Source organism: Chromohalobacter sp. 296-RDG (assembly GCF_029889885.1).
Classification (GTDB): Bacteria; Pseudomonadota; Gammaproteobacteria; order Pseudomonadales; family Halomonadaceae; genus Chromohalobacter.
The window spans coordinates 1-57,429 of sequence record NZ_JARANY010000002.1; the positions used below are offsets into that span (position 1 = coordinate 1).

Annotated in this window: 53 protein-coding genes and 2 pseudogenes; 34 read left to right on the plus strand and 21 right to left on the minus strand. The window is 61.0% G+C overall.

Going from position 1 to position 57,429, the window contains the following annotated elements; translation table 11 throughout:
- The 3 genes from waaA to OP495_RS01325 all read right to left on the minus strand — a co-directional run.
- The coding region (waaA, locus tag OP495_RS01315) for a lipid IV(A) 3-deoxy-D-manno-octulosonic acid transferase (RefSeq protein WP_280566652.1) at positions 1 to 1,265 on the minus strand (1,265 nt) is incomplete at its 3' end.
- A gap of 27 nt (positions 1,266 to 1,292) precedes the next feature.
- A complete protein-coding gene (gene hldE / locus OP495_RS01320) occupies positions 1,293 to 2,723 on the minus strand; it encodes a bifunctional D-glycero-beta-D-manno-heptose-7-phosphate kinase/D-glycero-beta-D-manno-heptose 1-phosphate adenylyltransferase HldE (protein WP_280566654.1) in 1,431 nt (476 codons plus the stop codon).
- A complete protein-coding gene (locus OP495_RS01325) occupies positions 2,713 to 3,825 on the minus strand; it encodes a glycosyltransferase family 9 protein (RefSeq protein ID WP_280564369.1) in 1,113 nt (370 codons plus the stop codon). Before OP495_RS01325 ends, hldE begins: the two co-directional genes overlap by 11 nt.
- Here OP495_RS01325 and OP495_RS01330 point away from each other — a divergent pair.
- A complete protein-coding gene (locus tag OP495_RS01330) occupies positions 3,824 to 4,528 on the plus strand; it encodes a 3-deoxy-D-manno-octulosonic acid kinase (RefSeq protein WP_280566657.1) in 705 nt (234 codons plus the stop codon). The genes OP495_RS01325 and OP495_RS01330 overlap by 2 nt on opposite strands.
- Here the strand turns inward: OP495_RS01330 and OP495_RS01335 are convergent.
- Entirely contained in the window at positions 4,510 to 5,667 is a 1,158-nt protein-coding gene (locus tag OP495_RS01335) for a glycosyltransferase family 4 protein (RefSeq protein ID WP_280564372.1), read from the minus strand. The two genes, OP495_RS01330 and OP495_RS01335, sit on opposite strands and share 19 nt — an antisense overlap.
- Positions 5,668 to 5,697: 30 nt before the next feature.
- On the opposite strand from OP495_RS01335, the gene OP495_RS01340 reads away from it, so the two are divergent.
- Genes OP495_RS01340 through OP495_RS01350 form a run of 3 tightly spaced genes read left to right on the plus strand, consistent with a single transcriptional unit; the run spans position 5,698 to position 9,157 of the window.
- The gene (locus OP495_RS01340) at positions 5,698 to 6,777 is read left to right on the plus strand and encodes a glycosyltransferase family 9 protein (protein ID WP_280564374.1); all 1,080 of its coding nucleotides are present in this window, start codon (positions 5,698 to 5,700) and stop codon (positions 6,775 to 6,777) included.
- The gene (locus OP495_RS01345) at positions 6,765 to 7,526 is read left to right on the plus strand and encodes a glycosyltransferase family 2 protein (RefSeq protein WP_280564375.1); all 762 of its coding nucleotides are present in this window, start codon (positions 6,765 to 6,767) and stop codon (positions 7,524 to 7,526) included. Before OP495_RS01340 ends, OP495_RS01345 begins: the two co-directional genes overlap by 13 nt.
- 56 nt (positions 7,527 to 7,582) lie before the next feature.
- Positions 7,583 to 9,157, plus strand: coding sequence for a sulfatase-like hydrolase/transferase (locus OP495_RS01350; RefSeq protein ID WP_280564376.1), 1,575 nt, complete (start codon positions 7,583 to 7,585; stop codon positions 9,155 to 9,157).
- Here OP495_RS01350 and waaF read toward each other — a convergent pair.
- Together waaF and rfaD are read right to left on the minus strand one after the other, a co-directional pair.
- Positions 9,150 to 10,181, minus strand: coding sequence for a lipopolysaccharide heptosyltransferase II (gene waaF, locus OP495_RS01355; RefSeq protein WP_280566663.1), 1,032 nt, complete (start codon positions 10,179 to 10,181; stop codon positions 9,150 to 9,152). The genes OP495_RS01350 and waaF overlap by 8 nt on opposite strands.
- The gene (gene rfaD, locus OP495_RS01360) at positions 10,174 to 11,130 is read right to left on the minus strand and encodes an ADP-glyceromanno-heptose 6-epimerase (RefSeq protein WP_280566666.1); all 957 of its coding nucleotides are present in this window, start codon (positions 11,128 to 11,130) and stop codon (positions 10,174 to 10,176) included. The genes waaF and rfaD overlap by 8 nt, the downstream gene beginning before the upstream one ends.
- Before the next feature lie 126 nt (positions 11,131 to 11,256).
- Here rfaD and glyQ point away from each other — a divergent pair, with 126 nt between their 5' ends.
- Together glyQ and glyS are read left to right on the plus strand one after the other, a co-directional pair.
- Positions 11,257 to 12,213, plus strand: coding sequence for a glycine--tRNA ligase subunit alpha (gene glyQ / locus OP495_RS01365; RefSeq protein WP_280564379.1), 957 nt, complete (start codon positions 11,257 to 11,259; stop codon positions 12,211 to 12,213).
- Positions 12,214 to 12,215: 2 nt separating this feature from the next.
- Entirely contained in the window at positions 12,216 to 14,282 is a 2,067-nt protein-coding gene (gene glyS / locus OP495_RS01370) for a glycine--tRNA ligase subunit beta (protein WP_280566669.1), read from the plus strand.
- A gap of 334 nt (positions 14,283 to 14,616) precedes the next feature.
- On the opposite strand, the gene OP495_RS01375 is transcribed toward glyS, so the two are convergent.
- Entirely contained in the window at positions 14,617 to 15,528 is a 912-nt protein-coding gene (locus tag OP495_RS01375; RefSeq protein WP_280566671.1) for a LysR family transcriptional regulator, read from the minus strand.
- 229 nt (positions 15,529 to 15,757) lie between these two features.
- Between OP495_RS01375 and OP495_RS01380 the strand changes: the two genes are divergently transcribed.
- Together OP495_RS01380 and gmhB are read left to right on the plus strand one after the other, a co-directional pair.
- On the plus strand, positions 15,758 to 16,810 hold the full coding sequence (locus OP495_RS01380) for an SDR family oxidoreductase (RefSeq protein WP_280566672.1): 1,053 nt from the start codon (positions 15,758 to 15,760) through the stop codon (positions 16,808 to 16,810).
- 166 nt (positions 16,811 to 16,976) lie between these two features.
- Entirely contained in the window at positions 16,977 to 17,525 is a 549-nt protein-coding gene (gene gmhB / locus OP495_RS01385; protein WP_280566673.1) for a D-glycero-beta-D-manno-heptose 1,7-bisphosphate 7-phosphatase, read from the plus strand.
- Between the two features lie 176 nt (positions 17,526 to 17,701).
- Here gmhB and gyrB read toward each other — a convergent pair whose 3' ends face one another.
- From gyrB to dnaA, 4 genes are all read right to left on the minus strand, one after another.
- Positions 17,702 to 20,119 carry a DNA topoisomerase (ATP-hydrolyzing) subunit B gene (gene gyrB, locus OP495_RS01390; RefSeq protein WP_280566675.1) on the minus strand — a complete coding sequence of 806 codons (2,418 nt, stop codon included), beginning with the start codon at positions 20,117 to 20,119 and terminating at the stop codon, positions 17,702 to 17,704.
- Between the two features lie 19 nt (positions 20,120 to 20,138).
- Positions 20,139 to 21,224 carry a DNA replication/repair protein RecF gene (recF, locus tag OP495_RS01395; protein WP_280562396.1) on the minus strand — a complete coding sequence of 362 codons (1,086 nt, stop codon included), beginning with the start codon at positions 21,222 to 21,224 and terminating at the stop codon, positions 20,139 to 20,141.
- 101 nt (positions 21,225 to 21,325) lie between these two features.
- Positions 21,326 to 22,429 carry a DNA polymerase III subunit beta gene (dnaN, locus tag OP495_RS01400; protein ID WP_280566677.1) on the minus strand — a complete coding sequence of 368 codons (1,104 nt, stop codon included), beginning with the start codon at positions 22,427 to 22,429 and terminating at the stop codon, positions 21,326 to 21,328.
- Between the two features lie 49 nt (positions 22,430 to 22,478).
- On the minus strand, positions 22,479 to 23,966 hold the full coding sequence (dnaA, locus tag OP495_RS01405) for a chromosomal replication initiator protein DnaA (RefSeq protein ID WP_280562398.1): 1,488 nt from the start codon (positions 23,964 to 23,966) through the stop codon (positions 22,479 to 22,481).
- Positions 23,967 to 24,542: 576 nt separating this feature from the next.
- Here dnaA and rpmH point away from each other — a divergent pair.
- From rpmH to OP495_RS18765, 6 genes and pseudogenes are all read left to right on the plus strand, one after another.
- On the plus strand, positions 24,543 to 24,677 hold the full coding sequence (gene rpmH / locus OP495_RS01410) for a 50S ribosomal protein L34 (protein ID WP_280562399.1): 135 nt from the start codon (positions 24,543 to 24,545) through the stop codon (positions 24,675 to 24,677).
- An 11-nt stretch (positions 24,678 to 24,688) separates the two neighbouring features.
- On the plus strand, positions 24,689 to 25,075 hold the full coding sequence (gene rnpA, locus OP495_RS01415; protein WP_280562400.1) for a ribonuclease P protein component: 387 nt from the start codon (positions 24,689 to 24,691) through the stop codon (positions 25,073 to 25,075).
- 83 nt (positions 25,076 to 25,158) lie between these two features.
- Positions 25,159 to 26,856 carry a membrane protein insertase YidC gene (gene yidC / locus OP495_RS01420; RefSeq protein WP_280566679.1) on the plus strand — a complete coding sequence of 566 codons (1,698 nt, stop codon included), beginning with the start codon at positions 25,159 to 25,161 and terminating at the stop codon, positions 26,854 to 26,856.
- Positions 26,857 to 26,958: 102 nt separating this feature from the next.
- Entirely contained in the window at positions 26,959 to 28,335 is a 1,377-nt protein-coding gene (mnmE, locus tag OP495_RS01425; protein WP_280566681.1) for a tRNA uridine-5-carboxymethylaminomethyl(34) synthesis GTPase MnmE, read from the plus strand.
- Between the two features lie 247 nt (positions 28,336 to 28,582).
- Positions 28,583 to 28,870, plus strand: a complete 288-nt coding sequence (locus OP495_RS01430; RefSeq protein ID WP_348521288.1) for a Dyp-type peroxidase domain-containing protein — start codon at positions 28,583 to 28,585, stop codon at positions 28,868 to 28,870.
- 27 nt (positions 28,871 to 28,897) lie between these two features.
- Positions 28,898 to 28,978 (plus strand): annotated as a pseudogene (locus OP495_RS18765) (hypothetical protein); the annotation flags it as partial.
- A gap of 99 nt (positions 28,979 to 29,077) precedes the next feature.
- Here the strand turns inward: OP495_RS18765 and rlmJ are convergent.
- The 4 genes from rlmJ to rdgB all read right to left on the minus strand — a co-directional run bounded on the left by rlmJ (position 29,078) and on the right by rdgB (position 32,552).
- Positions 29,078 to 29,923, minus strand: a complete 846-nt coding sequence (rlmJ, locus tag OP495_RS01435) for a 23S rRNA (adenine(2030)-N(6))-methyltransferase RlmJ (RefSeq protein WP_280562404.1) — start codon at positions 29,921 to 29,923, stop codon at positions 29,078 to 29,080.
- A gap of 107 nt (positions 29,924 to 30,030) precedes the next feature.
- The gene (locus OP495_RS01440) at positions 30,031 to 30,711 is read right to left on the minus strand and encodes an OmpA family protein (RefSeq protein ID WP_280566683.1); all 681 of its coding nucleotides are present in this window, start codon (positions 30,709 to 30,711) and stop codon (positions 30,031 to 30,033) included.
- A 69-nt stretch (positions 30,712 to 30,780) separates the two neighbouring features.
- Entirely contained in the window at positions 30,781 to 31,950 is a 1,170-nt protein-coding gene (gene hemW, locus OP495_RS01445) for a radical SAM family heme chaperone HemW (RefSeq protein WP_280566684.1), read from the minus strand.
- On the minus strand, positions 31,947 to 32,552 hold the full coding sequence (gene rdgB / locus OP495_RS01450) for an RdgB/HAM1 family non-canonical purine NTP pyrophosphatase (protein WP_280566880.1): 606 nt from the start codon (positions 32,550 to 32,552) through the stop codon (positions 31,947 to 31,949). Before rdgB ends, hemW begins: the two co-directional genes overlap by 4 nt.
- A gap of 457 nt (positions 32,553 to 33,009) precedes the next feature.
- Between rdgB and OP495_RS18770 the strand changes: the two are divergent.
- Together OP495_RS18770 and OP495_RS18775 are read left to right on the plus strand one after the other, a co-directional pair.
- Positions 33,010 to 33,306: pseudogene (locus OP495_RS18770) on the plus strand (DNA-binding response regulator); the annotation flags it as partial.
- Between the two features lie 176 nt (positions 33,307 to 33,482).
- A complete protein-coding gene (locus OP495_RS18775) occupies positions 33,483 to 33,653 on the plus strand; it encodes a LuxR C-terminal-related transcriptional regulator (protein WP_348521289.1) in 171 nt (56 codons plus the stop codon).
- Between the two features lie 167 nt (positions 33,654 to 33,820).
- Here the strand turns inward: OP495_RS18775 and OP495_RS01460 are convergent, their stop codons facing one another.
- The 6 genes from OP495_RS01460 to OP495_RS01485 form a co-directional block, all read right to left on the minus strand.
- Positions 33,821 to 35,386, minus strand: coding sequence for a bifunctional aminoglycoside phosphotransferase/ATP-binding protein (locus OP495_RS01460; protein ID WP_280562408.1), 1,566 nt, complete (start codon positions 35,384 to 35,386; stop codon positions 33,821 to 33,823).
- 50 nt (positions 35,387 to 35,436) lie between these two features.
- Positions 35,437 to 36,726 carry a glutamate-1-semialdehyde 2,1-aminomutase gene (gene hemL, locus OP495_RS01465; protein ID WP_280566686.1) on the minus strand — a complete coding sequence of 430 codons (1,290 nt, stop codon included), beginning with the start codon at positions 36,724 to 36,726 and terminating at the stop codon, positions 35,437 to 35,439.
- 84 nt (positions 36,727 to 36,810) lie between these two features.
- Positions 36,811 to 37,467, minus strand: coding sequence for a thiamine phosphate synthase (gene thiE / locus OP495_RS01470; protein WP_280562410.1), 657 nt, complete (start codon positions 37,465 to 37,467; stop codon positions 36,811 to 36,813).
- Positions 37,464 to 38,288 carry a hydroxymethylpyrimidine/phosphomethylpyrimidine kinase gene (locus tag OP495_RS01475; protein ID WP_280566689.1) on the minus strand — a complete coding sequence of 275 codons (825 nt, stop codon included), beginning with the start codon at positions 38,286 to 38,288 and terminating at the stop codon, positions 37,464 to 37,466. The genes thiE and OP495_RS01475 overlap by 4 nt, the downstream gene beginning before the upstream one ends.
- A complete protein-coding gene (locus OP495_RS01480; protein WP_280562412.1) occupies positions 38,288 to 38,719 on the minus strand; it encodes a CopD family protein in 432 nt (143 codons plus the stop codon). Before OP495_RS01480 ends, OP495_RS01475 begins: the two co-directional genes overlap by 1 nt.
- 60 nt (positions 38,720 to 38,779) lie before the next feature.
- The gene (locus OP495_RS01485) at positions 38,780 to 40,495 is read right to left on the minus strand and encodes a chloride channel protein (RefSeq protein WP_280562413.1); all 1,716 of its coding nucleotides are present in this window, start codon (positions 40,493 to 40,495) and stop codon (positions 38,780 to 38,782) included.
- 262 nt (positions 40,496 to 40,757) lie between these two features.
- Between OP495_RS01485 and erpA the strand changes: the two genes are divergently transcribed.
- The 18 genes from erpA to glmU all read left to right on the plus strand — a co-directional run bounded on the left by erpA (position 40,758) and on the right by glmU (position 57,396).
- Positions 40,758 to 41,111 carry an iron-sulfur cluster insertion protein ErpA gene (gene erpA / locus OP495_RS01490; RefSeq protein ID WP_280562414.1) on the plus strand — a complete coding sequence of 118 codons (354 nt, stop codon included), beginning with the start codon at positions 40,758 to 40,760 and terminating at the stop codon, positions 41,109 to 41,111.
- Between the two features lie 143 nt (positions 41,112 to 41,254).
- The gene (locus OP495_RS01495; protein WP_280562415.1) at positions 41,255 to 42,031 is read left to right on the plus strand and encodes a transporter substrate-binding domain-containing protein; all 777 of its coding nucleotides are present in this window, start codon (positions 41,255 to 41,257) and stop codon (positions 42,029 to 42,031) included.
- Between the two features lie 125 nt (positions 42,032 to 42,156).
- The gene (locus tag OP495_RS01500) at positions 42,157 to 42,828 is read left to right on the plus strand and encodes an amino acid ABC transporter permease (RefSeq protein ID WP_280562416.1); all 672 of its coding nucleotides are present in this window, start codon (positions 42,157 to 42,159) and stop codon (positions 42,826 to 42,828) included.
- Between the two features lie 10 nt (positions 42,829 to 42,838).
- Complete coding sequence (locus tag OP495_RS01505) at positions 42,839 to 43,609, plus strand: amino acid ABC transporter ATP-binding protein (protein WP_280566691.1); 771 nt, start codon at positions 42,839 to 42,841, stop codon at positions 43,607 to 43,609.
- Between the two features lie 596 nt (positions 43,610 to 44,205).
- On the plus strand, positions 44,206 to 46,101 hold the full coding sequence (gene mnmG, locus OP495_RS01510) for a tRNA uridine-5-carboxymethylaminomethyl(34) synthesis enzyme MnmG (RefSeq protein WP_280562418.1): 1,896 nt from the start codon (positions 44,206 to 44,208) through the stop codon (positions 46,099 to 46,101).
- Positions 46,098 to 46,724 (plus strand): 16S rRNA (guanine(527)-N(7))-methyltransferase RsmG, encoded by a 627-nt coding sequence (gene rsmG / locus OP495_RS01515; RefSeq protein ID WP_280566692.1) that lies wholly within the window; start codon positions 46,098 to 46,100, stop codon positions 46,722 to 46,724. Before mnmG ends, rsmG begins: the two co-directional genes overlap by 4 nt.
- Positions 46,725 to 46,774: 50 nt before the next feature.
- Positions 46,775 to 47,542, plus strand: a complete 768-nt coding sequence (locus tag OP495_RS01520) for a ParA family protein (RefSeq protein ID WP_280566694.1) — start codon at positions 46,775 to 46,777, stop codon at positions 47,540 to 47,542.
- Between the two features lie 40 nt (positions 47,543 to 47,582).
- The gene (locus OP495_RS01525) at positions 47,583 to 48,518 is read left to right on the plus strand and encodes a ParB/RepB/Spo0J family partition protein (protein WP_280566696.1); all 936 of its coding nucleotides are present in this window, start codon (positions 47,583 to 47,585) and stop codon (positions 48,516 to 48,518) included.
- A gap of 227 nt (positions 48,519 to 48,745) precedes the next feature.
- Positions 48,746 to 49,144: an ATP synthase subunit I gene (locus OP495_RS01530; protein ID WP_280562422.1), complete on the plus strand. Its 399-nt coding sequence runs from the start codon at positions 48,746 to 48,748 to the stop codon at positions 49,142 to 49,144.
- A gap of 16 nt (positions 49,145 to 49,160) precedes the next feature.
- On the plus strand, positions 49,161 to 50,024 hold the full coding sequence (gene atpB / locus OP495_RS01535) for a F0F1 ATP synthase subunit A (protein ID WP_280562423.1): 864 nt from the start codon (positions 49,161 to 49,163) through the stop codon (positions 50,022 to 50,024).
- Between the two features lie 52 nt (positions 50,025 to 50,076).
- On the plus strand, positions 50,077 to 50,325 hold the full coding sequence (gene atpE / locus OP495_RS01540) for a F0F1 ATP synthase subunit C (protein ID WP_011508579.1): 249 nt from the start codon (positions 50,077 to 50,079) through the stop codon (positions 50,323 to 50,325).
- A 66-nt stretch (positions 50,326 to 50,391) separates the two neighbouring features.
- Positions 50,392 to 50,862 (plus strand): F0F1 ATP synthase subunit B, encoded by a 471-nt coding sequence (locus tag OP495_RS01545; RefSeq protein ID WP_280562424.1) that lies wholly within the window; start codon positions 50,392 to 50,394, stop codon positions 50,860 to 50,862.
- A gap of 11 nt (positions 50,863 to 50,873) precedes the next feature.
- A complete protein-coding gene (locus OP495_RS01550; protein WP_280562425.1) occupies positions 50,874 to 51,410 on the plus strand; it encodes a F0F1 ATP synthase subunit delta in 537 nt (178 codons plus the stop codon).
- 16 nt (positions 51,411 to 51,426) lie between these two features.
- Positions 51,427 to 52,971: a F0F1 ATP synthase subunit alpha gene (gene atpA / locus OP495_RS01555; RefSeq protein ID WP_280562426.1), complete on the plus strand. Its 1,545-nt coding sequence runs from the start codon at positions 51,427 to 51,429 to the stop codon at positions 52,969 to 52,971.
- Between the two features lie 67 nt (positions 52,972 to 53,038).
- Entirely contained in the window at positions 53,039 to 53,914 is an 876-nt protein-coding gene (gene atpG, locus OP495_RS01560) for a F0F1 ATP synthase subunit gamma (protein WP_280562427.1), read from the plus strand.
- A gap of 88 nt (positions 53,915 to 54,002) precedes the next feature.
- Complete coding sequence (gene atpD, locus OP495_RS01565) at positions 54,003 to 55,379, plus strand: F0F1 ATP synthase subunit beta (protein WP_280562428.1); 1,377 nt, start codon at positions 54,003 to 54,005, stop codon at positions 55,377 to 55,379.
- Between the two features lie 78 nt (positions 55,380 to 55,457).
- A complete protein-coding gene (locus tag OP495_RS01570) occupies positions 55,458 to 55,883 on the plus strand; it encodes a F0F1 ATP synthase subunit epsilon (RefSeq protein ID WP_280562429.1) in 426 nt (141 codons plus the stop codon).
- Between the two features lie 151 nt (positions 55,884 to 56,034).
- Entirely contained in the window at positions 56,035 to 57,396 is a 1,362-nt protein-coding gene (glmU, locus tag OP495_RS01575) for a bifunctional UDP-N-acetylglucosamine diphosphorylase/glucosamine-1-phosphate N-acetyltransferase GlmU (RefSeq protein WP_280566697.1), read from the plus strand.
- Positions 57,397 to 57,429 lie beyond the last annotated feature (33 nt).

Consider the following 57,429-nt stretch of genomic DNA (forward strand, 5'->3'; position numbering starts at 1 on the left):
CGCGCCGCGATGCCTGCCAGCGTCTTTTCCAGCGCGCCGCGATTGGCGGCTACCACGGCTTCGCCGGCGGCACCCAGTCGGCGGCGCTGGTCGGGGTCGTCGGCGAGGGTCGCCAAGGCTTCGCCCAGGGCCTCGGCAGTGTCGATCTCGCACAGTGCCTTGGCCTCGCGCAGGGTCTCGGCAATGTCCTGAAAGTTCTCCAGATGCGGCCCGGTAAGCACAGGCATGCCGAGTGCGGCGGGTTCGAGCAGGTTGTGCCCGCCGATGGGTACCAGGCTACCGCCCACGAAGGCGGCGTCCGCTGCGGCGTAGAAGCGCATCAATTCGCCCATGGTGTCGCCCAGCAGGATACTCGTCTCGGCGCTGGGCGTTTCACCTTGCGAACGCCGCGCGAGACGCTCGCCGCGTGCCTCGCAGAGCTCGGCCACCGCCGCAAAGCGCTGCGGATGGCGCGGCACCAACACCAGCAAGGCATGTGGGTCGCGTTCGCGTAGCCGGGCATGGGCATCGAGCACCTGCTCATCTTCTCCCGCATGGGTCGAGCCTGCCACCCACACGAATCGCGTGCCCCACTGGGTATGTAAGCGCTCACCATCATCACGCAGCTCGGCATTGATGGGTAGATCGAACTTGATCGAACCCACGACCTCGCCGCGCTCGGCGGGTAAGCCCAATGCCGTGAAACGTTCGAAATCCGAGGACGACTTGGCCGCCAGCCAACTGACCGTGCCCAGTGCGCCACGCAGCAGCGGCGCCACCTTACGATAGCCTTGGAAGGCCTTGTCGGAGAGTCGAGCGTTGGCGACGATCACGGGCACGTGCTGGCGTTCACACGCTGCCAGCAGGTTGGGCCATAGCTCGGTTTCGACGATGATCGCCAGGCGCGGACGCAAACGCGCGATGAAACGTCGCGCCGTGCCCGGAAAATCCAGCGGCAGGAAGTAGTGCGTGAGCGCATAGCGCTCGGCAGGAAACAGCGCCCGCACGCGCTCGGCGCCGGTGGCGGTCATGGTGGTGACCACCAGTCGGTGGTCGGCGTGACGCTCGGCCAGGGCCTCGATCAAGGGCCGTGCCGCCAGCACCTCACCGACGGAGGCGGCATGCAGCCAGATCGTCGGCGGGCCATCCGCCGCGTCGGCGATCAATCCCAAGCGCTCCGCACGCTTGTTAGTAAGCGCATGCTCACGCCATATCCGCCACCAGATAAGGGGCGAGAGCAGATACAACAGCGCGCTATAGAGACCGCGTGCGGCACCCGATGCCATCATTGCGCCGCCTTTTCGTACATAGCCTTAACCTTCACGGTCGAGAATGGTGCCGATCATTGCCGTGGTGGAGACGCCATCCTCGAAGTTGAGCACCTGGACCTCACCACCATCGTCGATGACCGCCTCACCACCGGCGATGTCCTCGGGCCGATAGTCACCGCCCTTGACCAGTACATCGGGCAGTACCTCGGCGATCACGCGTGCCGGGGTTTCCTCGGCGAAGGGCACTACCCAATCCACCGCGCTCAAGCCCGCCAACACCTGCATGCGGCGTTCGAGGGCGTTGATCGGCCGCTTGGGGCCCTTGAGACGTGCCACGGAGGCGTCGTCGTTGACGGCCACGATCAGCCGATCTCCCAACCGTTTGGCCTGCTCGAGATAGGCCACATGGCCGGCATGCAGGATGTCGAAACAGCCGTTGGTCATCACCACGCGCTCGCCGCGCAGCTTGGCCGCGCGCACCGCGTCGACCAATGCACCTTCCTCGATGGGGCCGAACTCAGCGAGCTTGTCGCCATGCAGCGCCGTGTAGAGCTCGGCGATGGACAGCGTCGCGGTGCCCGGCTTGGCAACCACCAGCCCCGCCGCCAAGTTGGCGAGCATGATCGCTTCGGGATAACCGTGGCCCGCCGCTAGCGCCAACCCCAGCACACCGATGACGGTATCCCCGGCACCGGTGACATCGAAGACCTCGCGCGCATGCGTCGGTAGATGCAGCGGCGCGTGGCCCTCACGGATCAAGGTCATGCCCTTCTCGCTGCGCGTGACCAGCAGCGCTTCGAGCTGCAAGTCGGCACGTAGCTGCTCGCCCTTCTCGGCGAGCGTGGCATCGTCGGGACACGGCCCGACGACCGCTTCGAACTCGCCCAGATTGGGGGTGATGATGCTCGCCCCGCGATACTTGTCAAAGGCATGGCCCTTGGGATCGACCAGCACACGCTTACCTGCCTGACGCGCGATGGCGATCAGCGTTTCGACGCGATTGAGACTGCCCTTGCCGTAGTCGGAGAGGATCATCACGTCAGCGTCGGGCAACGCCGCCTCGACGCGCTCGGTCAGGCCTTGGGTATCGATCTCCCACAGCGATTCCTCGAAGTCGAGACGCAGCAACTGCTGGTTGCGGCTCATCACACGCAGCTTGGTGATCGTGGGAATCTCAGGGCTGTGATGAAAGTGAGTGCTTACATCAGAAGCTTCAAGACTCGCCTTGAGCAAGGCGGCATTGTCATCCTCGCCGACCACGCCCGCCAGCGCGGCGTGCGCGCCCAACGCGGCGATATTGAGCGCCACGTTGGCGGCGCCGCCGGGACGGTCTTCCGATTCACCGACCTTGACCACCGGCACCGGCGCTTCCGGCGAAATGCGCGAGGTGCCACCATGCCAATAGCGATCGAGCATGACATCACCCACCACCAGTAGGCGGGCCTGTTCGAGGACGGTCAGATCAAGCTTCATGGTCGGGCTCCGAGCGGGGCGAAGCGGACGGCGTGGCATCCAGCAAGGCATCGAATTGGGCAATGACGTCGTCGGCATGGATCAGGCTCATGGCATCGGGGTGCCGCACACGCGTGCCCCACGGAATGGCCTCCGGTGACTTGTGCAGATAACGACGCACGGCATCAGGATAACGGTCGACCACGAAACGCCGCCAGCAATAGGGCGCCGCGCGATCGGGATTGGTGGTGGCATAAAGCCCCAGCGTTGGCGTGCGCAGCGCATTGGCCATGTGAACCGGCCCGGAATCCGGCGCGATCACCATGCGCGCGCGGTCGAGCATGGCCAGCAGCCCCTTGAGTGAAGTGCCGCCAATGGCATCGATGACCGCCCCTTCCGCGCACAGGGCGCGAATGCGCGCGCCCATTTCCTGCTCCTGGGCGCTGCTGCCCCCAGTCATCACCGTGCGCAGGCCATGCTCTTCCCAAGCATGCGCGATCATCGCCGCATAACCCTCGGCGGACCAATTGCGGAAATTGCGCAGGCGCGGATTGGCGCAGGGGCTGATCACCACGTAAGGCACTTCACCGGTGACGCGCACGGCTTCTTGGTAGGCGCTGTCGGGGATCGCCAGATCCCAGCGCAAGGGCTCGGCGTCGACGCGCTCCTCGCCACCCAGCAAGCGCGCGAAGTCGAGAAACGATTCCAGCACATGCGCGTGAGCATGCGGCGTCAGCTGACGGTGGGTGAACCAGTGCTGCCAATCCTTGGCCCGGGCCTTGTCGTACCCGATACGCAGATCCGCCTTGAGGCCCAGAGAAAGCGCGCTGGCGCGCAGCGCTTGTTGCATGTGCAGCAGCACATCGAAGCGTGTGTCGCCGAGCCGACGCCAGATCTCACGCATGCCGGCCAAGCCTGAGGTCTTGTCATAGACGATGAACTCGACCCCTGATAGACCGGCCAGTAAACTATGCTCGCCCTTGCCGATGATCCAAGTGATGCGGGCGTCAGGCCATAGGCGCTGCAGCACGCGAATGGTCGGGACAAGGTTGCAGACATCGCCCAGCGCGGACAGTCGTAGTATACAAATATGCGCGGGACGGACGGGCAGAGGATGCTTCATGCGGTTGGCAACATTCCAAACGGGACAGGCATTCATTCTATATGATGCCGACATTCTATGTGACGCCGGCCAAGGGCCACAAATCGACGCGCGCTGGCTAAGCCCGGACTTCTGGCGAGAGCGCGACGCAGTACTCGGCGAAGCGCCGGGACGCGGGGCGAGTCTTTTCGTCGCCTGCGGCGAGGAGCGCTGGGCGCTGCGGCCCTACCGGCGAGGTGGCTTGATCGCCCGGCTCAGCGACGCGCGCTATATGTGGACCGGTCTCGAACGCACTCGTGCCTTTCGCGAGATGCGCCTGACCGCCGAACTCAAGCAGCGTGGCCTGCCGGTGCCCGCGCCAGTGGCCGCTGGTGTGTGGCGACACGGCCCAAGCTACACCGCCACGCTGATCACGCGGCTGATCCCCGATGTCGTGGCCCTGGCCGAGCGCCTGCCGACGGCGTCACCCGCCCTGTTGCAGCGCGTCGGCCGAACCGTGCGCCGCTTTCACGATGCCGGTCTCGACCATGTCGATCTCAACACCCGCAACCTGCTCGTCGACGCCGATGACCGCGTCTGGCTGATCGATTTCGATCGCTGCCGGTTGCGCGCCCCGGGGCGCTGGCAAGAGAACAACCTGGCACGGCTCGAACGTTCGCTGATCAAGTTCGACGCCCCCGAGGCCATGGCCTCGGTGCGCCTCGGCTACGCGGCATCCGCATAAATCTCGCACAGTCCGGAGACGTGTCGGGCCAGCGTGAAGCGTGCATTGACGAAGCGGCAGGCGTTGGCACCGAGGTGCTCACGCAGCGCGGGGGCCTCGCGTAGCTCGCCGAGTATCGCCGCCCAGGCCGCCGGATCCTGCGGATCGGCGAGCCGACCGCCCTCACACCCAATCAGCTCGGGAATCGCGCCGCTGTCGGCACCCACCACGGCCTTGCATGCCGCCATGGCCTCGATCACCGTGAGCCCGAAGGCTTCGTTACGCGATGGCACACAGACGATATCCACCACCTCGAAGAGCCGTGCCAGATCCCGCCGAAACCCCGTGAACGTGACGCGCTCGTCAAGGCCCTGTTCACGGACCTGCTGTTGCAGGGAGGCGATGAAGGTGGGGTTACCGCCCTCGTTCGCCTCCAGCCCACCGATCAGCACCAAATGAGACTGGCTATCGCCCGCCTCACACAGCCGAGTGAAGGCATCCAGCAGGACTTGCTGCCCCTTGCCGGGCGTCAGGCGCCCCGGCAAGGCCATCGTCACCGCCTCGCGCGGAATGCCCAAGGCGTCACGTAGCGCTTGGCGTGCGGCGGTGTCGAGTCGAGGAACGTACTCCGACGTATCGATACCCAGATACAAACGAGTGATCCGCGACGCGGGTAGCGGGAAAGCCTGGCGATTACGCGTCAGCGTTGCCTCGCTGATCGACAACACGCGATCGACATGCCGGTAGACCCAGCGATGATAGGCGTCGTGTTTGGGCCGCGTGACGCCCATGTGGTCGGTAAAGACAAGACGCAGCTCGGGACACAGCCACTTGAGCAACGCGCCGAGGCGCAAGTCACTCGATTTATGACAATGCACGACGCCGATACCACGACGTCGCAGCCAGCGCACAAGTGCCGGCAATTGCCACAGCGCACGCGAGGGTGAGCGCACACTACGCACTTCGGTCGCCTCACAGTCGACTAACGCTCGAGCCAGACGCGTCTCTTCGAGCGTCAGTACGTAGGCACGCCACCCCTGGCGGGCCAGCTCGGGTATAATGCGCGCAGGGTACATTTCCAGCCCGCCCCAGCCGCGGGATAAACAGATATGCAAGACCTTGTGCTGCAAGGCAAGCTCCTCGGACAATGTTCGACTCACGCGTCGACGCCACCGGGCACAGGAGACTCGATGACCCAGTCGCGCCCACAGCGCATCCTCGTGGTACGCAACGACAAGCTCGGCGACTTCATGCTCGCCTGGCCGGCCCTGGCCTGCCTGAAGAGTGCCTATCCCGACAATCATGTTGCCGTGCTGGTGCCCACCTATACAGCACCCCTGGCGCATGCCTGCCCATGGGTCGACGAGGTAATTCTCGACCCGGGCGGCGCCGCGCCGCGACGTCAGCAAAAAGACTTGCTCGTGCAGCTTCGCGCCGGGAAGTTCGACGCCCTGCTGACGCTGTTCTCCACGCCACGTACCGGGTGGCTGGGTTGGCGGGCCGGCATTTCCCTGCGCATGGCGCCCGCCACCAAGTGGGCCCAGATATTTTACAACTTTCGCATTAAACAGCGTAGGTCGCGATCCCAAAAACCCGAGTACGTCTACAACCAGGACCTGGCCGCCGCCCTACTGCAAACGCTCGGTCAGGACGTGCCGACGCCGACGCCACCTTACTGGCCCCTGCCCGACGCGACGCGCGACGCCCAGCGCCAGCGCCTGAGCGATGAACTGTCGCTTTCTCCGACACGCCCCTGGTGGTTTCTGCACCCCGGCAGCGGCGGTTCGGCGGTCAATCTCAGCGTGGCGCAATATGCGGATCTCGCCCAGGCAATTAGCGCCAACCTTCTCGCTCCGCCGAAGTGGGTGCTCACTCATGGACCTGGCGAAGAGGCTGTAGCCCAGCACCTGGTGGAAACGCTCAACGCACGCGATATCGATGCAGTGCTCATGCCCCCACGCGCGAGTCTGACCGATTTCGCCGAAACCCTGGCCGCCGCCGATGTCTTCGTTGCCGGTTCGACCGGGCCCTTGCACATCGCCGGGGCACTCAATCGCCCCACGATCGGCTTCTATCCTGCCAAGCGCTCGGCCACGCCATTGCGCTGGCAAACCTGCAATGCCGAGATACGCCGCCTGGCCTTCAGCCCGCCTGCCGACGACGCCTCCGCCAGCGACATGTCGCGTATCGACATCGCGGCAGTGGCGCGCCAAATCGCCGACGCCTGGCCAACGCCAACGGCCACCGAGGAAACGCCATGCAACCGCTGACCGGAATCGTCATCACCCTCAACGAGCAAGCCAACATCGCCGACTGCGTACGTTCGCTGTCACGCGTCTGCAACGAGGTCATCGTCGTCGACTCGCTGAGTAGCGACGACACCGTGGCTATTGCCGAGGCCGAGGGGGCGCGGGTGATCACGCAGACTTATCTCGGCGACGGGCCACAAAAGGCGCACGGTGTACCGTTCGCCAAGAATGCCTGGATCCTGGCCCTGGATGCCGACGAGCGCCTCGACGACGATGCCGTGACCCTGATCGAGTCGCTCGCCCTCGACGACCCGCAGACTGCCTATAGCTTCCGACGCAAGAACTACGTGGCTCGACACTGGATTCGTGCCGCAGGCTTCTACCCAGACTCGGTGGTACGCCTTTACAACCGCACCACCGCCGGCTATCTGCCCAAGAAGGCACACTCGTCGGTCGAGGCCCCCAAGGTCGAGGCCACCACTGCGCACCTGCGACATTTCACTTACGAGGACATGTCGCACTGGATTCGGCGCATCGATGCGCTCTCGAGCCGCGATGCCTGGGCGATGAAAGAGCGCGGCGTGCGCCCCTCACGACTGCGCCCGACGCTGCACGCCGTTAATGCGATGCTGCGCAAGCTGATCTTCAAAGGCGGCCTGCTCCAGGGAATGGACGGCATGACGGTCGCTCTGACCACGGCGTTTCATGCTTACATGAAGTACGCCAAGCTCAACGAACTCTACGAACTCGAACAAATGCCACAACGATGAGTCAGATAGGCTTCTTCGCTGTCATACTCTAGTCATAAAGACAAGGACGCGTTCTTATGATGAAGCTGTCACCCACCACCCTCCGCTGGAGCGTGCTTACCTACCTCGGCTTATGCCTGGGGTATCTCTTCACCACGCTGACCATCATCAGTCACTGGTTTTTATTCCCCGTCGCGGCGGTGTGGGTCGCCATCGCCTGGTATTTTCGCTGGGGCCATCCCACACAACGCACCAGCACGCGACGCGTCTTGCCCTGGTCGTCGATCCCGCTGGCCCTGTGGTGGGTCTACCTGTACCTGGACGATAGCTTCGGCAAGGTGGACCTGGGCGCGGTGATTTTTCATTTGCAGGCCGGGATGACCGAGCATGGCGGTGCCAGCCGCGTCTTCGCCGCGGTGATTTTCACCCTATGCGCCATCGTCATGCTCATGGCCTTCACCTGGCTGGTACGCGCCGACCACCGGTGGCGGCTGTGGGAGCGTGTCGGCGCGCTCTTCTTGCTGGCCTTCAATCCGCTACTGTTCGGCCTGTCGCAACGTGGTGCTTCGGTGGTCACCGAGGGCGATTGGTTACGCGATCACTACCGCGTCCCGAGTATCGAAAGCGAGCCGCAAACTCGCCCCAATCTCATCTATCTCTATCTAGAGAGCACTGAGCGGACCTACGCCGACCGCGACACGTTCGGCGACGCCTATGAAGATCTCGCCGCGCTCGGCAAGCGCGGCACCGTCTTCGAGGGACTCAAGCAGCTCGACAATACCGGCTGGACGACCGCCGGCATGGTCGCCACCCAGTGTGGTGTGCCGCTGATGCCCGCCGGATTGAAACATGACAACCAGTTCGAGCCGCTCGACGAGGTACTCCCGCATACCCAGTGCCTGGGCGACCTGCTCAATGCCAAAGGATACGATCTCACCTACATGGGCGGGGCCAGTACGCGTTTCGCCGGCAAGAAGGTGTTCTACGAGGGACACGGCTTCGATCGCGCGCTAGGCCGCGACGAGCTTGAGGATCAGGTCACGCCGCCGGACTATCTCAACGACTGGGGCCTTTACGACGATACCCTGCTCAACATGGCCACCGAGCGCATCCGCAAGCTTGCCAAGAATGACGATCGCCAGCCTTATGCCATGTTCGCCTTGACTCTGGCGGCCCACCCGCCGTTCGGCAACCCGGCTCAGGCGTGCCTGGACAATCAGGGGGAATTCGATGGAGTCAACATTCTGTATTCGGTGAAATGCACGGGCTGGCTGGTACGCCGCTTCCTGCAGCGCCTCGACCGGGAAGGCCTGCTCGACAATACTCTGGTGGTGATCTCCAGCGACCACCTGAGCATGAAGAACTCGGAGTGGCCACAGTTGGTCGACGCCGAGCGCGAAAACACCTTCATGATGCTTGGCGAGGGTGTCCCTGCCGGGAAGCGTATACAGCGCCAAGGATCGATGGTCGATGTCTATCCGACGGTACTCGAAGCCATGGGCTTCACGCTGGACGCACGCGCTGCCGGGTTGGGACGCTCACTATTCGCCAAGGATCCCACGCTGGTCGAAGAATACGGCCTGGAAACCATCAACGACCACATGGCGGAGGAAGACGCACTGCAAACCTACATGTGGAAAGGGGTCAACTGAGCGCCGCGTGCCGGATCGACGCCAATAGCCGCGCCGGTTCGAGATGGCGCAGACAATTCGTGTGCCCCAACGGGCAGTCACGCGCGAAGCATGGCGAGCAAGACAGCTCGAGATCGTGGATCTCAGCGTTTTCGGTCAGAGGCGGCGTGTAGGCCGGCGAAGACGAGCCGTAGATGGCCTGCACACGCGTGCCTACCGCTGCCGCCACGTGCATCAGCCCCGAGTCGTTGGTGACCACTTGCTGGCAGTCGGCGAGCAGATCCACCACCTCGGTGAGCTTGGTACGCCCGCACAGGTTATGCACGCCGTCCAGTCCTTGGCTGATCGTCTCACCGGCGTCAGCGTCCTTGGGGCCTCCCATCACCCGCACCTCGAAGCCCTCGGCCACCAGGCGTTCCGCCAGGCTGCGAAAATGCGCTAGCGGCCACTGCTTGGACGGTCCAAACTCGGCGCCCGGCATCATGCCAATGGCGGGACGATCCGAGAGCCCCAGCGTCTCGTGCAAGCGACGTTGTTCTTCGGCATTCACCTCGAGGCGCGGCGCGGGAATCGCAAAATCCCCGGCTTGCGCCTCGTCCTCAGGCAGGCCCAACGAGACGAAGCGCTTCACGGTTTGATTCAGCACGCTTTTATCGAGCTCACGGCGCGCATTGAGCACCATGTAGCGCTGCTCGCCCCGGAAACCCAAGCGCTCAGGGATGCGGGCCAGGAACGGCACCAGCGCCGATTTCCAGGAGCGCGGCAACACGATCGCCCGGTCGAAGCGGCCCTTCAGCGTGCGCGCCACGTCACGCCGCGTGGCCCAGCCGAATTCGCCGTGCTTGACGTCCAGCGCGACGGTCTCATCGACCTCGGGCATACGCGCCAGGACCGGCAGCGACCAGCCCGGGGCCAGTACGCCAAGGTAGGCATCCGGATAACGCGCCTTGAGCGTCATGAATAGGCTCTGCGCCATGACCATGTCACCGACCCAGGAAGGGCCGACGACGAGCAGGCGTGGAGAGGTGGCAATGTCGTCAGCCATTCAACCAATCCAGGTAGGCGGTGACGCCTTCGCGCACGGTCTTGAACTCCGCCGGGTAGCCCGCCTCACGCAGGCGTGAGATATCCGCTCGGGTGTAGCTCTGATAGCGTCCCTTGAGCTCCTCGGGGAAGGCGATGTAGTCGATCTTGCCGGTGGCGTAGTAATCGATCACCGTCTCGGCGATGGCCTTGAACGGTTCGGCACGGCCGGTGCCCAGATTGAAGATGCCCGATACCTCGGGGTTGTCGAGGCACCACAAGTTGACGTCCACCACGTCGCCGACATAGATGAAGTCACGGCTTTGCATGCCGGCTTCATAGCCTTCCCAAGCACCGAACAGCTTGGGGTTCTCACCACGCTGCACCTGCGTGTGATGGTGATAGGCGACGCTGGCCATCTTGCCCTTGTGCTGCTCGCGCGGGCCATAGACGTTGAAGTAGCGGAAGCCCACCACCTGAGTCTCGAACTCCTCCCAGTGGACGCGTACGTACTGATCGAACAACAACTTGGAATAGCCGTAGACGTTGAGCGGCTTCTCATGCTCCGGTGCCTCCACGAACACCTCGCTACCGCCGTAGGTCGCCGCCGATGACGCATACAGAAAGGGAATGCGCTTGTGCTGGCAGAAGTGCAGCAGCACCTTGGAGTACTCGAAGTTGTTCTCGAGCATGAACTTGCCGTCCCACTCGGTGGTATCCGAGCAGGCCCCTTCGTGGAAGATGGCCTCGATCGGCGGCAAGGCGCTCGGTTCGCCACGCAGTTCGGCCTTCACGCGCGCCAGGAAGTCATCCTTATCGAGATAGTCACCCAGCGTGCAGTCGGCGAGATTGACGAACTTGGTGCCGTCGGAGAGGTCGTCGACCACGAGCACATCCTCGTGGCCGCGTGCATTGAGAGCCTTCACTAGATTGGCGCCGATGAAACCGGCACCGCCCGTCACTACAATCATGTCGTCGATTCCTTCAAGTCGTGCACCCACGCGCAAGCGTGCTTTTCGTCACGGTGCCTATAACCGATTAACCGCTAATTGTATACTTGGCAGTTCGTGAATTCATGGGCCAACGGTACTTCACCAATGACACAGTCGACGCCAGACGTGAAAACCTTCCAGGGCCTGATCCTTGCCCTGCAACAGTACTGGGCCGAACAGGGCTGCGTAATCATGCAACCCCTGGATATGGAAGTCGGAGCCGGCACCTTTCATCCCGCGACCTTCCTGCGTTCCATCGGCCCCGAGACCTGGAATGCCGCCTACGTGCAACCATCGCGCCGTCCCACTGACGGACGCTATGGCGAGAACCCCAATCGCTTGCAGCACTACTATCAGTTTCAGGTGGTGATGAAGCCCTCCCCCCTGGAACTGCAGGCGCTGTATCTGGGCTCGCTCGAGCGTCTCGGCATCGACCTGCAGGTCCACGACATTCGCTTCGTCGAAGACAACTGGGAATCCCCTACCCTAGGTGCCTGGGGACTCGGCTGGGAAGTCTGGCTCAACGGTATGGAAGTGACCCAGTTCACCTACTTCCAGCAGGCCGGCGGCATCGAATGTTATCCGGTCACCGGCGAACTGACCTACGGCCTGGAACGCATCGCCATGTACCTGCAGGATGTCGATAGCGTCTACGACCTGGTATGGACCTACGCCCCCGATGGTTCATCCGTCACCTACGGCGATGTCTACCTCCAGAACGAACGCGAACAGTCGGCTTACAATTTCGAACACGCCGATGTCGACTATCAGTTCTCTGCTTTCGACCACAGCGAAGGCGAATGCCAAAAGCTCCTCGACGCGGAGTTGCCCCTGCCCGCCTACGAGCACGTGCTCAAGGCATCGCATACTTTCAACCTGCTCGACGCCCGGCATGCCATCTCGGTCACCGAGCGTCAGCGTTACATTCTGCGTGTGCGCACCATGGCCCGTGACGTCGCCCACGCCTACTTTGAATCGCGCAAGGCAGCCGGGTTCCCCATGGCCCCCGAGGCTATCCGTCAGGAACTGCTGAGCCGAGAAAGCAACGAGGGAGACGCGTAAGAATGGCATCCAACACTCTACTGGTCGAACTCGGCGTCGAAGAGCTTCCGCCAGGCGCCATCGAATCCCTCGCCAATGCCCTGCGCGATGGCATCGCAAATGGTCTTGCCGACGCTGAGATCCCTTTCGAGGCAGCTCACGCCTACGCCACGCCACGCCGCTTGGCGGTCAGCATCGAAGTACTCGGCGACAAGCAGCCGGATCGCGAGATCGAGCGTCGCGGCCCGGCCCTGGCCGCCGCCTTCAAGGACGGCGAGCCCACCAAGGCCGCCGAAGGCTTCGCGCGTTCTTGCGGCGTTGATGTCGCGGACCTGATCCATCTGGAGACCGACAAGGGTACCTGGCTTGGCTATCGCTATCAGGAACCGGGCGAAGCCACCACGGCGCTGCTGCCGGCCATACTCAGGCGTGCCGTCAACGCCCTGCCGGTGCCCAAGAATATGCGCTGGGGCGCCTCTCGGCTCGAGTTTTCGCGCCCCGTGCACTGGTTGGTCATGCTCTACGGTCAGGACGTGGTACCCACCGAAGTGCTCGGCCTCGAAGCCGGCCGTACCACCCGAGGGCATCGCTTCCATGCCCCACAGGCCATCGAGTTGGCGCACGCTGACGACTATCTGAGCGTGCTCGAAGATGCCTTCGTACTGGCCGATAACGACCGCCGACGTGAGCGCATCCGCGAACAGGTGCTGGCCGAAGCCGAGGTCAACGACGCCACGGCAGTCATCTATGACGACCTCCTCGACGAAGTCAACGGTCTGGTCGAATGGCCGGTGGCGCTGACCGGCCGCTTCGACGAGCGTTTCCTCGAAGTGCCCGCCGAATGCTTGATCTCGTCGATGAAGGCCAATCAGAAGTACTTCCACCTGCTCGACGCCGAGGGACAGCTCAAGCCTGCCTTCATCACCGTCTCCAACATCGAGAGCCGCGACCCGCAGCAGGTCATCGAGGGCAACGAAAAAGTCATCCGCCCGCGTCTGGCCGATGCCGCTTTCTTCTACGATACCGACCGCAAGCAGACATTGGCCTCGCGCCGCGACGCACTGGATAACGTGGTCTTCCAGAAGTCATTGGGCACGCTGGGTGACAAGGCGCAACGCATGGAGACCATCGGCGCGTTCATCGCCGGTCGGGTCGATGGCAACGTCGATCATGCCCAACGTGCCGCACAGCTCGCCAAGTGCGATCTGGTCACGGAGATGGTGCTGGAATTCCCCGAGCTCCAGGGCATTATGGGCACCTACTACGCCCGCCAGGACGGTGAGCCGGAAGAGGTCGCGCAGGCACTTCACGAGCAGTACCTACCGCGTTTCGCCAGCGACGACGTTCCCAAGACGCATACCGGCTTGGCCCTGGCATTGGCTGACCGCCTGGATACGCTGACCGGCATCTTCGGTATCGGCCAGCGCCCCACAGGCACCAAGGATCCTTTTGCCCTGCGCCGCGCCGCCATCGGTGTTCTCAACATCTTGATCAAGGGTGAGCTCGATCTCGACCTGCGCGAACTGCTCGAACTCGCCGCTGCTCAGCATGACGAACTACCCAAGCCTGATGGCCTGATCGATACCGTACTCGATTACATGCTCGACCGCTTCCGCGCCTGGACGCAGGACGAAGGCATTCCCGTCGAGGTCTATCTCGCGGTGCGCTCTCGCCCGGTCACGCGTCCGCTCGATTTCGCACGCCGGGTTCGGGCCGTGCATGCCTTCAGTCATCGTGAAGAAGCAGCAGCGCTGGCGGCGGCCAATAAGCGTGTCTCGAACATCCTCGCCAAGCAGCAACATGACGGCTCGACCACCGTTGATGCCTCTCTGCTGCAAGCCGAAGCCGAGACGACGCTGAGCGAAGCGCTCGAACAATGCCATCAGGCGGTACGTCCGCTACTCGGTGCCGCTCGCTACAGCGAGGCGCTGGATGTGCTGGCTAAGCTTCGCAGCCCCGTCGATGCCTTCTTCGATGACGTCATGGTCATGGCGGAGGATGACGCCGTACGCCGCAACCGCCTTGCTTTGCTGGCCAGCCTCCAGGCCCTATTCCTGGAAGTCGCGGATATCGCCCAGCTACAGCAATAAACACGCACGCGTTGCAGTTCAAAGGGTGACCCCACTGGGGCCACCCTTTTTTTGTTTCACGTGGAACATCGTGCCTACCGGCATTTTATCTTCCTCGCCGGATCGACTCCCCTTGGGCAACAATTGGATTTGTTTCACGTGAAACATGGCGCTCCAGGTTTAGCGCCGAGAATATGCCTCTTCTCTCTTCTCTCTTCTCTCTTCTCTCTTCTCTCTTCTCTCTTCCGCTCGTAGCTCGTAGCTCGTAGCTCGTAGCTCGTAGCTCGACGATTGTTCCACGTGAAACAATCTCACAGGAACATCGCGCCGGTTGCAGTCGTTCCGTGCTCTCTGCCTATCCTCGCCTGCCTTCCCCGTCGGCCTCACGGAACCACTGCTTGAGCCAAGCCACCAGGGCCTCCAGCCGCTGGGGACGATAACGGTCCCGTGCCATCAGCGCATGCATCCCCGAGGACAGCGGCATGAAGTCATCCAGCACGCTTTCCAGCGTGCCCTCCGCCAGCGCCTCGCGGATATCGCCAGACGACTTGAGGATCACCCCCGCCCCCTCCATCGCCCAGCGTCTCAGCAGCGCGCCGGAGTTGGAACGCAGCAAGCCGCTCACCGGCACGCTCAGGGCTCGGCCGCCTTCCTGAAACCGCCAGGGGAGCTGCGGCTCGCCGTCCCGCGTCAGCACCAGGCAGTCGTGTTCAAGCAGGTCCCGGGGGTGCGCCGGGCGTCCGCGGCGCCCCCAGTAGTCCGGGGAGGCGACCACTCGTCGCTCATCATCGCCGAGCGGCACGCCGATCAGGGCGCTATCAGGTAGCGGGCCGACCCGGATCGCCAAGTCGATGCCCCGCCCCACCCCTCGCGACAGGCCGTCGCTAAGATGCAGTTCGAGCGACACTCGCGGATGTCGGCGCTGGAAGGCCAGAAGCGCCGGCCCGATGCGACGCTCGCCGAGATCGTGGGGCGCCGTCACCACGATCTCGCCCGACAGCGCCGCCTGGCGGCGATGCATGCGATCCTCGGCCTGCTCCATCGCCGCGACGGCCTCGCGGCAGCCCTGCAGGAAGGCCGCGCCTTCTTCGGTCAGCGACAGCACCCGGGTGGTGCGGTTGAGCAGAGTCACCCCGAGGCGCTGCTCGAGCCGCTTGAGCCGGTGGCTGGCCGACGACAGGGCCATGCCCTGCTGATGGGCAGCCGCCGACAGGCTGCCGGACTCGACGGTGGCGATGAAGAGCCGGAAGGTAAGCAGTTCGTCCATTCTTCGCCTATTTCGAAGAGTGATTTCGTCATGCGAGTGTATATTGAACAGCCGCCACCGGCGAAGATGAGCGTAGACTCATCGTCAAAGGAGGCAAACAGATGCAACACTTCGCCAATCAGACCCTCTCATCGTGGGCGGCGGCCGCCGCATCGCCCTGAGCGATACATGACCCGCCCATGGCACACAACCCGCTGATCGCCATTCTGCTACATGACATGGAGGCTCCATGAGCCAGCCCATCAAGGCCCTGATCGCCGGTGCCAGCGGCATCATCGGCCACGGCGTGCACCGCGCCCTCGACGCCTCGGACAACACGGTCCGGAGCCTGGCACGCCATCCGATCGAAGGTATGGAGACGCTGTGCGTCGACCTGACCGATCCCGAGACCACGCACCGGGTAGTGGCCGAACAGGCCGCCGACACGACGCATCTGTTCTACGCGGCCCTGTCTCCGGACGACGACCTCGCCGTGGAGGCCGAGCGCAACGCGGCGATGCTCGAGAATTTGCTGGACGCCCTCGAGGCCGCCGGCGCGCCGCTGACCCGCGTGGTCATCTACCAAGGCTTCAAAATCTACGGCATCCACCTGGGCGCCAAGGTGCCGACACCCGCCCGGGAAGACGATCCCAGTCACCTGCCACCCAACCTCTATCAGGCGCAGGAGGCCATCCTCACCGAACGTGCCCGGAAGGCCGACTGGGATCACGTCGTCCTGCGCCCGGACCTGATGATCGACGGCAACGTGCACGGCAACCCCATGAACATCGCGGTGGTCATCGGCGTCTTCGCCGCCCTGTCTCGCGAGCTGGGTGTGCCGATGCGCTATCCCGGCACCGAGGCCGCCTATCGCGTGTTGATGCAGTTCACCGACGCCGACCTGCTTGGCGATGTCAGCGCCTGGGCGGCGACTACCGAGGGCATCGCCGGCGAAGCCTTCAACATCACCAACGGCGACGTCTTCCGTTGGGAACGTCTGTGGCCGGAGGCCGCCGCCCACCTGGGCCTCGACAGCGCCTCGCCGGTGCCAATCCCTATGGCCCAGCACATGGCCGACAAGCAGGCGGTGTGGGAGCGCATCGCCCACCGCCACGGCCTGGTGGAGGATCGTCTCGACCGGCTGGTGGGCTGGGGCTTCGGTGACTTCATTTTCCGCACCGAAACCGACGTCATCTCCGACGTCAACAAGATCTATCGCTACGGCTTCACGCCGCGCTGCGACTCCCGGGAGCGGCTGCTGCATGCCCTGGATCGGCTGCGCGAGCGGCGGGTGATTCCCTGACGCCTCGCCGGGCCCCTCGCCCGCCGCATGGCGAATCGACGACATGTTCCACGTGAAACACGGGGCCGGATCTAACGTCCGGCCTCGCTCGCATCATGCCTCCCCTGCTTGGCAACGGATGTTCCACATGAAACACTACCGCTCCCGACCTATACCGGAGCGCGCCATGACGCCCGCCGTGACGCTCGTCATCCTCGATCGCGATGGCGTAATCAATCAGGACTCCGACGACTACGTGAAGTCGCTCGACGAGTTCCTCCCCTACCCTCAAGCCATCGAGGCCATTGCACGTCTGTCGCAAGCCGGCTGGACAGTGGCGGTAGCCACCAATCAATCGGGTATCGCACGTGGTTATTTCGATGTAGCCACCCTCGAGGCGATGCATGCCAAGATGCAAGAGCTGGTGAACGCCGCAGGCGGGAAAATCGATCACATCGCCTATTGCCCGCATGGGCCCGATGACGGCTGCTCTTGCCGCAAGCCCCTGCCAGGACTTCTAAACGGCATCCGCGACGTACTGAAGTTGGAAACACTTGAGGGTGCCTGGATGGTGGGCGATAGCCTACGCGATCTACAGGCCGGCGATGCTGCGGGATGCCAAAGCTCGCTGGTACGCACGGGGAAGGGAGCACGCACCGAGCAGAAGGGTGAAGGGCTCGATCATGCACGTGTTTTCGATGACCTTGCCGCCTTCACCGACTGGCTTCTCTGCTGAGAAAAAATCGGCTTCTTGCCGCTTACCCTGAGCGCGTCGGCATAAATGCCCGCCGCCCCACAAAAAAGCTGGCAACGTCGCTTGACGTTGCCAGCCTCTCGTACACCTGCTCATCGAGTGCAAGGACGCTTCATCATGAATGTTCCACGTGAAACATCGCCTACCCGGTATTTCCGTTAAATATCCAAATTGGCGACCAGCGCATTGCGCTCGATAAAGTCACGACGTGGCTCAACTTCATCGCCCATCAAAGTGTTGAACATCATGTCAGACGCCACGGCATCCTCGATGGAAACGCGCAGCATCCGGCGAGAATTGGGATCCATAGTGGTTTCCCACAGCTGCTCGGGATTCATCTCGCCCAACCCCTTGTAGCGCTGAACGCTCAAGCCACGCTGGGCCTCGCTCATCAGCCATTCGAGCGCTTCGTAGAAGGTTTCTACCGAACGCTGACGCTCACCACGTGCGACGTAAGCCCCGTCGTCGAGCAATCCATCCAGCGTTTCGCCCAAAGCGGTCATGGCGCGGTAATCGGCGCTGCGGAAGAAATCGACGCCCCACACGTAGTCGGTCGTAACCCCATGCGCCGTCAGTGATACGCAGGGTAGATAAACACCGCGCTCGCCGTCTTCCTGAAGATGGAAGGAGTAACGCGGGCCGCCCTCATAGGCGATGAGATCGTCCATTTCGCGTTGCAGATGATCGATCCAGTGCTGCATGGTCTCGCGGTCCTTGAGGCTATCGCTCTCAAGCCTTGCGGTATGCACGATCTTACGCAGCACGAAGTTGGGGTAAACCCGCGAGAGGCGGTCGATACGTCGCATGACATCGCGATATTCACTGACCAGGGCCTCGAGCTGCTCGTTGGCGATACCTGGCGCGTCGGCATTGACGTAAAGGCGCGCTCCATCCAGCGCTGTCGTGGTCAAATAATCCGTCAGCGCCTGTTCATCCTTGAGATAGGTTTCCTGCTTGCCACGCTTGATCTTATAAAGCGGCGGCTGGGCGATGAACACATGGCCACGTTCGATCAGTTCCGGCATCTGCCGGAAGAAGAACGTCAACAGCAGCGTGCGAATATGCGAACCGTCGACATCGGCATCCGTCATGATGATGATCGAATAGTAGCGCAACTTGTCGGGATTGAACTCCTCGCGCCCAATGCCACACCCCAATGCCGTGATCAGCGTGCCTACCTCCGCAGACGACAGCATCTTGTCGAAGCGCGCTTTCTCGACGTTCAGGATTTTGCCCTTGAGCGGCAGGATCGCCTGGGTGCGTCGGTCGCGCCCTTGCTTGGCGCTGCCACCGGCCGAGTCGCCCTCGACCAGATAAAGCTCCGACAAGCTTGGATCTTTCTCCTGGCAATCAGCCAGTTTGCCCGGTAGCCCGGCGATATCCAATGCGCCCTTGCGGCGTGTCATATCGCGCGCCTTACGTGCAGCCTCGCGAGCACGTGCGGCGTCGAGCATCTTGTTGACGATGGCCTTGGCCTCGTTGGGCCGCTCCACCAGATAAGCGCTCAGCTGACGCCCCATCTCCTGCTCTACCGCCGTCTTGACCTCGGATGACACCAGCTTTTCCTTGGTCTGCGACGAGAACTTGGGATCAGGCACCTTGACTGACACGATCGCCGTCAACCCTTCCCGCGCATCGTCACCGGCCGTGTTGACCTTGGCCTTTTTCAGCAGCCCTTCGGTTTCGATGTAGTGATTGAGCGTACGTGTCAGGGCGGCACGGAAACCGGCCAGGTGCGTGCCACCATCGCTCTGCGGAATGTTGTTGGTGTAGCAGAAAATATTCTCGGAGAAGGTATCATTCCACTGCAGAGCCATTTCAACGCCAATGCCATCTTCGCGCTGCGTTTCGAAGTGGAAAACGGGGTTCAACGTCGCCTTGTTGGTATTCAGGTGATCGACGAAGGCCCGCAGCCCCCCTTCGTAGTGGAACAATTCTTCCGCGCCTGAGCGCTCATCGGTCAGCCGAATCGCCACACCAGAGTTGAGGAACGACAGTTCACGCAAGCGCTTGGCCAGGATATCGTAGTGAAACTCGATATTGGCGAAGGTTTCGGTCGACGGCTTGAAGTTGACCTGGGTCCCGCTCTTCTCGGTCTTTCCCACTACGTCCAGGGGTGACTCGGGCACACCATGATGATAGATCTGTTCATAAACCTGACCGGCGCGCCACACCGTGAGCTTGAGTTCTTCGGAAAGCGCGTTGACGACGGAAATGCCAACGCCGTGCAGACCACCCGAGACTTTATAAGAGTTGTCATCGAACTTGCCGCCGGCATGCAGCACCGTCATGATGACCTCCGCCGCCGAGACATTCTCCTCCGAATGCATATCAGTCGGAATGCCACGCCCATTATCACTGACGGTGACAGACTCATCGGGGTGGATCACCACGCGAATCTCGCTGCAGTGTCCCGCGAGCGCTTCGTCGATTGAGTTATCCACCAGCTCGAAGACCATATGATGCAGGCCCGTGCCATCATCGGTATCGCCGATGTACATGCCGGGGCGCTTGCGTACTGCATCCAGGCCTTTGAGAACCTTGATGCTCGATGAGTCGTAAGCTTGTTCGCTCATTGCCTACTCCGTCGTGAAGTCATTCCGTGAGCAGTCGCCCGTGTTCCACGTGAAACATCGCGACATCCGTTTCCGACTGCCATGCATTCTCGAGCGCACTGCGCTCGACTCCGGTAATAAAGACCTGGCAGTGCAAGCGCGCCAGCCAATGACAAAAGATCTGCCGATGCGAAACATCAAGCTCGGCAGCCAGGTCATCGATCAGGTAAACGCAGGTACGCCCCGTCAGTTCCTCCAGCAAGCGCCCTTGGGCTAATTTCAGCGCACTCACTACCAACTTTTGCTGCCCGCGCGATAGTTCTTCCACTGCAGCGCGCTTGCCAATACGCAAACGCAAGTCGGCACGTTGTGGCCCCTGCTGGGTAAAGCCCATTTGCCGATCGGTATCCCGACCGTTTTCGAGCACGTCCAGCAACCCACGTTGTTTATCCCATCCGCGGTAATAGCGAAGAGATAAACCGGAAAGCGGCAACAACTCATGCAATGTCGCTTCGAATGTCTTGGCGAATTGCGCCATGTAGTCGCTGCGCAAGAGGTCGAGTTGTTCACTCCAATGCGCCAACTCTTGCTCCCAGACACGCATCGATCGTAAGTCGATTCTATCATGTCTGAGCAGGGCATTCCGATGTTTCAGGGCGCGTCTTACCCGCCGCCATGCTTCGAAGAACTCATGTTTCACGTGAAACACACCCCAATCCAGAAACTCACGCCGAGCCGCAGGCGCACCCTCCAACAGGCGAAATGCATCGGGGTTGATCAGTTGCAAGGGAAGCGTTTCCGCCAAGCGCGCCACGCGAATACCGCGCTCGCCATCGAGACGAATTTCCAACTCGGCGGCATCGCGTGCTCGACGAACGCCCAACGACACCGGCGGATCACCCGCCAGGCGACCATGCAAGGTGACGGCATCGGCGTCGTGGGTGATCGCGTGCTTGAGCTTCTGGGTGCGGAACGAGCGCGCCATCCCCAGCATGTGTACGCCTTCCAACAAACTGGTCTTGCCACTGCCATTGGCACCGGTCACCAGATTGATCCCCGGCGCGGGGCGCATATCGAGTGCTGCCAGGTTACGCAAACCTAGGAAATTGAGGCGTTCGAGGGGCATAAGGGGATCGGAGGCAGCATGCCATCTCGGACGCGGTTAGCAATGCCGGCGTGAACCGACCGCGCCCGAGACGTACTTGAGTGAAAGAGCAGCGCAGGCGATCAGAGGCGCATCGGCATGACCACATACATGGCATCGCCACCGCCCGGTTCTTCCAGCAGCGCACTGCTGTTGGGATCGGAAAGCGTCATTTGTACGCGATCGGCATCGAGCACGCCGAGCACATCCACGAGATAGCCGACATTGAAACCTACTTCCAAGGTGTCGCCCTCGTATTCGATGGCCACATTTTCCTCGGCTTCTTCCTGCTCGGGGTTGTTGGCCGTCACACGCAGATTGTGCTCTTCAAGATTGAGCCGGACCCCACGATATTTCTCGTTGGAGAGAATCGCGGTACGCGACAACACCTGACGCAACTCGCCACGCTCGGCGATAACGACCTTATCACCACCCCGCGGGACAACTCGCTCGTAATCGGGGAACTTGCCGTCAACCAGCTTGGAGGTAAAGGTGAAATCCCCGGTCTGCGCACGCAGATGAGTGCCACCGATGGTGAGTTCCACCGGTTCATCGCTGCCATCCAGCAAACGCGCCAATTCGAGAATGCCCTTGCGCGGCACGATGAGCTTCTGCGACGGCTCGACGTCGACCTCGGCGCTACGTGCACACACCGCCAAACGGTGACCATCGGTCGCCACCGTACGCACCAAGTGATGACCGAACTCGAGCAGCATGCCGTTCAGGTAGTAACGCACATCCTGCTGCGCCATGGCGAACGAGGTCGCATCGATCAAGTGCTTGAGTGTGCCACGCGTCAAGGTCAAGGTCGTATCGCTTTGACTTCCCTCGATATTCGGGAATTCCGCCACCGGCAACGTCGACAAGGTGAAGCGTGAACGCCCTGCACGTAGCACCGCACGCCCCTCTTCGAGCGTAAAGGTGATATCGGTCCGCTCGGGCAGTGACTTGCAGATATCCATTAGTTTGCGCGCCGGCACTGTCGCCGCCCCCGGTTCGTCGACGTGATGCGGGGCCGTACGACCGATCAGTTCGACTTCGAGGTCCGTCCCGGTCAGTGCCAGTTGCGTGTCGCGTACCTCGAGCAGCACATTGGACAGCACCGGCAGGGTCTGACGACGCTCAACGACGCCGGCGACCAGCGACAGTGGACGCAAAAGGTCTTCGCGGGTGATGGTAAATCTCATGGGCTCCACTCTCGTCCTGGGGTCCAAGGGAATATTCTGGCCGCCATGCTCAACTGGTCAGCAGCCGCAACAGGTTCTTGTAATCCTCGCGGATATCCGCGCTTTCTTCCTTGAGTGTTTCCACCTTTCGGCAGGCATGCAGCACCGTAGTGTGATCGCGCCCCCCGAAAGCATCGCCGATCTCGGGCAAGCTGTGGTTGGTCAATTCCTTGGCCAAGGCCATGGCGACCTGGCGCGGACGCGCCACTGAACGCGAACGACGCTTGGAGAGAAGATCGGCCAGCTTGATCTTATAATACTCCGCCACCGTGCGCTGAATGTTGTCGACGCCGACCTGTTTGTCCTGCAGGGCCAGCAGGTCCTTGAGCGACTCACGAATGAAATCTTGGGTGATCGGCTTGCCCATGAAGTGCGAGTCGGCGATGACCTTCTTCAACGCCCCTTCCAGTTCACGCACGTTGGAGCGGATCTTCTGTGCGATGAAGAACGCTGCATCGTGCGGCAAGTCGACCTTGGCCTGGTCGGCCTTTTTCATCAGGATAGCCACGCGAGTTTCCAGCTCAGGCGGCTCAATGGCCACCGTCAGTCCCCAGCCGAAGCGCGACTTGAGGCGTTCTTCTACCCCGCTGATTTCCTTGGGGTAGCGATCCGAGGTAAGGATCATTTGCTGACCGCCCTCAAGCAACGCATTGAACGTATGGAAGAATTCTTCCTGCGAGCGCTCCTTGCCGGCGAAAAATTGGATGTCGTCGATCAGCAGTGCGTCCACGCTGCGATAGAAACGCTTGAAATCGTTGATGGCGTTGAGCTGCAGCGCCTTGACCATATCAGCCACGAAACGCTCTGAGTGAAGGTAAACCACCTTGGCTTTGTCCCGCTGGCCGGCCAGATGATTGCCTACCGCATGCATGAGGTGCGTCTTACCCAAGCCAACACCACCGTACAGGAACAACGGATTGTAGGCACCACCGGGATTTTCGGACACCTGGCGCGAAGCAGCACGCGCGAGCTGGTTCGATTTACCCTCGACGAAGGTTTCGAAGGTAAAATTAGGATTGAGCCCACTCTGGTGCTTGAGGCTCCCTTCCACCTGCACCTGACGTTCGCCACCATCCCGGCGCGAGGAATCCTCGCGCTCACGCATGCGATCGATTTCCTGTTCATCCGCATAATCGCCCTGGGCTCTCGGTGCATGCACGGCGGGCGGCGTCTCGGGGGGACGCGAGGTATTCATGGACGCCGCCGATACCGGTGCCCCCAGATCACGCGGCGATGACATCGCCACGTTGCGGCGGCTGCCGACCGTCAGCTGCACCTTGGGCGGCTTGCTGGAGGCAAGCTCCCTCAGCAACTCATTGATACGCTTCAGGTATTTATCATTGACCCAGTCACGCACGAAGCGGTTGGGCGCCAGCAGACACAGCTCGTTGGCGTCACCGTCCTCCGCCTGCAAGGGGCGAATCCAGGTGTTGAACTGCTGAGAGCTCAACTCATCCTGAAGAAAGTTGAGGCATTGCTGCCAGAGAGCGACCGACACACGACCTCACCTAGCGTTGATGAATGGCCGACTATTGTATCGTTCGACGCCCGGGTTATCCACATGGATGCCGAGTCTCTTTTCCTGTGGAAAACCCTATCCCTAACTCAGCGCACAACGTGCCTGTGAAACATGGAGATATCGCAGGGTGTGGAGAAACCATCACTTACCCACAATGCTACCGACAGCTTCTCCGCCTTTTCCCCACAGATTCAAGAACATCTCATGTTATTGTTAATAAATGTACAAATATAGTTATCCACAAACAAGCCCTACTATTCATAACAACATCAGTTAGTAAGATCTTAACAATTATGATAGCTATATCGTTTGTCCAAGGGCAGGCCGACAAGTGACGAGCGTACAAACAAACATCCGCTCGGACCGACTACCTCAGCACATGCCGAGGCCCCGCCGCCGTAACAAAACAGGTGTGGACAAAAGCGCCGGAAAAATTGCACCTGCCCCTGGGATTCACTAGAATTGCCGGTCTTGAGCCGAATACCGCCTGGTGCAAGCGTACCGGGCTCTTCAGTTTCAAATCGTTTCCAAACAACCACGTGAGAATTCGCAGCTATGAAGCGCACTTTTCAACCGAGCGTCCTAAAGCGCAAGCGCATGCACGGCTTCCGTGCTCGCATGGCCACCCAGAGCGGCCGCCAGGTGCTGGCACGTCGTCGCGCCAAAGGTCGCAAGCGTCTGAGCGCCTGACTGGACAACGAATGTCCGATCAGGGCTTTCCCCGGCGGCGGCGACTGCTAACCGCCGGGGACTATCAGCACGTCTTCGCTCATGCGTCCTTCAAGGTGCACGGCAAGGGCCTTTTGATGCTTGCGCGTCCCAATGCTCTCGGTGAACCGCGAGTGGGGCTCGTATTCAGCAAGAAGAACGTACGTCGTGCTGTCGATCGTAACCGTCTGAAACGCCTCGTCCGTGAATCCTTTCGTCTCCAGCAGCACCATCTCCCCGCCGTAGATATCATCGTTCTCGCTCGGCGTGGGGCTCATGAGCTGGATAACGATACCTTGCATCGCCAACTGCACGGCATGTGGCGACGCCTGGAAAAAGACGTACGCAAGCAGTCGGTCTCGTCCACGCCATCCCCTTGATCGGCATTTCTCCGCCACGTTTCACCGTGGCCGCAGTGCCGGTCGGGACGTGACGTCAGAATGTATCACCGGGCAGAATCCTTATGGACGTAAAACGACTCCTACTCGTCATCCCGCTCGCGGTACTCGCGTATCTACTGGTCATTCAGTGGAACGGAGATTATGGGCAAAACAGCGTCGAGCAACGCGCACCTGAAAGCGTTACCCAGGATACGTCCGAGAGTAACGCCGACAGCGACAGCCTCTCGGTTCCCACGTCCAACAGCGGCGGTAACAGTGCCTCATCGCAAGAGGCCGCCGACATGCCTGGCGCGGACGGGCAAACCAACTCGGACAGCTTGATCGAGGTACGCACCGATACACTGGATATTCGCATCGATCCTAGTGGCGGTGATGTCGTCTATGCTGCGCTACCCAAGCACCATGAGTCCTTGAATAGCGAGCAACCCTTCGTGCTCCTCAGCGACAACAACGTGCGTAGCTACGTTGCCAAGTCGGGGCTCCAATTGGAGGGGCATGATGGGCGCATCGATTTCTCTTCCGAGCAAATGCAATATTCGCTCGGCGACGATCAAGACAGCCTGAGCGTCGACCTCACAGCCGAGGTCAATGGCGCGGACATCATCAAGCGTTATACCTTCGATCGCGATAGTTACGCGGTCAATGTCGAGTACCTGCTCGATAATCAGAGCGAAACGCCTATCACCGCGCGTTTCGTCGGCCAGCTTGCTCGCGACAATAGCGCCGACCCCAGCCAGGGCGGCGGCCCTATGAGCATGAAGTCGTTCCTCGGCGCGACCTTCTCCACGCAAGAAAGCAATTACGAGAAGATCGACTTCGATGACATTCGTGAAGGCAACTTCAAGAATGTCGAGTCCGAGGGTGGCTGGGTCGCCATGATTCAGCACTACTTTACCTCGGCGTGGGTTCCGGTGCAGAGCCAAGAGAATCTTTATTACGCCAATATCGATTCCCGTGATCGCAATGTCGCCGCATTTGCCGGCCCCTCTCAGCAGCTCCAGCCCGGCAATGAAACCACTCTGGCCGCGACGCTCTACATGGGTCCCAAGATTCAGGACCGCCTGGAATCCATCGCGCCGCACCTGGAACTGACCGTCGATTTCGGTTGGTTATGGTTCATCGCCAATCCGCTGTTCTGGCTGCTGGCGAAGATCCATGGCCTGATCGGTAACTGGGGCTGGTCGATCGTACTGCTCACGGTCGTCGTGAAGATCGTGCTCTTCCCGCTCTCCGCCAAGGCCTACAAGTCGATGGCGAAGATGCGCAAGATGGGCCCGGAGATGAAGCGCATCAAGGAGCAGTACGGCGACGATCGACAGAAGATGTCGCAGGAGATGATGAAGTTCTACCAGAAGGAGAAGATTAATCCTCTGGGGGGCTGCCTGCCCATCGTCGTGCAGATGCCAGTCTTCATCGCCTTGTACTGGATGTTGCTGGAATCCGTGGAATTGCGTCATGCGCCCTTCATGCTGTGGATAAATGACCTTTCAGCCCAGGATCCCTACTTCATCCTGCCGATCATCATGGGCGCCTCGATGTTCGTTCAGCAGTTGCTGAATCCGACACCGCCGGATCCCATGCAGGCCAAGATCATGAAGATGTTGCCCGTGGTCTTCACGTTCTTCTTCCTGTGGTTCCCGGCCGGCCTGGTGATCTACTGGATCTGCAACAACGTCATTTCGATCCTTCAGCAGTGGATCATCACGCGCAAGATCGAAAGTGACGGCGAAACGGGAAAAGCCAGTAAAGCCAAGAGCTGACGGCCCTTTCCGTTTACCACCCGATCAGACCCCCGCCTCGGCGGGGGTCTGGCGTTTTGGGTCTACCATCGGGACAATACCGGCAACCAGTCGGAGAACGACATGACCGCCACGCCGCTCTATCGCCAGGACACCATCGCCGCCATCGCCACGCCCCCCGGACGTGGCGGGGTCGGCATCGTACGCATCTCGGGTCCCGCCAGCCGTAAGCTGGCCGAGGGTTTCCTCGGCCATTGCCCTGCGCCGCGTTACGCGCAGTACGGCCCATTTCGCAACGCTGACGACGGTGTCATCGACGAGGGCATCGCGATCTTCTTCCCCGGCCCCCATTCCTTTACCGGTGAGGATGTTCTCGAGCTGCAAGGACATGGCGGACCAGTGATCATGGATCTGCTTCTCGAGCGCTGTGTCACGCTGGGCGCTCGCCTGGCGCGTCCCGGCGAGTTCTCCGAACGCGCCTTCCTCAACGACAAGCTCGATCTGGCCCAGGCCGAGGCCATCGCCGACCTGATCGATGCCAGTTCCCGCGCCGCCGCCGAAAACGCCCTGCGCTCGCTGCAGGGTGAATTTTCGACGCGCGTCGCAGCACTCGTCGACAAGCTGATCGAGTTGCGCATGTTCGTCGAAGCCGCCATCGACTTTCCCGAGGAGGAGATCGACTTCCTCGCCGACGGCAAGGTGGCGGCGATGCTCGACGACGTGTACACCATACTCGGCGAGGTACGCGCCGCCGCCGGTCAGGGGGCACTGATGCGCGAAGGAATGAACGTGGTCATTGCCGGACGCCCCAATGCCGGCAAGTCGAGCCTGCTCAACGCGCTGACCGAGCGTGACAGCGCCATCGTCACCGACATCGAAGGCACTACCCGCGACGTACTGCGCGAATACATTCATCTGGATGGGATGCCACTGCACGTCATCGATACCGCCGGGTTGCGCGACACGCCGGATGCCATCGAGAAAATCGGGGTCGCCCGAGCCTGGGAAGAAATCGAGAAAGCCGACCGCGTACTGCTCTTGGTCGATGCGGCGACCACGACCCAGACCGACCCCATGCAGCTCTGGCCGGAATTCGTCGCACGCCTCCCCCACCCCGAACGCTTGACGCTGGTGCGCAACAAGATCGATGAAAGCGGCGAGGATGCTGCGAGTGATTTATCCACAACCCCACCACTGGTGCGCATGTCCGCCATTACCGGAATGGGTGTGGATAACCTGAAGGATCATCTCAAGACGGTGATGGGCTTCGATGCCACCACCGAAGGACGCTTCTCGGCTCGGCGACGCCATCTCGACGCCCTCGACCGCGCCGGTCAGGCACTCGACAACGGCATCGCCCAGCTACAGGGGCACGGGGCTGGCGAACTCCTCGCCGAGGACCTCCGTGAAGCCCAGAATGCGCTCGCCGAAATCACCGGCGAATTCACTGCCGACGACCTGCTCGGCGAGATCTTCGGCAGCTTCTGCATCGGGAAGTAAGACCGCACGGCGCCTACCTGGCGATGGCCACGCAACTCACGCCGCTACTCGAACACCAGGCGCCGGATGTCCTGGAAGGCCTGCAGGCACCGCTCGCCAGACTCCAGCAGGGCTTGCCGGAGAAGAGCAGCACTGAGCCGGGAGCGAAGGTCAGCAACAGTGCCGACCGCAATGCCTTGCTGACCAACACCCAAGCCCTGGCTGACACCCTGGACAGCCTCGACCGCACGTTGGCCCTTCACGCTGGATCGCCGTCGCTTTCTACAAGGGCTGGGGGCGGCCGGCGCGTTGCCACGGCGACCTGTCGTTGCAGATCTGCGCCCACACGCGTGATACGACCATTCACGCCATGCGCGACATCATCAAGCATACCCCTGGCCTTCTCATGGTGCGCTGGAAACAGGAAGGTACCGTGCCGGTGATGCCTCCCAGCCCCGATACCCCCGCACCCAGCGCGCGCAATTATCTGGGCTTTCGCGACGGCACCGCCAACCCGAACACCGACGACGATGCCCTGATGAATGCCTTGGTGTAGACCGGCACCGATCCCGAAGAGCCCAACTGGGCCCACGGCGGGAGTTACCAAGTGGTACGCATCATCCGCAACTTCGTCGCGCGCTGGGATCGCACGCCGTTGGCCGGTGAACGTGCTTGCCGAGGATCTCGCGACCCTGCACGGCAAGCTGGGTCTATAAGTCACCACGCATCGGTACCGGCCGTCAGCCGGTGCCGCCTGCCAGGCTCACTCCGGTACCCACCACTGCGATGCATGCGTCGCTTCGCCTCCCAGGCAGCGTACGACGCGCGCCAGGCTGTCATCGAGCTGCGTGTCCACACCCCAGGGCGGATTCAAGATCAGCATGCCACTACCATACATGCCATGCGTGGCATCAGCGGGCGGATGCATCAACAGCTCGCTGCGCCAGATCTTGCGTACGCCGCTGCGGCGGACGGCATCCAGCAACTCATGATGGCGTCCGCTGGGCAATAGCGGATACCAGATCAAGACGATAGCATGGCGCACCTTGGCGGCTACGGCCTGCAACGTCGCGGCAACATCAGCGTATTCTTGCTTGAGTTCATAGCTGGGGTCGATGAGCACACAAAGGCGCGGCGTCGCAGGCGGCAAAAAGGTACGCAGGCCTGCCAGCCCGTCCGCGTGGAGGCGTCGTGACTGGTCAGGCAACGCTTGGGCCTCGAGATGGCTTACCTCGCCTGGGTGAAGCTCGTATAGATCGAGCCGATCCTGCGCCCGACATGCCTGGGACAGCCACCAGGGCGAGCCCGGATAGTGGCTGAGCCGAGACGACGCTTGCACCGCGCCGAGACACTCGCACCATGGGCCCAGCAATGAGTCGTCGGCAAGGTGATCGCGTGCCGCCCAGAGGCTCGCCACGCCGTGGCGATACTCCTTGAGGCGCTGCGTCTCCTCGGCATCGAGGGAATACATCCCGCGTCCGGCATGCGTATCGACATACGTAACGGGCGAAGGTTTACGCAATAGATGGCGGAGAACGGCAAACACGGCGAGATGTTTGTGAACGTCGGCGAAATTGCCGGCGTGGTAGGCGTGCTGATAGGCGAGCATGAAAGGGTCCAAAACGACGTGAAGCGCGGGGAAGCCCACGTCAGGGGCGCTGATGAACCTGGCAAGCCAGGCCGGCACGAACCGGCCTGGCGCGATGCCGTGGTCGCTTAGCTCTGCTGAGTAACAGGCGTCAGCGTGATTTCGACACGCCGATTCTGGGCGCGGCCACTTTCGGTATCGTTGCTGGCGACGGGTTGGCTTTCCCCGTGGCCGACCGTGGCGATACGATTGCCGGCGATGCCTCCCTGGCCGAGATAATCGGCCACGGACTGCGCGCGACGCTCCGACAGGCGCTGGTTGTAGTCGGCGCTACCGGTGCTGTCGGTGTAGCCTGCCACATTGATCCGTGTCTTGGGATACTCGCGCATGACGGCGGTGGCATCGTTGAGTGCCTGCCGTGCGGGCGTTTTAAGGTCGCTGGAGTCGACATCGAAGGTCACGCTGCTGGGCATGTTGAGGACAATGTTGTCGCCTTGACGATCGACCCCGATACCGGTTCCGTCGAGATCCTTGCGCAGCTTTTCTTCCTGGGCATCCATGTAGGCACCCACACCACCGCCGATGGCTGCCCCAGTAGTAGCCCCAATCAACGCACGATCACGGGTGCTGCTGCCGCCGTCCCCGGTCAGCGCCCCGGCAATCGCCCCCACGGCAGCGCCGATGCCCGCACCACCGAATGTCTTGCCATGATCACTCTGTTGGCCGCCAGTTTGCGCATTATTGCTCGCACAACCCGTGACACCCATCACCAGAGCCAGCGGAATCGCCATCCATATCGAGCGTTGCATGCGTCCTTTCTCCTTAACTATAAATGCGTTCGAAAAACGTTGTAGCGTTCCTGCTATCGCAGCGTTTTATCACTGCTCATCGCACAGCGCGAGCAGATCGTTCAAGAATAACAGCCCGTGAGGCGATGCCTGTAGGCGCTGCGCCGAGTCGCGCAGCAACCCTTTGGCCTGGGCTTCTTCAAGTCGAGCGTCGAGAAGTGTATCAGGCAAACCGCTTCGCTCGCGCCAATAATGTCGCGGAACGCCCTCGGTAAGACGCAGGGCATTCATCAAAAACTCCAGCGGCAGATCCTGCGTTTCGAGAGCACGTCGCCCAGCGACGAAACCGCGCGGATCCTGTGCACGGCGCAGATAGGCTTCCGGTTGACGCACCTTCCAGCGTCTCTCGATGGCCAAGCTGCCATCGGGCTGCCAAGCGCTCAGCTTGCCGTGCGCCCCGGCCCCGATGCCGAGATAGTCGCCGAACGTCCAGTAGTTGAGGTTGTGGCGCGCCTGGCGATCGGGACACGTGTAGGCGGAAATCTCGTAGCGTTGATAACCCGCGGCCTCGAGCCGCGCATGCCCAGCTTCCTGGATATCGCACAGAACGTCTTCATCGGGCAAGCGCGGAGGCTGTGAATAGAATTCGGTGTTGGGCTCGAGCGTGAGCTGATACCAGGAGATATGCTCGGGCGCCAATGCCAACGCCTGATCGATATCTGCTAGAGCATCTTCCAGACCCTGCTCGGGAAGACCGTGCATCAGATCGAGATTGATGTTATCGAACCCCGCCGCACGCGCGTTGCGCAGCGCCTGAGCGGCTTCATCACCGCCATGAATGCGCCCCAGGCGCTCGAGCTGGCGAGACTGGAAACTCTGAACCCCCAGTGACAGGCGATTGATGCCCGCCTCGCGATACGCCGCAAAGCGGTCGTGTTCCACGGTGCCGGGATTGGCTTCAAGGGTGATCTCGATATCCGAGGCGAACGGTAAGCGTGATTCTATCGCCTGCAACAGACGCCGATACGCCGCACCGCTCAGCAGGCTGGGCGTGCCACCACCGATGAAGATGCTCACCAGCTCGCGGCCGCAGGCCAGCGCCAACTCCGCATCCAGATCGGCGATCAGGGCATCGACATAAGCGCGTTCGGGAAGCGTTCGATCATAGCCCACGCCATGCGAGTTGAAATCGCAATATGGGCATTTGCGCACGCACCAGGGCACATGCACGTAGAGCGACAAGGGAGGCAGGGTCGTCATGAGTCGGCAGACAATTGAGCGAGCAGCGCGGTCATGGCACGGCCTCGATGGCTGAGTCGGTTCTTGTCCTCGGCGGGCATCTCCGCAGCACTCATGCCGCGTTCCGGCACCCAGAAGAGCGAATCGTAACCGAATCCGCCCTCACCCCGCGGATGCGCCAGGATTTCTCCTTCCCAGGCGCACTGCACGATATGCGGCACCGGGTCCTCGGCGTGACGCAAGTATATCAGTACGCACCAGAACCGCGCGGTGCGCTGTCCTTCCGGTACCGCGTCGAGGACATCCAGGAGCTTGCGATTGTTGGCGGCATCATCCTTGGGTTCGCCCGCGAAACGCGCCGAGTAAATCCCCGGCGCCCCATGCAAGGCGTCGACCTCCAGTCCCGAATCGTCGGCGAGAGCGGGACATCCGCTTACCCGCGAGGCTTCGCGGGCCTTGAGCAGGGCGTTCTCGACGAACGTCAGGCCGGTTTCCTCGACCTCGGTCACGGCGAAGTCGTGTTGGAGGCGTATTTCCAGCCCCAAGGGGCCCAGCAAGTGCTGGAATTCACGCAACTTGCCGGCATTGCCACTGGCCAGTACCAGGGTCTTTCGATCCGCCATCATGCATACTCCTTGTCGCTCGGCCACTCATTCTACGGGCCGCTCTACGGTCAGGAAACCACTCTGACCATTAATTCATATATGTTTGAAAACAATATGTTAATGACGCAAATGATATTTCTCATACTTTTGAGCTACTCTTTGTCTAATATAAATTAGCGGCATGACTGAAATTTCTCTTCCCTCATCCATGCCGCGCTCATCGAGAGATCTACGAGCCTCGCCCAACCACTTGATGAGACTCTAGAATTATAAAAAGTTATAAAAAATAAAGGACCATATTCTTTTAAGCTTTAAGATACCGGGATTACTATCTATTTACAAAGGGCATATCTCGGATAAGGCTTGAAGGCAATTCGGCATGAAATCGGCCATGAGAAAGTCGGGAGATGCCACTGATAATGTCTCACACAACACCGGGATGAAACGCATGAGCATGGAAAATACAAGGGTTCTGATGGTCACCGACTGCAATCCGCAGTCGCAGCTGTTCATCGATTACATTCGCCAGCAGCTCGATTGCCAGGTCTCGGCATTGAGCACTCAGGAAAGCTTCGAGCCGCCCACGGACTGCAAGGTCGTGGTATTGCTGGATGCCGACCATGTCGACGAAAACTGCATGCATCTATGGAACAGCCGCGCCAGCGAAAGTCCGGAAATGATCCTGGCAGCTTTCAATCTGCGTGACGACGAGCATGCGGCGGAGTTACTGATCAGTCTGCATCTACAGGGCGTCTTTTACCGCCAGGACAATCTGCTGTTGATCTGCAAAGGCATCGCTAAGCTGCTCGATGGCGATCTATGGATGTCGCGCAACCTCATGACACGCCTGATCGACTTCTATCGCCGCCAACAGCTCAATGCGTATCGTCCGGTATGTGGATTGACCCACCGTGAGCTGGAGATCATCGGCTTGCTGGGCACCGCGAAATCGCCGATCAGCTTTTCGTCAGCGAGCATACCGTCAAGTCGCATCTCTACAATATCTTCCGCAAGATCAAGGTTCACAACCGCATTCAGGCCATGAACTGGGCGCGCCAGAACCTCGGTGCGCCGCCCATGGTCTCGCTGCGCAGCACCCGCAAGGCGCGCACGTCTTGACCTCCAGCAGTACCGAAAAAAGCGCCGCTCCAGAGAGCGGCGCAATATCACGAGACGCACATCACCCACACGCCATGCGGCAACGTGACGACCCTAACCACCCCTTGAGCATAAAGGGAGTACATGACAGGCCCATGACGCAGCCACGACAGAAAGTTAACGGCGTCTCAATTGAGCTGGATACGCTCCTGAATCATCGACACCAGGGTACGATTGGCATCCGGTGCCGTGGTATCGAGATGCACCAGGTGGCTCAATTCATCGTCGGCGAAGGGTTCGAAGCGTTCCAACTGGCGCTCGAGCACCTCAAGCCCCGCCTCGGAGGGATCTCCACCGCGCTGGGCACGCCTCTCGATGCGCGCGCGCAGAGTCGCGTCATCCGCTTCGAAACTCACCAGCAACACCGGCAGCCCACGACGTTCGGCTTCGAAGCACAGTAACGTACGCTGGGCGCGCGTCAGGCAGGTAGCATCGACACAAGCCGGCAGCCCTGACTCCAGCAAGACCCCTGCCAGTTCGGCGAGACGCTCATAGGTACGCTCAGTGGCCTGGGACGTATAGATATCGGCGCCATCGGCGGTGCTGGCTTGGGCCTCGAAGCCGTACAGTCGCTTGCGTTCGATGTCGGAACGCACCCGCACACCGCCCAGCCGCTGCACCATCTCGCCGGTGAAACGGCTCTTGCCACTGCCCGAGACCCCCACGCCCACGATCAGATACGGGAAGCGAAACTCGCTGTAACGCTCAGCCAGAGCAATGTAGTGCTGGTACTCAGCATATACTTCCTGACGTTCATCAGACGTCAATTGTGGTTGGTGGTAATGCAGCATCGCCACCTTGGCTCGCACCAGCGCCCGATAAAGCTTGTAATAGGCAAGCAGGCGCACCAACTCGTAATCGCCGGAGAGTTCCAGATAGCGATTGAGCACGTGGTTGGCGAAGGCCTGTTCGCCGCGCGCCTCGAGATCCATCAACAAGAACGCCAGCTCGCAGCCGACATCGTTCCAGCGCAGTTCGGCGTTGAACTCCAGGCCGTCGAACAGCAGCGCGCGCCCCTCGAAATGCACTGCATTGCCAAGATGAATGTCACCGTGAAGCTCGCGCACGTAGCCTTCGCGCCAGCGCCGCTCGAATTCATGTTCGAGCCGCGCGAAGCTGTCCAGGCTCCAGGTCTCGAGTCGCGAGAGGCGTTCGCGTGCCTGGGTATCGTCGAGCCGCGTCTCGATCAAGCGAAACTCGCGGTCCAGCGTACGGCGCACGGTATCCGGCGAGCCCAGCGGACTATCGCCGCTGATACGCGGCGCGTCTTCGTGAAATGCCACCAACTGATCGACGAGGTCGTCGAGCAGTTCTACCGAAAGCTCGCCACTGGCCTGCAGGGTGCTGAACAGATGACGGTTGCTGAACTGGCGCATCTTGACGGCATATTCGAACGGCGTGCCACTACCATCCAACCGTGGTGTCTCGGGCCTACCACTGATAGGCACCGTCTCCAGATACAACGCCGGGGCGAGCCGCCGATTGAGGCGCACTTCCTGTTCGCAGAGCCGGCGCCGCTTTTCGAGGGTGGAAAAGTCCAGAAAGCTGCCGAAATCCAGCGGCTTCTTGATCTTGTACGCATAGTCACCGGTAAGAATGACCCAGGAAATATGGGTCTCGAACACCTCGACCTCGCCGATCGAGCGTCCAAATTCCTGGCCTTGGCGCAATGCTTCGATCAATACCTGGCTCATTGAGCGTTCTCCCGCATCCTGTCGTTGCATCGCATCGTTCACTTGCCGTGTCAGGCCTGACCGAGGGTCGCCAGTACCCGTTCGGCAGCGTCCAAGGTGGCCTGGATATCGACCGCCGTATGCGCACTCGACATGAAGCCTGCCTCGAATGGCGAAGGTGCCAGATACACGCCCTCCTTGAGCATGCCCAGGAAGAAGTGCCGGAAGGTATCGGCATCGCAGGCAGTGGCCTGGGAGAAATTATCGACGCGCCGCTGGGCCGTGAAGAAGACCCCGAACATGCCGCCCGCGCGCTGGGTGATCAAATCCACGCCGGCCGCCTCCGCACGGGCTTCCAGACCATCGCACAGCGTCGCCACGCGTTCGCCGAGCGCATCATGGAAGCTCGGTTCACGAATCTTCTCGAGCAGCGCAATCCCCGCCGCCATGGCCAGTGGATTGCCGGCCAGCGTACCCGCCTGATAGATCGGCCCTAAAGGCGAGACTTGCTCCATCAGCTCGCGCGCCCCGCCGAAGGCACCGACCGGCATGCCACCACCGACTATCTTGCCCAGGCACGTTAGGTCCGGGGTCACGCCGAAATGTGCCTGAGCACCGCCCAGTGCGACGCGAAAACCGGTCATCACCTCATCGAAGATCAGTACGCTGCCATGGGCATCGCACACCTCGCGCAGGCCCTTTAGGAAATCGGGCTGCGGCGGGATGCAGTTCATGTTCCCCGCCACCGGCTCGACGATGATACCGGCGATTTCATCACCCAGACGCGCGAAGCAGTCGCGCACCGCCTCGAGATCGTTATAGGGCAACGTCACGGTATGTTCGGCGAGAGAGGCCGGCACGCCGGGCGAACTGGGTTCGCCATGCGTCAGCGCACCGGAACCGGCCTTGACCAGCAGCGAGTCGGTATGCCCGTGGTAATTGCCTTCGAACTTGACGATCTTGTCGCGCCCGGTATATCCACGCGCCAGGCGAATCGCCGACATGGTGGCCTCAGTGCCCGAATTGACCATGCGCACCATGTCGATGGACGGCATGATCTCGCAGATCAGCTCCGCCATGCGTGTTTCGATGGCAGTCGGAGTGCCGAAGGACACCCCATCGTCGAGTCGCGCGCGTACCGCGCCCAGCACGTCGGGATCGGCGTGACCGGTAATCAACGGCCCCCAGGAACCGACATAATCAATGTAGCGCTGGCCTTCGACATCGTAGAGATAAGCGCCCTGGGCGCGCTCCACGAATACCGGTGCGCGCTCCATACCCTTGAAGGCACGCACGGGTGAATTCACACCGCCGGGGATGTGACGGCAAGCCTGCTCGAAGAGTTGTGCGGACGTGGTCATGACTTCCTCTGGCTGTGTCTGGCTAGAAATGTGGATAACTCTCTGGACAGGTCGAACAACTCTCCGCTCGAGCCTGTGGATAATTTATCGGTGTGCCGCATCGCCGAGACTCGCCTGCAATCCCTTGATGGCGATGGAAGGATCGTCGGCGCCGAAGACCGCATGCACCGTGGCCAGCAACTCCGCGCCGGCCTCCCGGGCTAGACGCATAGTGTGGACGTCGAGCCCGCCGATCGCCACACGCGGCAGGCCGAAACGCGCTGCGTCGCCGAGCAGCGTCAAGGGCGCTGGTGGCGCCTCGGGCTTGGTGCGCGAGACGAAGAAACGCCCGAAAGCCAGATAACTGGCGCCTTCGGCCGCCGCGCGCTCGGCCAGATCCAAGCGTGCGTGGCAGGTCGCGCCGATGATCGCTGTAGGTCCCAGGGCCTCGCGCGCAGCATCCAACGCGCCATCCTGCTGCCCCAGATGCACCCCGATAGTGGTGCCGAAACGCGCGCCCAGTCTCACCGCCAGGGCAATATCATCATTGACGATCAGTGGGACCCCGGCATCGTGGCAATATCCCGCCAGGGTCGCGGCCTGGCGCCAGCGCTTGTCGGCATCCACCGACTTGTCACGGTATTGCAGAAGCGCCGGCTCTGCGCTCAAGGCGCGCTCGCACGCCGCAAACAAGCGCTCATCGTCTGGCAAAAGCGTCGCATCGGTAATGGCGTAAATGCCGCGCGTCCAGTCCGCCGTCATGTCGCCTCGCTCTCGAAGGGCGGCAATCGCCACAAGCGATCGGGTAACGCTTGGCCATGCCCGGGACGTTGCGCATGCACCAGGCTATCCCACGCCACTCGCTGGGCCTGGCTGCAAGCCTCAATCAAGGATTCGCCACACGCCAGGCGCGTAGCAAGCGAAGCTGCCAGGGTACATCCCGACCCATGATAGTCACCCGCTAGCCGCGGCCAGCGCCATTGGCGACTATTGTCGGGGGTATACAGGGTGTGGACAACCTCATCGCGCACGAACGTCTCATCTTCCCAAGCATCAGCACCAGTGACCAGAATCGTCTGCGCGCCCAATGACATAAGCTCCACCACCCGGTCGACCTCGCTGCCGGAAGCCGTACTCAGACACGCCAGTTCCTGGCGATTGGGCGTCAGGATATCCACTAGCGAGAGCAGACGTTCACGGAACATCGGCACGCCGTCGTCGGGCGCCAGTGCGCTGCCACCACCGGCACGCATCACCGGATCGACGACCAATGGTAAATGGGGATGCGCGCTCACCACGGCGATGACCGCCTCGAGGGACGCACTATCGGCGATCAGCCCCACCTTGATGGCGCTGATTTCGATATCCGCGAACAAGGCCTCGCAGGCGCTTTCGATACTCTCGCGCGAACATGGCATGACGCGCTGTACGTCACGCGTGGTCTGCACCGTCAGCGCGGTGGGTACGGTCAACGGCCAGCCTCCGCAGGCGCGGATGGCTTCGGCATCGGCGGTAAGCCCCGCCCCACTGGTGGGATCATGCCCCGCAAGCACCAGCACCGCCGGCAATCTTGGCGTCGCCATCAAAACGGCTGGAACACGACGAGCAGGACGATAGCCAGCAGCAGCACAATGGGAATGCCATTGAAAGCCTTGAAGAATGACGCGCTCTTATGACAGCGCGAGGCCGCGAATCGCTTGAGGTAGGCCAGACACACATGATGGTAGCCGATCAAACATGCCACCAGTAGAAGCTTGACATGAAACGAGCCATTACTCATGACGCTCGGCACCAGATAGATCAGCAGCCCGCCCAGAACGATCACCGCGATCATCGCCGGCAGCATGATGCCCTTGTAGAGACGCTGCTCCATGGTCAGAAAATAGCCTATTGCCTGTTCATCGCCATGATCACGCGCCTGGGCGTGATAGACGAACAATCGGGGGAGAAAGAAAAGCGCCGCGAACCAGGTCATGACGGCAACCAGATGCAGCGATAAGATCCAATGATACATGGCGATTCCTTAATGCGAGTCCGATATTCTTGCTGACAATGCCCCGGAGCAATGCAGGGGTCATTTATTACGGTAGTAGTTCTCGATGGCGTCGCGGGTGATGATACCCGAAATCTTGCGGATCAGCGGCGCCGTGGTATGTTCGACGTAGAGCGCATCGACGCCATATTTATTGAGTTGCTCGAAGGCCTCCGAGAGCGTTGCCTGCAAGGAAATGGGCGCCAGATCGACACGCTGACCAGGGATTTCCAGCAGGTCGAAGCGGAGTTCATCCTGCCATTTTTCGTCGAGCATGAGCCTCGCCAGCCCGGCGGCCTTGAGCCCCACCGGGGGTTTGTCGTTCTCGCGCGAGACCACCAGCCAAGTAGGTTTGCCGGCCAGCAGTTCCTGAGCCTGGGCCCGCGACAACACGCGCGGTGCCCGCGCCACGCTACGTTCCATGACGGCGGGCACCGCGATCCTTGACAAGGCTTGCATCAACGGGCGCTGCAAGGGATGCAGACCCTGACTATCGAGCGTGGAGATGAAAAAACCCGAGCAGTGATACCCCTGACGCGCCACCAGCACCGCAATGACCACCGCCAGCATGCCCGGCAGCAAGATGCTCGAATTGTGCGTCAACTCCAGAAGCGCCATCAACGCTGCCAGGGGCGCCTGCAGAATGGCGCCCATCATGGCGGCCATGCCCAGCAGCGAGAACACCGCTGGTGACGAGGCCAGCTCCGGCATCAGCGTGGCCCACAACAGCCCGCACAACGTGCCCAGAGCCGCCCCCGCCACCAGAATCGGCCCAATGATACTCACGGGGATCCCGAAGGCGATGGCCAGTGCCGTCAGCGCCAGCTTGCCGAGCGCCACGGCGATCAGCACATCCAGCGCCGGCTGGCCGACGAGCATGCGCTCCAGCGAGTCGTAGCCCATCCCCTGAACTTGGGGATACCAATAAGCCAGTGCCGCTACGGCCACACCCACTGCCAGGAAGCGCCCCCACATGGGTAGGCGTACTTTCCACGCCGCAGGCCTGGCAAGACGCACGAAGCCGCCGGCCACCAGCCCGATCAACAAGGCTGTAACGGCAATCCAGGGCAAGTCGAACAACGAGGCCAGTTGCACGCTAGGCACCGAGAAAGCGGGTTGGGAACCGTAGACCAACTGCGAAACGACGGCACCGGTGGTCGAGGCCAGAATAACGGGCATGAAACCGGTGATGGTGTACTCCATCATCACCACTTCCATGGCGAAGATGACGCCGGCAATCGGCGTATTGAACGATGCGGCAATGCCCGCCGCGGTGCCGCACCCCACCAATACACGCAGGCTGTTGTGGGGCAGCCGCATGATCTGGCCGATCCAGCTCGACGCCGCCGCACCGAGATGAATGGCGGGCCCCTCGCGCCCTGCGGACAGACCACCCAGCAGGGCCACGAGTCCTACCCACCACTGGGTGATCCAGTTGCGTAGCGGCATCTTGCCCTGATGATAGGTCAACCGTTCGATGACATGACCGATGCCGATCTTGCCGGCGCTCGTCGGCATGCGCCACAGCCACAGGCCAATCAGCGCCACGGCGATCAACGGCAACACCACGCGAAGCGGTACTGCGAGTCGCTCGAAGGCCTCGGGGTCGCCATCAGGCATGAAGGCCAACGCCCCAAACTCCAGTGCTCCCCGAAAGACGACCATCAGGCCGCCGGTCAGAAGCCCCGAGAGAACACCCAACACACATAACTGTGGCAACGCATCAACACTTGCCAAGCGGCGACGAAAAGCTTCCATACTGGGCCACTTGAACGGTGGTCGAAACCGACGCGAAGGCACACCGTATCTCCCATGAACGGATAATTTCACCGAGGTCGTGGCACGCGGCATGGCCACACCCCGGCATCGCCATGGCAACCTGACATGGCGTATTTCCTATCATACACCTTAGCGAAGGACGGTAGGCAGCACTCCAGCGCAATATAAAGTTGACCGTTTTGCTTGGTTTTCACGATAATGGGAAGCCATATGCCACACGATGGATTTAAGGAGGTCACCCATGAGCGGGGCTGAATCGTTCGTCCCGGTACCCATGTACTTGACCGATACCGCTGCCCAACGTCTGGGCGTATTGGTCGAGGAAGAGGGCAAGCCGGGTCTCAAACTGCGTGTCTATGTCACCGGTGGAGGCTGCTCGGGCTTCCAGTACGGCTTCGATTTCGCCGAGAATGTCGGCGACGAGGATACCGTCATCGAACATGGCGGCGCGTCGATGATCATTGATGCACTCTCGTATCAATACCTGGTCGGCTCAACGGTAGATTTCGAGGAAAGCCTCGCCGGAGCGCGCTTCATCATCAAGAATCCCAACGCCACGTCCACCTGCGGCTGCGGTGCCTCATTCGCCGTCTGAGCAGTCCTGCAGCGCCTCGGGCGTCCGCCACGCGGATGCCCCCTCTTTGCTCCCTTTCGCGTTCCCCTTCCTTCACTTGACGCCCCCACTGGGACTCGTCAATGTAGGGTCGGTCCCATCAACAACAGCAAACGGGGAACGCTATGAAACACTTGCCACTATATCTACCACTACGTCTTTCCGCCCTGGTTCTGGCACTCGGTACCAGCGGTGCCGCCCTCGCCCAGGATACGCCTACGCTCGCCGTGGCGACCGATCCCAGCTTCGTGCCCTTCGAGATGATGGACGAAGATAGCGGCGAAATGGTCGGTTTCGACATCGACATCATCAACACCATCGCCGATCGTGCCGGCTTCGACATCGATCTCAACACCATGGACTTCAACGGCATCATCCCCGCCGTGCAGACCGGTAACGTCGATATCGCCATCGCGGGTATCACCATTACCGACGAGCGCGGTGAGATCGTTGATTTCTCCGATCCGTACTACGACAGCGGTCTGCGCATCCTGGTCCCCAGCGGCAACGACGACGTCGAGGAACTCGACGACCTCGAAGGCATGCGTATCGGCACCAAGATCGGCTCCACGAGCTACGACTACCTTCAGGAAGAACTTGGTGACGACGCCGAAATCACCCCGTATCCCGGCAGTTCCGACATGTACATGGCCCTCATGGGCGGCAGTGTCGACGCCGTATTCTACGATGCGCCCAACGTCGGCTACTTCGCCGAGACCAAGGGCAAAGGCAAGGCCAAGGTGGTCGGGCCACTCTATGAAGGCCAGCAATACGGCATCGCGTTCGCCAAGGGCAGCGAATGGGTAGAACCCGCTAACGAAGCCCTCAGCGAGATGCGTGAAGACGGCACCTACGACGATATCTACGAAAAGTGGTTCGGCAAGGCGCCTGACGCCGAATAAATACGACGATCCTTCAGGGGCCGGGTGATCCATGCACCCGGCCCCTTTTCATGGCTCATCATCCACCGTAAGCGTCGTCGCCTCAGCGCGCACGTACGTCGAGGCACGGCCCTGGAGACACCTTCGTGGACGTCACTTTCCAGTTCGACTGGCAGGCAGCCATCGCCTCCCTCCCGCATCTTCTCACTGGTATTCCCTGGACCTTGCTGATCTCGTTCGGCGGCCTCGCCATCGGCTTTCTGATCGGCATCATCTTTGGCCTTCTACGCATCAGTCCGCTGCGCTTGCTACGTTGGCCAGCCACGGTCTACATCGAGATCTTCCGCGGCACGCCGGTACTCGTGCAAGTGCTGTTCATCTTCTATGGCTTGCCGCAACTCCTCGGCGGCCCGATCAACGCCGTGGTTGCCGGTATCGCTGCCATCGCCCTCAACGCGGGTGCCTATATTTCGGAAATCGTGCGTGGCGGCGTGCAATCCATCGAAAAGGGCCAGCGCGAAGCCGGCTTGTCGCTGGGCCTGTCGCGAACCGATACCTTCCGCTACATCATCTGGCCCCAGGCGCTACGCCGCATGATCCCGGCGCTCGGCAATCAGGGCATCGTCAGCATCAAGGATACCTCATTGTTCTCGGTCATCGGCGTGGGCGAGTTGGTGCGTCAGGGCCAGGTCTATATCGCGACCACCTTCACCGCGCTCGAGGTCTATTTGATGGTCGCCTTGCTCTATCTGGCGATCACCCTGAGTCTCTCTTTCGCCTTGCGCCTGCTCGAGCGCAAGGGCCTGGTTGGACAATGAGGCGCCTATCATGAATGACAGTCAGCAAGATGCCACCGCTCCGATCGTCACGATGGAGAAGGTCAACAAGTATTTCGGCAGCCTGCACGTAATGCAGGATATCGATCTCGAGATCACCGCCGGCGAGGTGGTTGTCATCGTCGGTGCCAGCGGCTCCGGCAAATCGACACTCATCCGCTGCATCAACGGCCTCGAGGAGTTCCAGTCAGGGCGCATCGTCGTCGATGGCAACGAACTCACACCGCACGGCAAGGGCGGGAAATCGTTGCAGACCATCCGCACCGAAGTCGGCATGGTCTTCCAGCAATTCAACCTGTTTCCCCACTTGTCGGTGCATGCCAACGTGACACTGGCCCCGGAGAAAGTACGCGGGCTCGACAACACCAAAGCCTGGGAAATCGCCGATCGACTGCTCGAACGCGTGGGTATCAGCGATCAAGCCGACAAGTATCCCGGGCAGCTTTCCGGAGGGCAGCAACAACGTGTCGCCTTGGCTCGCGCATTGGCCATGGAACCGCGTCTGATGCTGTTCGATGAGCCCACCTCGGCTCTCGACCCGGAAATGATCGGCGAAGTACTCGATGCCATGCGTGAACTGGCCAACGAGGGCATGACGATGATGATCGTGACCCACGAAATGGGCTTCGCACGCGAGGTCGCTGACCGCGCCATCTTCGTGCACGGCGGCCGTATCGTCGAACAAGGCACGCCACAGGAAGTCTTCGATCGCCCCCAACACGAACGCACTCAAGCTTTTCTCTCTCGCGTTCTCAAGCATTAGCTTTTTGTTCAGATAGCGCTCCCACCTCACGATCATGCGGCGACCTCCAAGGGTCGCCGCGCTTCATTCTGTCTTCACAGGGCAATTTTTTTCCTGTGCATAACTTCGATGTCACAACCCCCTCATTTTTGTCACCAGCCCCGTCATGCTGGGATTAAGAGACAATACCGCTAAATGTTGACCAGTATGAGCAGGAATCCGGTATGCGCCTGGGGATAAGTGGTGCACGATCTGACGTGTGGATAAGCCCCACTTCCATCCACAGGCCATCCCCCGCTCCCGCGCAAGCTATTTGTGTTTTTTCCGACCAGGGATGAACAGCGTAAAAAGCTATCAATACTCGATTTTTTTCACTTATCCCCAGATTTCGCCGAGACCAGTAATAACAACAACAACAGAACTTCTTTTAAATTCTATATTGTTATTAATAAGAGACCCGATGACGAACCAATCCACTGGCAATCCATGTGTGGAAAACCCTGACGGTTACTCACAAGGGGTTTATACTGTCCGACTATTTGCCAAGCTTCATCGCCTGACGATGAGACTTGCCGACATGCACGACCGCAGTCATACGCTGCGATTCGAGGTGTAACGTGGATTACCCAGACCGCTTTGATGTCATTGTCATCGGCGGGGGCCATGCGGGGACCGAAGCCGCATTGGCTGCCGCTCGCATGGGCTGTCAGACGCTATTGCTGACGCATAACATCGAGACGCTCGGCCAGATGTCCTGCAATCCCGCCATCGGCGGGATCGGCAAAAGCCATCTGGTCAAGGAAATCGATGCCTTGGGCGGCGCCATGGCGCATGCCACCGATCTCGGCGGCATTCAGTTTCGTGTACTCAATTCCCGCAAGGGTCCCGCCGTGCGTGCGACTCGGGCCCAAGCCGATCGCGTCCGTTACAAGGCTGCGATTCGCAGCCAACTGGAAAACCAGTCGCATCTGACACTCTTCCAACAGGCCGCCGATGACCTGATCGTCGATGGCGACACGGTCCGCGGCGTCGTCACTCAGACGGGGATTCGCGTCTTCGGCGAAAGCGTGGTGCTATGCACCGGTACCTTCCTCGGCGGTGTTATCCACATCGGGTTGGATAATCACTCCGGCGGGCGTGCCGGGGATCCGTCTTCCAACGCTTTGTCACAACGCCTGCGTGCCCTGCCGTTCAACGTCGATCGGCTCAAGACCGGTACGCCACCACGTCTGGACGCCAAAAGCGTGGATTTCTCGGTACTCGATACCCAGCCTGGCGATACGCCGACGCCGGTGATGTCGTATCTCGGCAATCGCGAGCAGCATCCGCGCCAGATGAACTGCCATATCGCGCATACCAATGCCCACACCCACGAGATCATTCATGCCAATCTCGAACGCTCGCCGATGTATTCCGGCGATATCGGGGGGGTCGGACCGCGCTATTGCCCGTCCATCGAAGACAAGGTGAACCGCTTTGCGGACAAGTCGAGTCACCAGATCTTCGTCGAGCCCGAAGGCCTCGATACCCACGAGCTCTATCCCAACGGGATTTCGACCTCGCTGCCCTTCGACGTGCAGTTCCAGGTGGTCCGTTCGATCAAGGGGTTCGAGAACGCACACATCACCCGTCCAGGTTATGCCATCGAGTATGATTTCTTCGATCCACGCGACCTGCGTCATTCGCTGGAAACCAAATTTATCCACAACCTGTTCTTCGCCGGTCAGATCAACGGCACCACCGGCTACGAGGAAGCGGCTGCCCAAGGCTTGCTGGCGGGACTCAACGCTGCACGACGCGCCCAAGGACAGGATGCCTGGACGCCGCGTCGCGACGAGGCATATCTCGGGGTACTGGTCGATGACCTGATCACCATGGGCACTCAGGAACCGTACCGCATGTTCACGTCGCGGGCCGAACATCGCCTGTTGCTGCGCGAGGACAACGCCGATTTGCGTCTCACCGAGATCGGGCGGGACCTGGGACTCGTCGATGACGAGCGCTGGCAGCGTTTTTCCACCAAGCGCGAGGCCATCGCCCGAGAATCCGAACGTTTACGGGACACTTGGGTGCAGCCCCAAAGCGAACTTGCCAAGCGTCTCGCTAGCAAGCTCGACAAGCCCTTGGCACGTGAATACCGACTGGCGGATCTAATCAAGCGGCCCGAACTGACGCATGCCGACCTCGACGACGACGCCCCCACGCTCGATCCCAGCGTCGCCGACCAGGTTCAGATCCAAGCCAAGTACCAGGGATACATTGCGCGCCAGCAAGACGAGATCGAGCGTCTGCGTCGCCATGAGACACTGCGTCTGCCTGAGGATCTGGACTACGCACGCATCGATGGCCTATCCAACGAGATCCGTCAGAAGCTCGAAGCTGCGCGGCCTGAGACGCTGGCACAAGCAGGACGTATCTCTGGGGTCACCCCGGCGGCCGTGTCACTCTTGCTGATTCATCTCAAGAAGCGTCGCCTGATCGATGAACAGTCCCTCCAGGCGGCCAATGCATGACCCCAGCTTGTGAAACGCGTCTCGATACCGGCCTCGCTGCGCTCGGGGTCGAAGTCGATGCGATGGCCCGTAAGCGCCTGTTGGCGTTGCTCGCGTTGTTGCACAAGTGGAACCGTGCCTATAACCTCACCGCGGTACGCGATCCTGAGCAGATGGTCACCCGCCATCTGCTCGATAGCGCCAGCATAGCGGCGACCGTGCGCGGTCCTTCGTTGCTTGATGTTGGTGCGGGCGCCGGGTTGCCTGGCCTGGTATTGGCGATACTCGATCCACGCCTGGCGGTGACCATGCTCGACGGCAATGGCAAAAAAGTACGCTTTCAGCGCCAGGCCGTTCTAGAGTTGGGGCTAAATAACGTCACGCCGGTGCAAGCGCGGGTCGAAAACTTCGAGCATGGCGGTTTCGATCAGATCGTGTCGCGGGCCTTCGCCGATCTGGCGACCTTCCTCACGCTGACGCGCCCCTTGTTGGCCGAGGATGGCGAGTGGTTGGCGATGAAGGGCCGTGATGTGGAGGTGGAGCTTGCCGCCTTGCCGAGCGAGGTGACACTCGTCGAAAACCGCCTGCTGGCGGTGCCGGGCGATGAGGCGCAACGTGTGCTCGTGCGCCTGCGACATAGTTGAATGCCACCAGCGCTGCCGTTTTCGGGCGTTGTCGATAATGGGAGTCGATCGTGACCAAGATAATCGCCTTGACCAACCAGAAGGGTGGCGTTGGCAAGACCACCACCGCAGTCAATCTCGCGGCCTGTCTCGCCGCGCTGGACCGGCGAGTCCTATTGGTCGACCTCGATCCCCAGGGACATACCACCATGGGCAGTGGTGTCGACAAACATGAGCTCGAGGGGAGCGTGCTTGAGGTGCTTCTCGATGGGCGCCGTGCTAGCGAAGTGATTCTCGATTGCCCCGACGCCGGCTATGCCCTGCTGCCCGGCAATGGCGACTTGACCGCTGCCGAAGTCGATCTCCTCGAGCGTGACGGACGTGAGCGCTGCCTGGGCGATGCTCTGGGAAGCGTGGCCGACAGTTACGATGTGGTGATCATCGATTGCCCACCTTCGCTCAACATGCTTACCGTTAACGCCCTGACCGCCGCAGACGGAGTGCTAATTCCTCTGCAATGTGAGTTTTATGCACTGGAAGGGCTCTCGGCACTGCTGGATACCGTCGAGCAGATTCAAACGAACGTGAATCCGGAACTGAGCATTTTTGGCATCGTGCGAACCATGTACGACGCGCGCAACAGCCTGACGCGCGATGTCAGCAAGCAGTTGAGCCAATATTTCGGCGATACCCTGCTCAAGGCATGCATTCCGCGTAACGTACGCGTTGCCGAGGCACCTAGTCACGGCCTGCCGGTAACCAAGTATGCGCGCCTTTCGCGGGGGAGCCAGGCCCATCGGGTGTTGGCCAAGGAACTGATCCGCCGCCTGGCGCTATGATGCGTCCCTGGCGAGTGGGAGACGAATCGAGGAAATACTTATGACGCGCAAACGCGCACTGGGACGCGGCCTGGATGCCTTGATCGGTGCAGGCGCGCGTCAACGCGATGCACTTGGCGATGACGCCATCGATGGCGACGTCGATGGTAACGTCGTGCTGGAACCCGCTCAGGCCTCGGCTGCCAGCGAGGAACAAGAGCAACTGAGGCGCTTGCCGCTGGGACAATTGAGCCGGGGCAAGTATCAGCCACGGCGCGATATCCAGCCCGAGTCGCTCGAGGAACTGGCCGATTCGATTCGTGCCCAGGGCGTTATGCAGCCCATCGTGGTTCGACCGATGGGCGAGTCTCGCTATGAGATCATTGCCGGCGAACGACGCTGGCGGGCGGCGCAGCTCGCAGAGCTCGATGTCATCCCTGCCGTGGTGCGCGAGGTCAGCGACGAAGCCGCCCTCGCCTTGGCGCTGATCGAGAACATCCAGCGCGAAAACCTCAACCCGGTGGAAGAAGCCATGGCGCTGAAGCGTCTGCTCGACGACTTCGAACTCACGCAGCAGCAGGTAGCCGATGCGGTAAGCAAATCGCGCGCGCAAGTGGCGAACCTGCTGCGCTTGTTGAGCCTCGACGAGGAAGTGCAGACATTGCTCGAACGTGGCGATCTGGATATGGGGCATGCGCGTGCTCTGTTGACCCTGCCCGCCGCGCGCCAGCGCAGCATTGCGCGTGAGGTCGTCGAGCGCGATCTAACCGTGCGCCAGACCGAAACGCTGGCCAAGCAGAACGCCAGCGGCAAGGAGGCCGCCAAGTCCACGCCGAGCGCGTCGGGCAATACCGATGTGGCGCGGCTCGAAACGCGTCTCGCCGAACTGCTCGGCGCACCGGTCAAGATCCAGCATGGGGCCTCCGGCAAGGGGCGTGTCACCATTCGCTACACGAGTCTAGATGAACTGGACGGCATCCTGGGCCATATCCAATGACGGGATACCGCCGCGGGATACGCGGCTAGTGTGACAAAATGCCGCAGTCAACGTTTAGCGCGTTAACGTTATTTATCGTCTTTTCGTGCCCCTTTAGTGGTAACGAACTGTCAGATCGCGCTAAATCGGCCCATATTCTGTTGAAGGCCACTAGGCCCTCCCCTATAATCCGCCAAGATTTGTCAGGGTGACGACACCAGCAATAAGAGGACGGCAAGACCGACGCCATGCATAAAACGGCACCGGCCAGGCTCAAGGGCCCACGACTGTTTCCCTTGCTGATGTTGCAGTTGTGCATGGCACTGGGAATGTCGGCACCCACGTTGATCTGGCATACGCCTGAAGCGGCGTTATCGACATTGTCGGGCGGTCTGGTTGCCTGGTTGCCCAACGTCTTTTTTGCCTGGCTGACCTTTCGTCATCAGGGAGCATCGCAAGCGCGCAACATCGTAAACAGTTTCTACCGAGCCGAGGCTGGTAAGTTCGGTTTGACGGCGGCATTGTTCATCGCGGTATTCGTAGCCGTGCCTCCCTCAAACCCCGCTTTCTTCTTTGGCGCTTACGTGGTGACGCAGTTGGTGCACTGGCTGGGACCCTGGCTGTTGCATCGACCGTCGCGCACTTGAACTCGAGGCTTACTCAATGGCAGGCAACAATCCGACGTCTTCGGAGTATATCCAGCACCACCTGCAGAACATGACCTTCGGGTTGCATCCGGAGCATGGGTTGGGACTGGCACATTCCGCGCAGGAAGCCCAGGAAATGGGGTTCTGGGCCATTCACCTGGATACCATGGCCTGGTCGATCGGCCTGGGGATCTTATTCCTGTGGGTATTCCGCATGGTCGCCAAGACCGCGACCACCGGTGTACCGAGTGGCCTGCAGAACTTCGTCGAGATGATGGTCGAGTTCGTCGATAACTCGGTCCGCGAGACGTTTCACGGCAAGAGCAAGTTGATCGCGCCGCTGTCGCTGACGATCTTCTGCTGGATTTTTCTGATGAACCTCATGGATCTGGTGCCGGTGGACTTCCTGCCGATGCTGGCGCAAAAAATCGGTGCCTGGTTCGGGGCCGATCCCGCGCATGTCTATTTCAAGGTCGTACCGACCACCGACGTTAATGCCACGCTGGGCATGTCGCTGGCGGTATTCGCCCTGATCATCTTCTACAGCATCCGTGAAAAGGGCTTATCCGGCTTCGTGGCTGAGCTGACACTGCACCCGTTCAACGCCTCCAATCCGTTCGTCCAGGCCTTGCTGATTCCCGCCAACTTCCTGCTGGAAGCGGTGACACTGCTGGCCAAGCCCGTGTCGCTGGCACTACGGCTGTTCGGCAACCTCTATGCAGGCGAGCTGATCTTCATCCTGATCGCCATGATCGGCTTGTGGCAGTTGCCTCTGCATTTCGCGTGGGCGACCTTCCACCTTCTGATCATCACTCTGCAAGCGTTTATCTTCATGATGCTGACGATCGTCTATCTGAGCATGGCGACGGAAAAGCATTAACCGGTTTTCTCAACCCCAACCCCTTAAACTTTAAAATAGACTGGAGTCAATCATGGAAGCACAAGTTCTGGGCATGACCGCTATCGCCGTCTCCCTGCTGATCGGCCTGGGTGCATTGGGCACCGCCATCGGTTTCGGCATCCTCGGCGGTAAGTTCCTCGAAGGTGCGGCACGCCAACCGGAAATGATTCCGCAACTGCAGGTGAAGATGTTCATCGTCGCCGGTCTGCTCGACGCTGTGACCATGATCGGTGTGGGGATCGCGCTGTTCTTCACCTTCGCCAATCCGTTTGTCGGTTAACTTTGCCGTCTGGCCCATGGGCCACGGTGACATTAACCCCAAACTTGTGATGCGAGAGGTGCTGGCGTGAATCTGAACCTAACCCTGATCGGTCAGGCCATAGCCTTTGCGGTCTTCGTCTGGTTCTGCATGAAGTTTGTATGGCCACCGGTCATGCAGGCGCTGCAGGAGCGGCAAAAGAAGATCGCCGATGGCCTGGATGCGGCCAGCCGTGCGACTCGCGACCTTGAACTGGCTCAGGAGCAAGCAGCTGAGCAGTTGAAGGAGAGTAAGGAGCAGGCGGCCCAGATCATCGAGCAAGCCCATAAGCGGTCAAACCAGATGATCGAGGAAGCGCGTGACAACGCTCGTCTTGAAGGGGAGCGCATGATTGAAAGCGCTCGCGGCGAGATCGAGCAGGAGACGCAGCGTGCTAAAGAAGAGTTGCGGACCCAGGTGGCGACACTCGCCATTCAAGGGGCCGAGCGTATCCTCGACTCCTCCATTGACGAAGCTAAGCATCGTGAGTTGGTCGACAAGCTCGCGGCTGAGCTCTGAGGAGGTGAGGCATGGCTGAAACGTCTACCGTAGCTCGTCCGTACGCCAAGGCGGCGTTCGAATATGCGCGTGATCAAAAGGCGCTTGAAGCCTGGTCCGGACACCTGGCGTCGGCGGCGCAAGCGGTGGCTGACACCGCTTTCAACGCCAAGGTGGTGGGCAACCCGAAACTGTCCCGAGGACAGAAGACCGAGTTGTTGCTCGAGGTTTGTGGAGAACTCGATGAGTCTCTTCGCAACTTTCTCCGTACCGTTGGCTCGCGAGGACGGTTCGCCGCCCTCCCGGCGATCGCCGAGCAGTTCGAGGCGTTGCGCGCTCGAGAAGAGAAGCGGGTGGATGTGACCATCGTCTCCGCCTTCGATCTGGATGCCGCACAGCAGGACAAGCTCGCGACTGCGCTTAAGAAGCGTCTCAACCGCGAAATCTCCATTACCACTCAGGTGGACCGTGCGCTGATGGGCGGCGTGATCCTGCGTGCCGGCGATACCGTCATCGACGGTTCGGTACGCGGTCGATTGAACCGTCTACGCAACGCACTTTCCGCTTGAGTTCGAGGGACATGGCATGCAGCAACTGAATCCTTCCGAGATCAGCGACATCATCAAACAGCGTATCGAAAAGCTGGATGTCGCATCCGAAGCCCGCAACGAAGGTACCGTGGTTAGCGTTTCCGACGGTATCGTGAAGATCCATGGTCTCGCCGACGCGATGTTCGGCGAAATGATCGAGTTTCCCGGCAGCATCTTCGGCATGGTGCTCAACCTCGAGCGTGACAGCGTAGGCGCCGTGGTGCTCGGTGACTATCTGCAGCTCGAAGAGGGCATGACCGCGCAGTGTACCGGTCGTATCCTCGAGGTGCCGGTGGGCCCGGAACTAATCGGCCGTGTGGTCGATGCGCTGGGTAATCCCATCGATGGCAAGGGTGAACTCGGCACCAAGATGACCGACGCGGTGGAAAAGGTCGCGCCGGGCGTCATCACTCGTCAGTCCGTCGATGAGCCGATCCAGACCGGTCTCAAGTCCATCGACGCCATGGTGCCGATCGGTCGTGGCCAGCGCGAGCTGATCATCGGTGACCGCCAGATCGGTAAATCGGCGATCGCCATCGACACCATCATCAACCAGAAAGGCAAAGGTGTTACCTGCGTCTACGTCGCCATCGGCCAGAAGCAGTCGACCATTGCCAACATGGTGCGCAAGCTCGAAGAGCACGATGCCATGGAGCATACCATCATCGTTGCTGCCGGCGCCGCCGATCCAGCGCCGATGCAGTTCCTGGCGGCCTACTCCGGCTGTACCATGGGCGAGTATTTCCGCGACCGTGGCGAAGACGCTCTCATCACCTATGATGATCTCTCCAAGCAGGCCGTGGCGTATCGCCAGGTGTCGCTGCTGCTGCGCCGTCCACCGGGCCGCGAAGCTTATCCGGGGGATGTTTTCTATCTTCACTCTCGCCTGCTCGAACGTGCAGCACGCGTCAATGCCGATCATGTCGAGAAACTCACCAACGGTGAGGTTAAAGGCAAGACCGGTTCATTGACCGCATTGCCGATTATCGAGACCCAGGGCGGCGACGTCTCGGCCTTCGTGCCGACCAACGTGATCTCGATCACCGATGGTCAGATCTTCCTCGAGACCAACCTGTTCAACTCCGGGGTGCGTCCGGCAATCAACGCGGGGCTTTCGGTATCGCGTGTGGGCGGCTCGGCGCAGACCAAGATCATCAAGAAGCTTGGTGGCACCGTGCGTCTAGCCTTGGCGCAGTACCGAGAACTGGCGGCCTTCTCGCAGTTCGCCTCGGATCTCGATGCAGCAACCCGCAAGCAGCTTGAACACGGCCAACGCGTCACCGAGCTGATGAAGCAGAATCAGTATTCGCCGATGTCGGTGGCCGAAATGGCGGTGACGTTGTATGCCGCTAACGAAGGCTTCCTGGAAGATGTCGAGGTCAACAAAGTGCTGGATTTCGAGAAAGCGCTGCAGGCGTACATGAAATCCGAGCATGCCGAACTGATGGACAAGATCAATCAGAGCGGCAAGTACGACGACGATATCCAACAGGGCCTCAAGTCCGGCCTCGAGACGTTCAAGTCCACTCAGACCTGGTGATACCAGATCCGGTGAAAGACCGGGTCGGCAATCCTAGCTGAGCGGCTCGCAAGAGGGTGATATCGAGATGGCAGCTGCAAAAGAAATTCGCTCCCAGATCGGAAGCATCAAGAACACGCAGAAAATTACCAGTGCCATGGAGATGGTGGCTGCGTCGAAGATGCGCAAGGCGCAGGAACGCATGACGGCCAGCCAGCCATACGCCCAGTTGATTCGGCGCGTGGTAAGCCATATTGCCAAGACCAATCCCGAGTATCGTCATGAGTACATGATCGAGCGCGAGGTCAAGCGCGTAGGGTATATTGTGGTCTCCAGTGACCGTGGTCTGGCGGGTGGCCTGAACGTCAGCGTGTTCAAGGCCGTGACGCGTGAAGCCAAGTATTGGCACGAAAAGGGCATCGAGGTCGATTATGCGGCCCTTGGTTCTAAAGCCAATGTGTTCTTTCGTAACCATGGCGGCAATCTGGTGGCGGGCAAGAGCGGTCTGGGTGAAGCCCCGGCCGTCGATGATCTGATCGGGAGCGTTAGCGTCATGCTGAAGGCCTTCGATGAGGGACAACTGGATCGGCTTTATGTGGTGCACAACGAATTCGTCAACACCATGACCCAGAAGCCGGTCGTACGTCAGTTGCTCCCTCTGCAGGCGCCAGCGGACGACGATGAAGAAGAGACACGTGCCAGCGGCAGCTGGGACTACCTGTATGAGCCGGACGCCAAGACCCTGCTCGATCATTTGCTGGTGCGCTATGTGGAATCACAGGTGTACCAGGCCGTGGTCGAGAACGTGGCCTGCGAGCAGGCGGCGCGGATGATCGCGATGAAGAACGCGACCGACAATGCCGGCAATCTGATTGATGATCTGGAGTTGGTCTATAACAAGGCCCGTCAGGCCGCGATCACCCAGGAGATTTCAGAGATCGTCGGCGGCGCCGCCGCCGTATGACGACGCAGGTCCCACCGAGGCTGCCCACGCGGGTTGCCTCGGGGCCCAGGCGAAGCAGGTTTCATTTGCAGGTATTAGAGGAACCAACATGAGCGGACGTATCGTACAAATCATCGGCGCGGTGATTGACGTAGAGTTTCCGCGGGACGATGTGCCCAAGGTCTACGACGCGCTGAAGGTCTCCGACACCGAGACCATCATGGAAGTACAGCAGCAGCTGGGTGACGGCGTCGTGCGTGCCATTGCCATGGGCACCACCGAAGGCCTCAAGCGTGGCCTCGACGTCGCCAATACGCAGGCGGCGATTTCGGTACCGGTAGGCACGGCCACGCTGGGACGCATCATGAACGTGCTTGGCGAGCCTATCGACGAAGCCGGTGAAATCGGTGAAGACGAACGCATGCCGATCCACCGCAAGGCGCCGGGCTATGCTGATCAGACAGCTTCCGAAGAGCTGCTGGAAACCGGTATCAAGGTCATTGATCTGGTGTGCCCGTTCGCCAAGGGTGGCAAGGTCGGCCTGTTCGGTGGTGCCGGCGTCGGCAAGACTGTCAATATGATGGAGCTGATCCGCAACATCGCCACCGAGCACAGTGGCTATTCCGTCTTCACCGGGGTGGGGGAGCGTACTCGCGAGGGTAACGACTTCTACCACGAGATGCAGGAATCCAACGTTCTCGACAAGGTCTCGCTGGTCTATGGCCAGATGAACGAGCCGCCCGGGAACCGTCTGCGTGTGGCCCTGACCGGCTTGACCATCGCCGAGAAGTTCCGTGATGACGGGCGTGACGTGTTGTTGTTCGTCGACAACATCTATCGTTATACCCTGGCAGGCACCGAGGTGTCGGCGCTGCTGGGCCGCATGCCGTCCGCGGTGGGCTATCAGCCGACGCTGGCCGAGGAAATGGGCGTCCTTCAGGAACGCATCACCTCGACCAAGTCAGGCTCCATCACCTCCGTGCAGGCGGTTTACGTACCGGCGGATGATTTGACCGATCCGTCACCGGCGACCACCTTCTCGCATCTGGATGCCACCGTGGTATTGGCGCGTTCCATCGCCGAGTTGGGTATCTACCCGGCGATCGATCCGCTGGATTCCACCTCGCGCCAGCTCGATCCGCTGACCGTGGGCGAACAGCACTACAACACCGCGCGCGGTGTGCAGGGCGTGTTGCAGCGTTACAAGGAGCTCAAGGATATCATCGCCATCCTGGGGATGGACGAGTTGGCCGATGAAGATAAGCTGACCGTGGCACGGGCGCGCAAGATCCAGCGCTTCTTGTCGCAGCCGTTCTTCGTCGCCGAGGTGTTTACCGGGGCACCCGGCAAGTACGTCTCTCTCAAGGAGACTATCCGCGGCTTCCAGGGTATCCTCGACGGTGAGTACGACGAACTGCCTGAACAAGCCTTCTACATGGTTGGCACCATCGACGAAGCTGTCGAGAAAGCCAAAAACATGAAGTAAGGTCACGCCCATTCGGGAGTGGTAGGGACGGCGCTATTGCGCGCCGTGCCCGACGCTTCCATGAACGAGGAGATAGCGATGGCTAGCTTCCAATGCGACATCGTCAGCGCCGAGAAGGCCATCTTCTCCGGCAACGCCGAGCAGTTAGTGGCGGCCGGCGTGTCGGGCGATCTGGGTATTCTGCATGGTCACGCACCGCTGCTTACCGAGCTCAAGCCGGGGCCGATACGCGTGACGCGCGAAGATGGCGAGGAAGAAGTGTACTTCGTCACCGGCGGTTTCCTGGAGGTTCAACCGGAGGTGGTGTCGGTACTGGCCGATACGGCCACGCGGGCGCACGATCTCAATGAGGCTGCCGCCGAAGAGGCTCGTCAGGAGGCCTTGAGGGCCATGGGCGACAAGCAGTCCGATCTTGACTACACCCGGGCGGCCGCCGAGTTGGCGGAAGCCGTGGCACAGTTGCGGACCATCCAGCAGCTGCGTGAGAAGGGCGGTCGAGGCTAGGCGTCGCACGAGATGCCGCAATCATGAAGGCGACCCTTGGGTCGCCTTTTTCGTGGGCGGCACCGAGACATGACGCATGTCGCTTGGTAGCGCCTTCCGCCCGCCGTAGAATACGCCTATCTTCTTCAAGAGATGCATAGGGACGACAGCGATGACGTTAGACGTGGTGATACTTGCCGCCGGCCAGGGAACGCGGATGCGTTCGGCCAAGCCCAAGGTCCTGCATCCGTTGGCGGGTAAGCCGATGGTGACGCATGTGCTGGATACCGCTGAGCAATTGGGTGCGACGCGTACGCACGTGGTGATCGGCCACGGTGCCGAGCAGGTCGAGACCGAGCTCGGCGGCCGCGAGGTGCGTTTCGCCCTGCAGGCCGAACAGAAGGGCACCGGTCATGCCGTGGCCCAGGCCCTGGAGAACATGGGCGACGGCAAGGTGCTGATCCTCTATGGTGATGTCCCGCTGATCCGGGCTGAGACCTTGGCGGCATTGCTTGCCGAGGTGGATGAGACCCGCCTCGGCCTTCTGACTGTTGAATTGGCCGATCCCAGCGGTTATGGGCGGATCGTGCGCGATGAAGAAGGTCGTGTTACGGGCATCGTCGAACACAAGGAGGCCAGCGAGGCCCAGCGCGCTATCACCGAATGCAACACCGGCATCGTCGCCGCCACCGGAGCGCAGCTCAAGCGCTGGTTGCCTCGGCTCTCCGCCGAGAACGTTCAGGGAGAGTATTACCTGACCGACATCTTCGCCATGGCAGCGGCCGAAGGTATCGATATCGCCACGGCCGCGCCTGCTTCGGCGCTGGAGGTCGAAGGCGTCAACAACCGTGTGCAGATGGCGGCCTTGGAGCGCGCCTATCAGCGTGACCGGGCCGAGCGTCTTCTGACTGAAGGCGTGGCGCTGGCCGACCCCGCGCGTTTCGATGTGCGTGGCCGCCTCGATTGCGGACATGATGTCTTCATCGACGTGGGCTGCGTGTTCGAGGGTGAGGTAACGCTCGGCGATGGCGTCAGCGTGGGCCCCTATACGCTGATCCGCGACAGCCATATTGCGGCGGAGACGGTCATCGAGGCGCATAGCATCATCGACGGCGCCGAGGTGGCATCACGCGCCCACATCGGGCCCTTCGCGCGCTTGCGTCCCGGCACGCGCCTGGCCTGCGACAGCAAGGTGGGCAACTTCGTCGAGACCAAGAACGCTGACGTTGGTGAAGGTAGCAAGATCAATCATTTGAGCTATGTCGGCGATGCTCGGCTGGGGCGTGGCGTCAATGTCGGTGCGGGCACCATCACCTGCAATTACGACGGCGCCAACAAGCACCGCACCGAGATCGGCGACGATGTCTTCGTGGGCTCCAATACCGCCCTGGTGGCACCGGTATCGCTGGGCGATGGCGCCACGGTCGGGGCCGGCTCGACCATCAACAAGAATGTCGATGCCGGGGCCCTGGCGGTAGCACGCCCGCGTCAGACTACGCGTGCGGGCTGGCAGCGGCCTCGTAAGCCTTCCTGAGTATCGAACGGCGGCGCTCGCGTCCCAGGGAGC

Excerpts from the sequence above, each read along its gene's own strand:
- hldE (WP_280566654.1), bottom strand. The coding sequence starts at position 2,723 with ATGAAGCTTGATCTGACCGTCCTCGAACAGGCCCGCCTACTGGTGGTG.
- OP495_RS01330 (WP_280566657.1), top strand. The coding sequence starts at position 3,824 with ATGCGGTTGGCAACATTCCAAACGGGACAGGCATTCATTCTATATGAT.
- OP495_RS01325 (WP_280564369.1), bottom strand. The coding sequence starts at position 3,825 with ATGAAGCATCCTCTGCCCGTCCGTCCCGCGCATATTTGTATACTACGA.
- OP495_RS01340 (WP_280564374.1), top strand. The coding sequence starts at position 5,698 with ATGACCCAGTCGCGCCCACAGCGCATCCTCGTGGTACGCAACGACAAG.
- OP495_RS01345 (WP_280564375.1), top strand. The coding sequence starts at position 6,765 with ATGCAACCGCTGACCGGAATCGTCATCACCCTCAACGAGCAAGCCAAC.
- OP495_RS01350 (WP_280564376.1), top strand. The coding sequence starts at position 7,583 with ATGATGAAGCTGTCACCCACCACCCTCCGCTGGAGCGTGCTTACCTAC.
- waaF (WP_280566663.1), bottom strand. The coding sequence starts at position 10,181 with ATGGCTGACGACATTGCCACCTCTCCACGCCTGCTCGTCGTCGGCCCT.
- rfaD (WP_280566666.1), bottom strand. The coding sequence starts at position 11,130 with ATGATTGTAGTGACGGGCGGTGCCGGTTTCATCGGCGCCAATCTAGTG.
- glyQ (WP_280564379.1), top strand. The coding sequence starts at position 11,257 with ATGACACAGTCGACGCCAGACGTGAAAACCTTCCAGGGCCTGATCCTT.
- glyS (WP_280566669.1), top strand. The coding sequence starts at position 12,216 with ATGGCATCCAACACTCTACTGGTCGAACTCGGCGTCGAAGAGCTTCCG.
- OP495_RS01375 (WP_280566671.1), bottom strand. The coding sequence starts at position 15,528 with ATGGACGAACTGCTTACCTTCCGGCTCTTCATCGCCACCGTCGAGTCC.
- OP495_RS01380 (WP_280566672.1), top strand. The coding sequence starts at position 15,758 with ATGAGCCAGCCCATCAAGGCCCTGATCGCCGGTGCCAGCGGCATCATC.
- gmhB (WP_280566673.1), top strand. The coding sequence starts at position 16,977 with ATGACGCCCGCCGTGACGCTCGTCATCCTCGATCGCGATGGCGTAATC.
- gyrB (WP_280566675.1), bottom strand. The coding sequence starts at position 20,119 with ATGAGCGAACAAGCTTACGACTCATCGAGCATCAAGGTTCTCAAAGGC.
- recF (WP_280562396.1), bottom strand. The coding sequence starts at position 21,224 with ATGCCCCTCGAACGCCTCAATTTCCTAGGTTTGCGTAACCTGGCAGCA.
- dnaN (WP_280566677.1), bottom strand. The coding sequence starts at position 22,429 with ATGAGATTTACCATCACCCGCGAAGACCTTTTGCGTCCACTGTCGCTG.
- rpmH (WP_280562399.1), top strand. The coding sequence starts at position 24,543 with ATGAAGCGCACTTTTCAACCGAGCGTCCTAAAGCGCAAGCGCATGCAC.
- rnpA (WP_280562400.1), top strand. The coding sequence starts at position 24,689 with ATGTCCGATCAGGGCTTTCCCCGGCGGCGGCGACTGCTAACCGCCGGG.
- yidC (WP_280566679.1), top strand. The coding sequence starts at position 25,159 with ATGGACGTAAAACGACTCCTACTCGTCATCCCGCTCGCGGTACTCGCG.
- mnmE (WP_280566681.1), top strand. The coding sequence starts at position 26,959 with ATGACCGCCACGCCGCTCTATCGCCAGGACACCATCGCCGCCATCGCC.
- rlmJ (WP_280562404.1), bottom strand. The coding sequence starts at position 29,923 with ATGCTCGCCTATCAGCACGCCTACCACGCCGGCAATTTCGCCGACGTT.
- OP495_RS01440 (WP_280566683.1), bottom strand. The coding sequence starts at position 30,711 with ATGCAACGCTCGATATGGATGGCGATTCCGCTGGCTCTGGTGATGGGT.
- hemW (WP_280566684.1), bottom strand. The coding sequence starts at position 31,950 with ATGACGACCCTGCCTCCCTTGTCGCTCTACGTGCATGTGCCCTGGTGC.
- rdgB (WP_280566880.1), bottom strand. The coding sequence starts at position 32,552 with ATGGCGGATCGAAAGACCCTGGTACTGGCCAGTGGCAATGCCGGCAAG.
- OP495_RS01460 (WP_280562408.1), bottom strand. The coding sequence starts at position 35,386 with ATGAGCCAGGTATTGATCGAAGCATTGCGCCAAGGCCAGGAATTTGGA.
- hemL (WP_280566686.1), bottom strand. The coding sequence starts at position 36,726 with ATGACCACGTCCGCACAACTCTTCGAGCAGGCTTGCCGTCACATCCCC.
- thiE (WP_280562410.1), bottom strand. The coding sequence starts at position 37,467 with ATGACGGCGGACTGGACGCGCGGCATTTACGCCATTACCGATGCGACG.
- OP495_RS01475 (WP_280566689.1), bottom strand. The coding sequence starts at position 38,288 with ATGGCGACGCCAAGATTGCCGGCGGTGCTGGTGCTTGCGGGGCATGAT.
- OP495_RS01480 (WP_280562412.1), bottom strand. The coding sequence starts at position 38,719 with ATGTATCATTGGATCTTATCGCTGCATCTGGTTGCCGTCATGACCTGG.
- OP495_RS01485 (WP_280562413.1), bottom strand. The coding sequence starts at position 40,495 with ATGGAAGCTTTTCGTCGCCGCTTGGCAAGTGTTGATGCGTTGCCACAG.
- erpA (WP_280562414.1), top strand. The coding sequence starts at position 40,758 with ATGAGCGGGGCTGAATCGTTCGTCCCGGTACCCATGTACTTGACCGAT.
- OP495_RS01495 (WP_280562415.1), top strand. The coding sequence starts at position 41,255 with ATGAAACACTTGCCACTATATCTACCACTACGTCTTTCCGCCCTGGTT.
- OP495_RS01505 (WP_280566691.1), top strand. The coding sequence starts at position 42,839 with ATGAATGACAGTCAGCAAGATGCCACCGCTCCGATCGTCACGATGGAG.
- rsmG (WP_280566692.1), top strand. The coding sequence starts at position 46,098 with ATGACCCCAGCTTGTGAAACGCGTCTCGATACCGGCCTCGCTGCGCTC.
- OP495_RS01525 (WP_280566696.1), top strand. The coding sequence starts at position 47,583 with ATGACGCGCAAACGCGCACTGGGACGCGGCCTGGATGCCTTGATCGGT.
- OP495_RS01530 (WP_280562422.1), top strand. The coding sequence starts at position 48,746 with ATGCATAAAACGGCACCGGCCAGGCTCAAGGGCCCACGACTGTTTCCC.
- atpB (WP_280562423.1), top strand. The coding sequence starts at position 49,161 with ATGGCAGGCAACAATCCGACGTCTTCGGAGTATATCCAGCACCACCTG.
- atpE (WP_011508579.1), top strand. The coding sequence starts at position 50,077 with ATGGAAGCACAAGTTCTGGGCATGACCGCTATCGCCGTCTCCCTGCTG.
- OP495_RS01550 (WP_280562425.1), top strand. The coding sequence starts at position 50,874 with ATGGCTGAAACGTCTACCGTAGCTCGTCCGTACGCCAAGGCGGCGTTC.
- atpA (WP_280562426.1), top strand. The coding sequence starts at position 51,427 with ATGCAGCAACTGAATCCTTCCGAGATCAGCGACATCATCAAACAGCGT.
- atpG (WP_280562427.1), top strand. The coding sequence starts at position 53,039 with ATGGCAGCTGCAAAAGAAATTCGCTCCCAGATCGGAAGCATCAAGAAC.
- atpD (WP_280562428.1), top strand. The coding sequence starts at position 54,003 with ATGAGCGGACGTATCGTACAAATCATCGGCGCGGTGATTGACGTAGAG.
- OP495_RS01570 (WP_280562429.1), top strand. The coding sequence starts at position 55,458 with ATGGCTAGCTTCCAATGCGACATCGTCAGCGCCGAGAAGGCCATCTTC.
- glmU (WP_280566697.1), top strand. The coding sequence starts at position 56,035 with ATGACGTTAGACGTGGTGATACTTGCCGCCGGCCAGGGAACGCGGATG.